We start from the raw sequence: 53593 nt of genomic DNA on the forward strand, positions 1-53593 counted from the left end.
AGGAACGCGCGCCGCGCCGCGTCCTGCGGAAACATCGCGCGCATCACCGCAGATGCAACGACGCCCTCGTAACGCTTCTCCTCGCTCTCAGCGGGCTCGCAGCGCAGCGCCGTGGCCTGCTCATGCTCTGCCGCGGATTGGTGCTGGCCACAGGCACAGCCGGCTCGAAGGTTGCGATCGGGATCAAACGGATTGTCGAAAATGGACATCGGACCTCCTGCGCGTCATTGCGAGGGTAATTACGCAAGGAGCATGCCACCGCCTCTCCGCCCGCCAGTGCGTTGATGACGCAGAGCTTTCGGTCACACTTGGCCACTACGAAAAGTCGTGATAAACGATATTTCGTAGTTCAATTACGAGATCTCGCAATGGCAACGACGCCAATGCCCAGCCACAACGATGCGGCCGAAGCCGTCGACCCGCGTGTCGGAGCGTTCGAATCCTCGGTCGAGGCAACGCTGCTGGTCGATCCCTATGGCGACCAGATCGTCGATGCCAATCCGGCCGCCTGCGCCCTGCTCGGCTACGACCGAGCATTGTTGCGCCAGACCAAGGCCAGCACCCTTCATACCGGCCAGCTCCCGGCCCTCACCGTGTTCACCCAGGCCGTGCTTCACAAGGGCGCTTACTGGACCACGGCGCTCACCCCCCGCCACGCCACCGGGCAAAATCTAAGACTCGAATACGCCGGCTGCCTGCTGCCGCATGACGGCGGCACGCTGGTGCTGCTCACGCTGACCGATCTCGAAGCGCGCCGCCGCCGCAATGTCGATGCCGCCGCCGAAGACCACATGCGCAGCGGCATTTCGACCTGGCAGCGGGTCGAGCGGGTGTTCCAGGACATCGAGCGCGAAAACCAGCTGATCCTGCGCGCCGCCGGCGAAGGCATCTATGGCGTCAACGCAGAAGGCAAGACCACCTTCGTGAACCCCGCGGCCGAGCGCATGCTCGGCTGGACTGCCGAGGAGCTGGTCGGCAAGGAAATCCACCCGATCATGCACCACACCCACCATGACGGCCGGCACTATCACAACCACGATTGCCCGATCTATGCGGCGTTCCGCGACGGCGCCGTGCACCAGGTCGACGGCGAGGTGTTTTGGCGCAAGGACGGCTCGCCGGCCTGGGTCGAATACACCTCTACCCCGATCCGCGACCGCGGCGTGGTGGTCGGCGCCGTCGTGGTGTTTCGCGACGTCAGCCAGCGGCGCGAGGCCGACGAGAAGCTGCACGCCGCACTCACCGAGGTCGACCGCCTGCGGGAGCGGCTCGAGCTGGAAAACGCCTATCTCCAGGAGGAAATCCGCATCGAGACCAACCCCCGCGGCATCATCGGTCAAAGCGAGGCGGTCCAGCAGACGCTGCGTCAGGTCAAGCTGGTGGCGCCGACCACGGCTGCGGTGATGATCACGGGCGAGTCCGGCACCGGCAAGGAGCTGATCGCCCGCGCGATTCACGAGGCTTCCACCCGCAGCGACCGGCCTCTGATCCGCGTCAACTGCGCCGCGATCCCGCGCGAATTGTTCGAGAGCGAGTTCTTCGGCCACGTCCGCGGCGCTTTTACCGGCGCAACGCGCGACCGTATCGGCCGGTTCGAGCTCGCCGACGGCGGCACGCTGTTCCTCGACGAGGTCGGCGAGATTCCGCTCGAACTTCAGGGCAAGCTGCTGCGCGTGTTGCAGGAGGGCAATTTCGAGCGGGTCGGTCAGGAGCGCACGCGCGCGGTCGACGTCCGCGTCATCGCCGCGACCAATCGCGATTTCAAGCAGGAGGTGCAGCGCGGCCGTTTTCGCGAGGACCTCTATTTCCGCCTCAACGTGTTTCCGATCGAGACGGTACCCTTGCGCGAGCGGCGCGAGGACATTCCCCTGCTCGCCCAGCATTTCCTGACGCGCGAGAGCAAGGCGCTGAAGTCGAATCTGCGCCTGTCCGAAGGCGACGCGCGGCGGCTGACCCGGTACGATTGGCCCGGCAATGTCCGCGAATTGCAGAACGTGATCGAGCGCGGTGCGATCCTGTCGCAAAACGGCCGCTTGCGGATCGACCTGCCGGATGCATCCGGCGCGCTGGCTCAGACCGGCGCCGCCCGCCAGAAGGCGGAGGCGCGCCCGGCGGTCATGACGTCAGCGGAGATGCGCGATCACGAAAGGGCCAACATCCTGGCCGCGCTCGAGGCCTGCGCGGGAAAAGTGTTCGGCCCCGGCGGGGCAGCAGAGATGCTGGACATCAAGCCGACCACGCTGGCATCGCGGATCAAGGCGCTGGGAATTGCGCCCCGTCCGCGTGCCACGTGATGGCGAGCGCTCACGCCGCCTTGGTCGTCATTTCCGATGCGATCGGCAATCCCTGCTCGATCGGCAGCGACGGATCGCGCGACCATTCGTTCCAGGAGCCGAAATACATCCGCACGTCCTTCACGCCGGCGTTCTTAAGCGCCAGGAACGTGTTCGAGGCGCGCGCGCCCTTGAAGCAGTAGAGATAGACCGGCGTGGTCGTCGAGATGCCGACGGTGGCGCATTCCGCCAAAATCTCGTCCTTGGACTTGAAGCGCGGACCTTCGGCGGTCGGCTTCATCATGCGGTACCATTCCAGCCACACGGCGCCGGGGATGCGGCCCTTGCGCGGGCAGAAATCCTTGCCGTAGGGCGAGGAGCTGTCGCCGATCCACTCGTCGACATCGCGCACGTCGAGGATGGCGATGCCGGGCTTGCCGACCGCGGCGAGCATGGTCTTCGCATCGATCAGGATCTCGCCTGCTTCGGGCACGATCGAGAACGAGGCCTTCGCCGGCGCCGGCACATCCTTGGTCACCGGAAGACCCGCGGCGGCCCAGGCATCGAAGCCGCCATGCAGCACCTTGATCTTGGGATAGCCGAGCATGGTGAGCAGATAATAGCCGCGGCAGGACTGACCGAAGCCGGAGTTCATCGATTGCTCGTAGACCACGGCGGTTTCCTTGCCGGAGAGGCCGGCCGCGCCGAAGGCATCGGCGAATTTGGTCTTCAGCTCGGCCATGCCCTCCGGCGTCGAGGTCGCAAGGAACGTGAAAATCTCATGGACGTTCACGGCATTGGGGAGGTGCCCGGCGCCGTAGGCGTCGGGGTTGCGGGTGTCGATGACGACACAGGGCTCGGTCTTCAAGAGATCGGCAAGTTCGCTGGCAGAGATCAGAACGTCCGTCATTGGCAGCCTCTCCGTTGAGGTTAAGTGGTCTTCTGGGGTGGACTCGTGAAGCTCAGGACTCGAAACTCAGGACTTGAAACTCGAGACTTGAAACTCAGGACTCGGCGAGCATCTTGCGCAGCTGCTTGGTGGCCGGCGTGACGATCGCGACGAAATAGGCCTCGCGCAGACGCCGCTGCGCGCGGTGGCTCTTGAGATAGCCGCGGGCGCCACAATGCAGCATCGCCGCATGCGCCGCCGCGACGCTGGCCTCGCCGGCACGAAGCCTGAGCGCGATCACCTTGCGCCAGTAGGTCTCCTCCTCGTTGTACGGATCGCGCGCCAGCTCCATGGTCTCCGCCTCGAGCTCGGCGGCGAGATCGCGGAAATGCACCGGCTGCTGCGGCAGATAGCGGTTGATGTGGCCGAGCGGATTGTCGACCTCGTCCATGATGTTGATGCAGTCCTTGATGAGGCCGAGCGCCATGCCGGCCTGGAGCAGGATGAAGCCGGCGCGGATCTTCTTGACGAAAGGCGCGGCGGGGTCGGCCAGGATCAGCTCGTCCGGCACGAATGTGTCGCGGAACTGCACGCCATAGGTGCCGGTGCCGTCCATGGCGAGGAACGGCTTGCACGGCGTCAGCGTGATGGCGGGATCAGCGCAGTCAGCCAGGAACATCACGGTGCCCGGCTCGTCCTCGCGCTCGAAGATCGTGCCGAAGTAATGGTCCGGACCGAGATTGGAGACCCAGGGCAGCGCGCCGCGGACGATGTAGCCGCCGTCGACCTTTCGCCCTTTCAGTTTGAGCTTTTCGATACCGAAGAAGCTCTTCATCGGATTGGAGAGCCCGGTGCCGCCGAGCACCCGCCCGGTCGAGAACGCATCGCCGAAGCGCTTGGCGAGCTTCATGTTGGTGGAGTTGGCGGCGTACCAGACCAGCGTGTTCTGGCACCAGGCCATGAAGGCGGTGCCGCCGCAGACCTCGCCGATCGCCGCCATCGCCTGGATGGCGCAGCGCAAATCGGCAGGACCTTCGTGGGGCACGTGACTGCTCCAGGCGCCGACCTCGCCGAATTGGCGCAACACCGCGGCAGGATAGACCGTGCCGTCGTCGATGCCGGCGGCGAGCGGCGCAAGCTGCGCCCGCGCGATCCGCGCCACCTCCCCTGCAATGGACGGTGCGGGCTGATCCAAAACTTCGGCCCGTGATAAAGCCAGTGAACCCATGATCGTCTCCCGCACCTTGCCCTGTTGCCGTCAGCCTAGACGCCGACCTCGAGATTGACCGGGCGGGTGAAGGTGTTGGCGACCGGCGACCATTTCTTCACATGGGCGACCAGCGCGTTGATCTCGTCCTGCGAGATGCCCTCGCATTCCATGTCGACCTTGACGCGCACATCGGTGAAGCCGACCGGCTTGTCGGAGACGTCGCCGGTGCCCCAGACGGCCGTGATGTTGAGGTCGCCTTCGAGTTCGAGCTCGAGCTTGTTGACGATCCAGCCGCGGTGCACGGCGTTGGCATGCAGGCCGACCGCAAGGCAGGAACCGAGCGCGGCGAGCGAGGCTTCCGACGGATTTGGCGCGGTGTCGTCACCCAGAAGACCCGGGGGCTCGTCGACGATGTAGGGCGGCAGATTGCGGATGTAGTTGGCGTGGCGGAACTTGCCTTCCGCGACCGTCTTGCACTTCAAGGTCTTGACGACCTTCGGATTGGCCTTGCCGCTCGCGATCAGTTGCTCGAGGCCATTCTTGTCGATGGGCGCGAGGCAACCCGTCAGCACTGTCTTCTGAACGACGGCAGTCATCATCTTCTCCCTGGCAGAAGTGGAAATCGGTAGGATACCGAACGGTCTGTTTCCTTGCATGGAGCGTGCCAGAGCCGGCCAAAAACAAAAGGCGAAGCATTGGAGCCGCTTAGCCTGCGCTGCCTGCGGATTGATCAGCCGCCGTTTGCTCAAAGGCGATGCAGATGCGCCTTCTCGTGCGAATCTTTTCGGCTCGGAACAGATGCGGCTTGCTGATGCGGCGCTGCTGCGGGTAAGTTTGGACTCATGGCCAAGCCCTCACCGAACAAGCCGTCATCGAAGAAGAATTCGCCCCACGCCGTCACGGGCGAAGACGAGTCCGCGCGCGGGCGCCTCCTGAGCGCCGCGACGCATCTGTTCTGCAAGAACGGAATCAACGCCACCGGCATCGATGCGATCATCGAGGAAGCCGGCACCGCGAAGACCACGCTCTATAAATTGTTCGGCTCCAAGACCAATCTCGTCAACGCGGTGCTGGAGAGCGAAGGCAAGCAGTGGCGCGAATGGTTCATCGGCGCCATGGAGGAAGGCGGCGGCGACGCGCAGGCCAAACTCACGCGCATCTTCCCGGCGCTGAAGAGCTGGTTTGCGGAAGAGCGCTTCTACGGCTGCCCTTTCATCAACGCGGTCGGCGAGCACGACAAGGACGCCAAGCAGTTCCGCAATATCGCGCTGAAACACAAGAAGATCGTGCTCGGCCACATCGAGAAGCTCGCCGGCGAGCTCGGATCCAGCGAACCCCTCGTGCTGGCGCATCAGCTCGGCCTGCTGATCGACGGTGCCATCGTCGCGGCGATGGTGTCGCGCGATCCGGGCGTGGCCGATACGGCGGCGCTGACGGCGGGCCCCCTGCTCAGCCAGTCCAGGGCAAGGAAGAAGCGCGCGGCGGATCAGCTCGAGGCGGTGTGATCTCTCTTACCGCCCCGCCTTCCCCTCCCGCGGCAACGCCTCCGTAAACCGCCTGATCGCCGCGAGCACCGGCTGCTGATCTCCGGCAAAGAACCAGTGATCATGGCCGTCGAGCTCGACGAACTCCGCGCCGCTGATCCGGCTCGCGATGTCGCGGCCGGCGGCGATCCGCACGGCCTGGTCGTTCCGCCGGTGCAGCACCAGCGTCGGCACGGCAATTCGCGCCAGAAGGTGCCGCACGTCGGCATCGCGAAACGCCGCGAGCACGGCCGAGATGCCGCCGGGACTGGAGGCGGCGCGCAGCAGCCCCGCCCACCAGGCGCGCGCCTGCGGATCATTGGCCAGGCTCGGCGCGAAGGCTTCGATCCCGACCGGCCCGCCCCATTGCGCGATGAGGTGGCGGCTCCAGGCGTCATACTGGCTGGCGCGCAGCGCGTGCGGATAGTCCTGTGACCAGCAGCCCTTGGCCAGCGCACCGAACAGAATGAGCCCGGCCACGCGGTGCGGGTCATCGACCGCGAACTTGATGCAGGCCGGCCCGCATTCGGATGCCCCGAACAGCACGACGCGGCGCGCATCCGCCGCCCGCAACACGGTGCCGATATCCTCGGCGGTGACGTCGATATCAGGAGCCGATCCAACCCGGTCGGACAACCCGATGCCGCGGCGATCGAACACGATCAGGCGTCCAAGCTTCATCAACGACGCCAGAAACGTCCGGCTCGCGGGATGCTCCCAGGCGCGCTCCACATGCGACACGAAGCCGGGCATGACCAGGATGTCGAGCGGGCCGCTTCCGTAGGTCTGATACGCAAGATGCACATCTGAGCCCTTCACATAGCGTGTCGCCGGAACGGAATGCGGCGCCGCCGCGGGGCTCATCAGCGCTTCGGTCTCGGCTTCCGGCGCGACGCCAAGCTCGTCGCGCAGACGCTGCGTCAGTGCCGCGTGATGCCGCTCCGCCGCGCTTCGGTCGCCGGCGAGCAGCAGGCTTCGGATCAGATGCCGGCCATAGACCTCGCTGAGCGGATCGAGCTCGACCAGACGGCCCGCATGCGCGGTCGCGGCAAAATGATCGCCGGCTGTATTCTTGTCCTGCACGAGACGTTCGAGCGCGTGCATGAGCCGTCCCCTCAGCGCCTCACGGCGAAAGAATGACCAGTCGTCGAATTCAGGAGAGTGGTCCGGAGAGAAGCCGGCGAGAAAGTCACCCCGATAAAGCTGGCAGGCCGCTTCAAACTCGCCGCGATCGCAGGCGCTCTCGAACAGCTGCGAGTCGATCTTCAGCTCGACCGCCGGTGACCAACGCACACTGGTGCGGTCGGTCTCGAAAACCGGTTGGTCAAGCGTAAGCTCGATGCGGTGAAGCAGGCGCCGCAATCGGGCGAGACCGGTCTCTCGGGGCGTTTCCGGCCAAAGCAGAGTGGCGATGACATCGCGCGCAACGGCGCCTTTGGCCTCCGCAAGATAGATCAGCAGCGCAAGGCCCTTGCGCAGGTTCAGCTTGATCGAGCGTCCGTCGGCATGAACCTCCGGGAACCCGAACGCCCCCAGCGAGAAAGCCGTCATGAAGATCCTCCCTCCCCAGCCGGCGCCCCGGGGGGACGCACAGGGGACGGTCCACCGCTAACAATCGGGGCAGATCGCACCCGCTCGCCAGCGAGCATTTCAGGCTCCTGCATGCGGCACCGTTGCCGTCGGCACAATAGGAAAAACCATGTTCGCACGCCTCGCAATCCTGCTCTACGCCCTCGTCAGCTATGCCGTATTCACGGCTTCGTTTCTCTACGCGCTCGGTTTCGTCGGCAATTATGTCGTGCCCAAGTCGATCGATATGTCGATCGATATGCCGATCGACGTTGGCGGCCCCACGAATTGGGGCGAGGCCATCGCCGTCAACCTGCTGTTGATGAGCCTGTTTGCAATCCAGCACACCGTCATGGCGCGCCCGGCCTTCAAGCGATGGTGGGCCAAATTCCTTCCGCTCGCCTGCCAGCGCAGCACCTATGTGCTGCTGTCCAGCCTGATCCTCCTTTTGCTGTTCTGGCAGTGGCGTCCGATTCCGGCACCGATCTGGCAAACCAGTGGCATGGTGGCCTGGCTGCTGATCGGCGTGCATTGGCTCGGCTGGCTGATCGCGTTTGCCTCCACCCACATGATCGACCATTTCGATCTGTTCGGTCTGCGTCAGGCGTTCGTTACGTTCCGCGGGACCAAGATCTCGGGTCAATCGTTCAGGACGCCGCTGCTCTACAAGATCGTGCGGCATCCGCTCATGCTGGGCTTTCTGCTCGCGTTCTGGGCGACGCCCGAGATGACCGCCGGCCATCTGCTGTTCGCGATCGCGAACACGGCCTACATCCTGGTCGGGCTACAGTTCGAGGAGCGAGATCTGATCGCCGAGTTCGGCGCGACCTATCAGGAGTATCGCCGGCGCGTTCCCATGCTGGTGCCGCGTCTGTTCGGCCGCCGCCGGACGGACGATCGCCGCCCTGCAGGAGCGCCGCGATGAACGCGCTGTTCTCTCTCCCCAAAATGTCCGTGGATGCCGCCACATTCGCCGATACGCTCGATGGGCTCGACGTCGGCCTGTATCTCGTTGCCGCGGACGCGCGTCTCGTTCACGCCAATACGGCCGGCCAGGCCATTCTCGATGCGCGCGACATCCTGCGTGAAATCCGCGGGCACCTCGCGGCCTGCGATCTCGCGGCCAACCAGACCTTGCAGCAGCTCTTCGCGGCGGCGGGACAGGTCGGCGAAACTTCAGTGCCGATGATCGGGACCCATGGACAGCGCTACGTCGCCCATGCCCTGCCGCTGCCATCCGGCACGCGCCGGTGTGCGGATGTGGCCTGCAGCGCCGCAGCAGCCTTGTTCGTTCGCAGGGCCGCGCTGACGATGCCGCCGCGTTCCGAAGTGATCGGCAAGGCATTCAGACTGACGCCGACCGAGTTGCGCGTGCTGCTCGCGATCGTCGAGCTCGGCGGCGTTCCGGAAGTGGCGGCCGCGCTCGGCGTCGCCGGCACGACGATCAAGACGCATGTCCGCCGCCTGTTTGAAAAGACCGGCGCCGCGCGACAGGCCGATTTCGTCAAGCTCGTCGCGGGATATGCGACGCCGTTGAGAAAACCTGCCGAATGCAGACAATCCACTGGAGCACCACGATGAAAGCAGTTCTGTGCAGCTCGTTCACCGGGCCGGGCGATTTGCGCCTCGGCGAGATCGACGAGCCGAAGCCGGCCCGTGACGAGATTCTCATTGATGTCCACGCGGCGTCCGTGAGCTTCATGGACCAGTTGCTGGTTTCTGGCCTCTACCAGATGCGGCCACCGACGCCTTTCGTGCCCGGCACTGAAGCATCCGGTGTCGTCGTCGCGGTCGGCGACGGGGTCACGACATTCGCCCCCGGCGACCGTGTGGCTTGCAGCGCCTGGACCGGCGGCTACGCCGAACGGATGATTGCCAAGGAATCGAAGAGCGTGCGGTTGCCGGATGGCATCGCGTTCGAGGCCGCGGCGACGGTCCTGCACAATTATGGCACGGCCTATTATGCGCTGGTCGAGCGAGCCCGGGCGCAGCGCGGCGAAACCCTGTTCGTCACGGGCGCCGCCGGCGGCGTTGGACTGGCCGCCGTCGACCTCGGCCGTCAACTGGGCCTGCGCGTCGTCGCCGGTATCGGTTCCGATGACAAGGCTGCCCTGGTGCGCCGTTATGGGGCCGGCGAAATCGTCAACTATCGCAGCGAGGATCTGCGCGACCGGATCAAGTCGATCACGTCAGGGGAAGGCATCGACATCGGTTTCGACAATGTCGGCGGCGCGATTTTCGAGCAGATCGCCCGGCTGATGAAATGGGCCGGACGGCTGATGCCGATCGGCTTCACCAGCGGCGAAATTCCGCAGCTCCCGATGAACCTGCCGCTGCTGAAAAACTATTCCATCCTCGGCGTCTTTGCCGGCGCCTGGGTGGAGAAATTCCCGACAGAGGCAGCGCGCGCAAATGACACGCTGATGCAATTGCTGGCCGACGGAAAAATCCGCCCGCACGTCGATCGCATCCTCCCTTTGGAGGATGCCGGGGACGCCATGCGCGCCGTGGCGAGCCGGACGGTTCAAGGACGAATTGTCCTAAAGGTCAGGTAAGGTGAGCGGGCCACGGCAGGAGAGAAACACACCGATGACACAGATCATCATCGACAACCGCTTTTGCGGTCCTCCGAACTCCGGCAACGGCGGCTATGTCTGCGGCCGGCTCGCCCGCCACATCCCCGGGGCTGCGGAGGTGACGCTGCGCGCACCGCCTCCCCTGGACAAGCCGCTCGATGCGGTTGCAACGGACGACAGCACATGGGAGCTTCGCGACGGCGCCAGGGTCGTCGCGACAGGACGGGCCGCAAATGTCGAGCTTGCGCGACTGGAAACAGCCAGCTTCGAGGAGGCCTGCGCCGCCGAGTTGCTGACGCCGCTGAAGCCGCACGAGCATCCGCTGCCGACATGCTTCGTGTGCGGTCCGGCAAGGGCGAAAGGCGACGGCCTGCGCATTTTCGCCGGCTCGCTCGGGCGTCACAATGCCGTTCTCGCAGCGAGTTGGACGCCGGATAAGAATCTCGCCGCCGAGGACGGCCCGGTCGCGCCAGAATTCCTCTGGTCGGCACTCGACTGCCCCACCGGCTTCGCCTGCAATTGCGATCAGCAGAACGGCAGCTTCGACAAGACGCCACTGCTGCTCGGACGAATGTCGGCCCGGATCGAGGCCCGCCCCCGCCCCGGCGACCGCTGCATCATCACGGCCTGGCCCACCGGTCGCGACGGCCGCAAGCGCACGGCCGAAGCCGCGGCGCATGATGAAGCCGGGAGGTTGCTGGCCGTGGCGCGGGCGACATGGATCGAGGTCCAGCGCGAGGTGCAGCTTGGGCGTCCTTCGTAGGTGGGCAAAGGCGCGCAGCGCCGTGCCTACCGTCTCTCCCCTTGCCCGATGCGCACCGGTGGGCACGTTCCGCTTTGCCCCCCTGCAAGACCTTTGCCCGACGAGACCTACGCGCTCTGCTCGATCATCTCCTGCAGCCGCACCAGCTCCGCCTCGATATCGCGTTCGACATCTGCCGCCCGAATCTCTAGCACGCGATAATCGCGCGCCTCGAGCCAGGCCCGCCGCGACGCGCGGTCTGCCGCGATCGTCTCCCCCTCGCCCGGGTTCACCAGTTCGATCGCGATCCGGTGCGGGAACGAGACGAAGTCAGGGATGTGGCGGCCGACCGGGGTCTGACGCTTGAACCCTCCTGCAAAGCGGCGGTCGCGGGTCAGGGCCTGCCAGAGCAGGCGCTCGGCGTCGGTCGGGTTGCGGCGGAGCAGGCGGGCGAGCCCGCGCACCGTCGAGCCGCTGTCGGGGACACCACCCTGCCCGTGCTCGGCCAACAGCGCGCGCAGGCGCGTGGCCTGCTCCCCGTCGAGCACGCCGCCCTTGGCGGGACCCTTCCGCCCTTCCGCGATCGCCATCACCACGCCGTGCAGGGTGTGCATGTCCTGCTTGGTCGGCTCCATCCGGCTGAAGATGTTGCGCAGGTTCACCAGCATGGTGTCGCGCTTCTCGGCCGGGCGCAGGAATTCGACCCGGTCGAGCTCGCGGATCAGATTGTCGAAGAAGGCCTGCATCTGGTGCTGCGAGGCGCGCTCCGAACGTTCCGGCATGCTGTGCGGCAGCTCGCCCGAGGTCGCCCGTTTGAACCATTCGTAGCCGACCAGCAGCACGGCCTGGGCGAGGTTGAGCGAGGCGAAGCCCGGATTGACCGGAAAGGTGATGATGCGGTTGGAGAGCCCGACCTCCTCGTTGGTGAGCCCCCAGCGCTCCCGGCCGAACAGGATACCGGCCTTGCCGCCGGTCGCGACGTGGCCGGAGATCTCGCTTGCTGCTGCCTCAGGCCCGACCACCGGCTTGGCCTGGTCGTGGGGGCGCGCGGTGGTGGCGAACAGCAGGTCGAGATCGGCGACGGCCTCGCCGACCGTGTCGAACAATTCGACCTTGTCCAGAATGTAGTCGGCACCGGCGGCCGCCCGCTGGGCGGCGATGTTGGGCCAGCCGTCGCGCGGGTTGACGATGCGCAATCGGCTCAGCGCGAAGTTGCCCATGGCGCGCGCGGCCATGCCGATGTTTTCCCCGAGCTGCGGCTCGACCAGGATCACGATGGGACCGTCGAGGGAAAGGCCCGCCTTGGTCTTGTCAGTCCCCGACATCTCGCTTCGCTTTCACACTGGTTCTCAAGGCCTTGCCAAGACGCTTTCAGGACAAGGCGCTGTTAGGAATTGATTCAAAGCCGGCCGCGGGGCCGGCTCTGCCCGTTCGCCTGTCGTTTGCCTGTCCTGACGAAATTCTCAAGGGAAATAACGGGTTGGATTCGACTTTTGAATCTCGCCCGAAACCTCAACCCCGCCCCGCGACGGTGCCGCACCCCGCCCCCCATCTGGGGAAGCTGGATCGGCTAAAAGTGCATAATCACTTGGCTTTCGCCCGCCGCGCGGCGGTGCTAAGAGGCGGCGGATATTCACGTTGGCGCCAGCGGCGCCGTTCCCAAGAGGGCTTCCCCGATCATGGCAAAAATCAAGGTATCCAATCCCGTCGTCGAACTCGATGGCGACGAGATGACCCGGATCATCTGGCAGTACATCAAGGACAAGCTGATCACTCCGTTCCTGGATGTCGACCTGATGTATTTCGACCTGGGGATGGAGTACCGCGACCACACCAACGATCAGGTCACCATCGACGCCGCCGAAGCCATCAAGAAGGTCGGCGTCGGCGTCAAGTGCGCCACCATCACCCCGGACGAGGCCCGGGTGAAGGAGTTCAATCTCAAGCAGATGTGGAAGTCGCCGAACGGCACCATCCGCAACATCCTCGGCGGCGTGATCTTCCGCGAGCCGATCATCTGCAAGAACGTGCCGCGCCTGGTTCCCGGCTGGACCAAGCCGATCATCATCGGCCGCCACGCTTATGGCGACCAGTACCGCGCCACCGATTTCAAGTTCCCGGGCAAGGGCACCCTGTCGATGAAGTTCGTCGGCGAGGACGGCACCGTGATCGAGAAGGAAGTGTTCAAGGCGCCCGGCGCCGGCGTCGCCATGGAGATGTACAATCTCGACGATTCCATCATCGACTTCGCCCGCGCCTCGCTCAACTACGGCCTGCTGCGCAACTACCCGGTCTATCTCTCGACCAAGAACACCATCCTCAAGGTCTATGACGGCCGCTTCAAGGACATCTTCCAGGATATCTACGACCGCGAGTTCAAGAAGGACTTCGAGGCCAAGGGTCTGACCTACGAGCACCGCCTGATCGACGACATGGTGGCCTCGGCGCTGAAATGGTCCGGCGGCTACGTCTGGGCCTGCAAGAATTACGACGGCGACGTGCAGTCCGACACGGTCGCGCAGGGCTACGGCTCGCTCGGCCTGATGACCTCGGTCCTGCTCACCCCCGACGGCAAGACGGTCGAAGCCGAAGCGGCCCACGGCACCGTGACCCGCCACTACCGCGAGCACCAGAAGGGCAAGGAGACCTCGACCAACTCGATCGCGTCGATCTTCGCCTGGACGCGCGGCCTCGCCCACCGCGCCAAGCTCGACAACAATGCCGAGCTCGCCAAGTTTGCGAACACGCTGGAGAAGGTCTGCGTCGACACCGTCGAGGCCGGCTACATGACCAAGGACCTCGCGCTGCTGGTCGGCGCCGACCAGCGCTGGCTCTCGACCACCGGCTTCCTCGACAAGGTCGCCGAGAACCTGACCAAGGAGCTGGCGGCGTAAGCCGTCCGCAATTTCGCCCGACTGGGCCAGACATCATCACGGGCCGCGCCTCCAGCGCGGCCCGTTCGTTTTTTGAGACCCCTTTGCGGAGATGCGACCATGTCGATCAAGCTTGCTGCCCCCAGCCTGTTGCTCGCGGCCCTGATCGGACCGGCCTTCGCCGCCGACCCGCTCCCGGACGCCATCGCCGCGCCCGGCGAGAGCGTCGTGCTCAGCGTCCATGCCGAGGGCGCGCAGGTCTATGAGTGCAAGGCAGCCGCCGACGGCAAGCTCGCCTGGGCCTTTCGCGAGCCGATCGCCACCCTGCTCGCCGAGGGCAAGACCATCGGCCGGCACTATGCCGGGCCGAGCTGGGAGCATGCCGACGGCAGCGCCGTGGTCGGCAAGGCCATCGGCAACGCGCCGGGTGCGACGGCCGCCGATATCCCCTGGCTGAAGCTGGAGGTCGCCTCTCGCCGCGGCAGCGGCGTGCTGACGCCGGTCACCACCGTCCAGCGCATCAACACCCATGGCGGCAAGCTCGAGGGCTCTTGCGAGAAGGCCGGCGAGTTCAAAAGCGCGCCCTATTCGGCCGAGTATGTTTTCCTGAAGAAGGGCTGAGACCGATGCTTTTCATGGTGATCGAGCGCTTCAAGGACCGCGATCCGATTCCGGTCTACCGGCGCGTCCGCGATGAAGGCGTCAAATTCCCGGAAGGCCTCAAATATCTCGGCAGCTGGATCGAGCCGAATTTCGACCGCTGCTTCCAGCTGATGGAATGCGACGACGCACGCCTGTTGCAGGAATGGGTTTTGAACTGCCAGGGCTTTGGCATGACGTTCGAGATCGTGCCGGTGGTGCCCAGCAAGGAGACGCGCGAGGTCGTGGCGCCCTTCCTCGACGGCAAGTAACCGCCGGGACTATTCGTCTCAGCGGTCGGTGCCCTCGCGCTCGGCCTGCGCCAGCTCCGCCGCGGCGAGATCGCCGGTCTCCTCCAGCCGCGCCTTCGCCGTCTGGTGGACGTGCGCGGCGAGCGTCGGCATGCGCGCGATCAGGGCGTGAAAATCCTGGGCGTCGAGCACGAGCAGCCGGGTCTTGCGCGTCGCCGTCACCGTGCCGCTGCGCTTGGTTTTGTGCAGCAGCGCGATCTCGCCGAAAAACGTGCCGTCGGTGAGCCGCACATGCTGGCTCGGCAGCGCGATCTCGACCTCGCCGGCGGTGATGAAATACATCGACGAGGCGTCATCGCCCCGCCGCACCAGGATCTCGCCCTGCTCGATGGTGCGGGCGCGGAGCAGCCGCATGATGTCGGCGATCTCGGAGGCCGACAGATGCGAGAACAGCGGCACCCGCGCCAGCATGCCCCAGGTGACGACGAAATCGCGCCGCTTCACCTCTTCGGCGAAGGCCGTCGAGATGATCGCAACCGGCAGCGCGATCATGGCGAAGCCGCTGATGATCGTGAAAACGGAGATGAACTTCCCGAGCGCCGTCACCGGCACGACGTCGCCATAACCGACGGTGCCGAGCGTCACGATCGCCCACCACATCGCCTGCGGGATGGTGCCGAGCTTGTCCGGCTGCACGTCGCGCTCGATGGCGTAGAGCAGCGAGGCGAAGGTCAGGACCGCGCCGATCAGGATGACGATGCAGCCGATCAGCGCCCGCCGCTCGGCATGCACGGCGGCGAGCAGCGAACGCATCGCCGGCGAATAGCGGACCAGCTTGAAGAAAGGCAGCACGCCGAGCGCGGCCAGCGTCGCATGCCGGCCGGCGATAAGCACGATTCCCGCGGGCAGGAACGCCATGAGGTCGATGATGCCGAGCGACGAGAAGGCATAAGAGAGCCGGTCGGACAGCGCGGACGCCTTGCGCTGGGTGTGACCGGCAACCGTCCACAGCCGCGCTAGATATTCCAGCGCGAACACGATCACGGACAGGATAGTGATGCCTGAGAACAGCACGCCGAACTGCGCATCCAGCTCCGGCACCGAGGCGAGGATCATCGCGGCCACGTTGAGCACGATGACGCTGATGATCAGCTGGATGAAGCGCGACCCGGCCGAATAGGCCAGCGGATCGTGCTCCAGCAGTTCGTAGAGGCGATCCCTCAAATCGGGATCGCGCAAGCCACGTCCCCGCGGAACGAGGCCCATGGCTGTCTAAGCGCCCGTCATCGCTTTTTCGATCGCGCTCAGCGCCTCGGTCGCCTTGGCCCCGTCGGGGCCGCCGGCCTGGGCCATGTCGGGCCGCCCGCCGCCGCCCTTGCCGCCGAGCGCCTCGGAGGCGACGCGCACCAGGTTCACGGCGTTGAAGCGCGCGGTGAGATCCGCGGTGACGCCGACCACGACACCGGCCTTGCCGTCCTCGGTGACGCCGACGATGGCGACCACGCCGGAGCCGATCTGCTTCTTGCCGTCGTCGGCGAGGCTCTTGAGATCCTTCATCTCGATGCCCTCGACCGCGCGCGCCATCAGCTTGACGTCGCCGACCTCGCGCACGCCGGAGGCTGCGCCATTGCCGCTCGCCGCGCCGCCGCCCATCGCGAGCTTCTTGCGGGCGTCGGACAATTCGCGCTCGAGCTTCTTGCGCTCGTCCATCAGCGCGGCGATGCGCGCCGGGACGTCGTCGATCGAGGTGCGCAGCTCATTGGCCGCGGTCTTGGCCAGCGCCATGGTGTCGTTGGCATGCTTGCGTGCATAATTGCCGGTCAGCGCCTCGATGCGGCGCACGCCGGAGGCGACCGCGCTCTCGCCGGTCAGCGTGATCAGGCCGATGTCGCCGGTGCGCTTCACGTGGGTGCCGCCGCAGAGCTCGACCGACCAGCCGAGCGCATTGGCACCGCGCTCGCGCGCGGTGCGGCCCATCGAGACGACGCGAACCTCGTCGCCATATTTCTCGCCGAACAGGGCGCGCGCGCCGGCCTCGCGGGCCTCGTCGACGCCCATGACGCGGGTCGTGACCTCGTCGTTCTCAAGCACCACGTTGTTGGCGATGTCCTCGACGCGGGCGAGCTCCTCCGCCGTGATCGGCTTCTGATGCACGAAGTCGAAACGCAGGCGATCCGGCGCAACCATCGAGCCGCGCTGGGCGATGTGGTCGCCGAGCACCTGGCGCAGCGCCTCATGAATGAGATGCGTCGCCGAGTGGTGCGCGCGGATCGACGAGCGCCTGCCGTGATCGACCTCGAGCTGCAGCGCGGTGCCGAGCTTCAGCTCGCCGCTCTCCAATGTGCCGATATGGACGAAGAGATCGCCGAGCTTCTTCTGCGTGTCGGTGACGCGGAACTTGATGCCGCCATCGCCCGTCAGCACGCCGGTGTCGCCGACCTGGCCGCCGGACTCCGCATAGAACGGCGTCTGGTTCAGCAGCAGCGCGCCGGTCTCGCCGGCCTTGAGGCTGCCCGTTTCCTTGCCGTCCTTGACCAGCGCGGAGACGACGCCTTCGGCGCTCTCGGTCTCGTAGCCGAGAAATTCGGTCGCACCCAGCCTCTCGCGCAGCGGGAACCAGATCGCCTCGGAGGCCGCCTCGCCGCTTCCGGCCCAGGACGCGCGCGCCTTGGCCTTCTGACGCTCCATCGCGTCGGTGAAGGAAGCCTGGTCGACGCTGATGCCGCGCGACTTCAGCGCGTCCTGCGTCAGATCGAGCGGGAAGCCGTAGGTGTCGTACAGCGTGAAGGCGACGTCGCCGTCGAACATGTCGCCCTTCTTCAACGACGCGCTCTTCTCGTCGAGGATGGCAAGGCCGCGGGTCAGCGTCTTGCGGAAGCGGGTCTCTTCCAGCCGCAGCGTTTCCTCGATCAGGTTTTCCGCGCGCATCAGATCGGGATAGGCCTGGCCCATCTCGCGCACCAGCGCCCAGACCAGGCGATGCATCAGCGGCTCCTTGGCGCCGAGCAGCTGCGCATGGCGCATCGCCCGGCGCATGATCCGGCGCAGCACGTAGCCGCGGCCCTCGTTCGAGGGCAGCACGCCGTCGGCGACCAGGAAGGCGGAGGAGCGCAGGTGGTCGGCGATGACGCGGAACGAGGCCACGGTCTGCTCGTTCGGCCCGCTGCCGAGCGCGGACGATGTCGCGTCGATCAAATGACGGAACAGGTCGGTCTCGAACACGCTGTCGACGCCCTGCATGATGCAGGCCATGCGCTCCAGCCCCATGCCGGTGTCGATCGAGGGACGCGGCAGCGCCACGCGCTCCTCCTTCGTCACCTGCTCGTACTGCATGAACACCAGATTCCAGAATTCGAGGAAGCGGTCGCCGTCCTCCTCGGGACTGCCCGGCGGTCCGCCCCAGATGTGCTCGCCGCGATCGATGAAGATCTCCGAGCACGGGCCGCACGGCCCGGTGTCGCCCATCGCCCAGAAATTGTCCGAGGTCGGGATGCGGATGATGCGGTCGTCGGAGAAGCCGGCGATCTTCTTCCACAGGCCCGCCGCCTCGTCGTCGGTGTGGTAGACGGTGACGAGCAGCTTGTCCTTCTTGAGCCCGAACTCGGACGTGATCAGCTTCCATGCCAGCTCGATCGCGCGCTCCTTGAAATAGTCGCCGAACGAAAAATTGCCGAGCATCTCGAAGAAGGTGAGATGGCGCGCGGTGTAGCCGACATTGTCGAGGTCGTTGTGCTTGCCGCCGGCGCGCACGCATTTCTGCGACGTGGTGGCGCGCTGATAGGGCCGCTTCTCGACGCCGGTGAAGACGTTCTTGAACTGCACCATGCCGGCATTGGTGAACATCAACGTCGGATCGTTGCGCGGCACCAATGGCGAGGACGACACGATTTCGTGGCCGTTCTCGGCAAAGAAGTTCAGAAAGGTCGACCTGATCTCGTTGACGCCGCTCATGTTCATCCAATCGGGTGTGCTTGGACCCGCCATACGCCATCCAAACCGCAAGTTTGGGCTGATATCTGCGGGCCAAAGCGCTTTTAGACAAGGCCAGCTTCGCTGTCCAGAAACTGTGCAACCGGATCAGTGGGTTGCCGCAGGCGCGCAATCCCCGTTGCAATCCCGTTGCAATCCCGTTGCAATCCCGTTGCAATCCCGTTGAAAGCCGCCGATGCCGCGTTGACAGGCTTGGCCGCCCTGTGGTCTGTACCCATCTGTATCGTACGGCCACGTCGGGAGAGACCGGCTTTAGGCAGCCGGCGCCGAAGGAGCAACCGCCCCGGAAACTCTCAGGCAAAAGGACCGCGTGGCTTTGACGACATCTGGAAAGAGGCGCCGACGGGCGATGACCTTCTAAAGGTCGACCCGGACAGCGTCCGCCGACGGGATAATACTCTCAGGCACAGCGACAGATGGGGCTTCGACTGGTGTCCACGGGAAATCGTTCCCGGGGAACCGCCGAGGGCCCCGTAATGCTTGCGCGTGACGACAAAGAATCCCTGAAACGCACCCCCCTTTACGATCTTCACGTGTCGCTCGGCGGCAAGATGGTGCCGTTCGCGGGCTATGACATGCCCGTGCAGTACCCCGCGGGCGTGCTGAAGGAACACCTCCATACCCGCAGCCAAGCCGGCCTGTTCGACGTCTCCCATATGGGACAGCTCGCGCTACGGCCGAAATCCGGCAGGGTCGAGGACGCCGCCCGCGCGCTGGAACGGCTGGTGCCGCAGGACGTCGTGGCGATCGCGCCGGGGCGTCAGCGCTATGCCCAGTTCACCAATGCGGACGGCGGCCTGCTGGACGATTTGATGGTCGCCAATTTCGGCGATCATCTGTTCCTGGTCGTCAACGCCGCCTGCAAGGAGCAGGACGAGGCGCATCTGCGCGCGAATCTCTCCGGCGACTGCGTCATCGAGCAGCTGGCGGACCGCGCGCTGATCGCGTTGCAGGGTCCGAAGGCGGAATCGGCACTGGCGAAATTGTGTGCAGAGGCGCCGTCCATGAAATTCATGGATGCCGGCCCGCACAAGGTCGCCGGCCTCGACTGTTTCGTCTCGCGCTCCGGCTACACCGGCGAGGACGGGTTCGAGATTTCGGTCCCCGCAGGCGACGCCGAGCGCCTCGCCAGGACGCTGCTGGACAACGCGGATGTGCTGCCGATCGGCTTGGGGGCCCGCGACAGCCTGCGTCTCGAGGCAGGCCTCTGTCTCTACGGCCACGACATCGACACCACGACCACGCCGGTCGAAGCCGCGCTGGAATGGTCGGTGCAGAAGAGCCGCCGCAGCGGCGGCGCGCGCGCCGGCGGCTTTCCCGGTGCCGACAAGATCCTCGCTCATTTCGACAACGGCGCAAGCCGCCGCCGCGTCGGGCTGCGCACCGAGGGCCGCGCGCCGGTGCGCGAGGGCGCGCTGCTGTTTGCGGATGCGGCCTCCAGCGAGCCGATCGGAAAGGTCACCTCCGGCGGCTTCGGCCCGAGCCTGAATGCACCGGTCGCGATGGGCTATGTGCCGACGAGCCTGAGCGCGCTCGATACGAAACTGTTCGCCGAGGTGCGCGGCCAGCGGCTGCCGCTCACCGTCGCCGCCATGCCTTTCGTGAAAAACACCTACAAACGCTGAGGACAAGACAATGACCACGACGCTGTACACCTCCGACCACGAATGGCTCGCGATCGACGGCGACGTCGCCACCGTCGGGATCACCGACTACGCGCAGTCGCAGCTCGGCGACGTCGTGTTCGTCGAGCTGCCCAAGATCGGCCGCACCCTGAAGAAGACCGAAGCCGCCGCCGTCGTGGAATCGGTGAAGGCCGCCTCCGACGTCTACGCGCCAATCTCGGGCGAGGTGCTCGAGACCAACGCCGAGCTCGCGGGCGAGCCGGCGCTGATCAATTCGGATGCTCAGGGCAAGGCCTGGTTCTTCAAGATCAGGATCGCCGACAAGAGCGAGCTCGGCGGCCTCATGGATGAAGCCGCCTACAAGGCACACACGGCTTAAAGAGCGATGGAGCAAGCGATGACCGCGCACCGCAAATCCAACGGCGACGCCGCCGCCACCTTCGTTCGGCGCCACATCGGCCCCTCCGCGCGCGATGTCGCCGCGATGCTGGAGACCGTCGGCGCCAGGACCCTCGACGCGCTGATGGCGGAGACGCTGCCGGCCTCGATCCGGCAGGCCGCGCCGCTCGATCTCGGCAAGCCGCTCAGCGAGACCGAGGCGATCGCGCATATGGGCGAGCTCGCAAGCCAGAACCAGGTCTTCACCTCGCTGATCGGCCAAGGCTATTCCGGCACGATCCTGCCCGCGGTGATCCAGCGCAACATCCTCGAGAACCCGGCCTGGTACACCGCCTACACGCCCTATCAGCCCGAGATCAGCCAGGGCCGGCTGGAGGCGCTGCTCAACTTCCAGACCATGATCTGCGACCTCACCGGGCTCGACGTCGCCAACGCCTCGCTGCTGGATGAGGCGACCGCAGCGGCCGAAGCCATGGCGCTGGCGGAGCGGCACTCGAAGGTCGAGGCAAAGGCCTTCTTCGTCGACAAGGACGTGCATCCGCAGACGCTGGCTGTGATGCGCACCCGCGCGGAGCCCTTGGGCTGGACCCTGGTCGTCGGCGATCCCCTCGCCGATCTCGACAAGGCCGACGTGCTCGGCGCGCTGCTGCAATATCCGGGCTCATCGGGCGCCGTGCGCGACTTGAGGCCCGCGATCGCGGCACTGAAGGCCAAGGGCGCGCTCGCGATCGTTGCCGCCGATCTGCTGGCGCTGACGCTGCTCGCCTCGCCCGGCGAGCTCGGCGCCGACATCGCGATCGGTTCGGCCCAGCGCTTCGGCGTGCCGATGGGTTATGGCGGGCCGCACGCGGCCTACATGGCGGTGCGCGATGCGCTGAAGCGCTCGCTGCCCGGCCGCATCGTCGGCCTCTCCGTCGATTCGCGCGGGATGCCCGCCTATCGCCTCGCGCTGCAGACCCGCGAGCAGCACATCCGCCGCGAGAAGGCGACCTCCAACATCTGCACCGCGCAGGTGCTGCTCGCCGTGATCGCCTCGATGTACGCGGTCTATCACGGCCCCGAGGGCCTGACCCACATTGCGCGAAACGTGCATCGCCGCGCCGCCGTGCTCGCTGCCGGCCTGCGCAAGCTCGGCTTCGCGCCGAGTTGCGACAGCTTCTTCGACACGCTCAGCGTGGATGCCGGCACGAGGCGTGCCGAGATCGTCGCGCGCGCTGCCTCAGAGAAGGTCAATCTCGGCGTCGGCGAAACCGCATTGCGGATCGCGCTCGACGAGACCACCACGCCTGCGACGGTGGAAGCGGTCTGGCGCGCGTTCGGCGGCACGCTTGCTTACGCCGAGTTAGATGCGACCACGCGCGAGGCGCTGCCGGAGGCGCTGAAGCGCACGACCTCCTTCCTCACCCATCCGGTGTTCCACGCGCATCGCTCGGAGACCGAGATGCTGCGCTACATGCGCAAGCTCAGCGACCGTGACCTCGCACTCGACCGCGCGATGATTCCGCTCGGCTCCTGCACGATGAAGCTGAACGCGACCACCGAGATGATGCCGCTGACCTGGCCGGAATTTTCCAGCCTGCACCCGTTTGCCCCGCGCGAGCAGGCCAAGGGTTACCACGCGCTGTTCGCGCGGCTGGAAAAATGGCTGTGCGACATCACCGGCTATGACGCGATCTCGCTGCAGCCGAATTCGGGCGCGCAGGGCGAATATGCCGGCCTGCTTGCCATCCGCGGCTATCACGCGGCGCGTGGGCAGAGCCATCGCAAGATCTGCCTGATCCCCTCCTCCGCCCACGGCACCAACCCGGCCTCGGCCGCGATGGTCGGCATGGACGTGGTGGTGGTCGCCTGCGAGAAGAACGGCGACGTCGACGTCAATGATCTCCGCGCCAAGGCGGAGAAGCATTCGAACGACCTCGCCGCTGTGATGATCACCTATCCCTCGACCCATGGCGTGTTCGAGGAGCACATAAGCGAGATCTGCGACATCGTGCATGGCCACGGCGGCCAGGTGTATCTGGACGGCGCCAACCTCAACGCGCAGGTCGGCCTGAGCAGGCCCGGCGATTACGGCGCCGATGTCAGCCATCTCAATCTGCACAAGACCTTCTGCATCCCGCATGGCGGCGGCGGCCCCGGCATGGGCCCGATCGGCGTCAAGGCACACCTCGCGCCTTTCCTGCCCGGCCATCCGGCGACGCAAGCGGACGCTCCGGTCGGTCCGGTCTCGGCTGCACCGTTCGGCTCGGCTTCGATCCTGACCATCTCCTACATCTACATCCTGATGATGGGCGGCGAAGGCTTGAAGCGCGCCACCGAGATCGCGATCCTCAACGCCAACTACATCGCGGCGCGCCTCGATGCGCACTTCCCGGTGCTCTACAAGAACGCCAAGGGCCGCGTCGCACATGAGTGCATCGTCGACCCGCGCGCGCTGAAGAACACGAGTGGCGTCACCGTGGACGACATCGCAAAACGCCTGATCGACTACGGCTTCCACGCGCCCACCATGAGCTTTCCGGTGCCGGGCACGCTGATGATCGAGCCGACCGAATCGGAATCGAAGGCGGAGCTGGATCGCTTCTGCGACGCGATGATCGCGATCCGGAAGGAGATCGCCGAGGTCGAGGCGGGCCGCTTCAAGATCGAGGCCTCGCCGCTGCGCCACGCGCCGCACACCGTGCACGACATCGCCGACGATGCGTGGAATCGCGCCTACACCCGCGCCGAGGGCTGCTTCCCCGCGGGCAGCTCGCGCACCGACAAATATTGGTCGCCGGTCGGCCGCGTCGACAACGTCTATGGCGACCGCAACCTGGTGTGTTCGTGCCCGCCGGTGAGCGATTACGCGGAAGCTGCGGAGTAAGGGATCGTAGGGTGGGTTAGCGCAGCGTGACCCACCACTTCAGCTTCAACGGAGACGAACAGTGGTGGATTACGCCTTCGGCTAATCCACCCTACAATCTAGCCGTCCGGCCAACGCATCAGACTTCCCGATCGTGCCACAAGGCTCTGGCAATGGGTGCTCGCGACGGTGAGCGCCCAGGCTTGGGATTTATCGATGTTGCCCTGCAGATCAGCGAGCGCGCGCGCCTGCCAGTGTGCCCTTTCGCGTCCGAGCGGCAAGGCTTCAGTCTCCGAAACAATTCCCACAAAGGGCAAGATATCGGGATCATCTTCGAGGCGAGCCTTGAAGCTGTGCCTTGCAATTGCCCTGGCACCTTCCACCGGGGACACGCTTCCGGAAAGTATGCCTTTCGCCATCTCAATAATGATCTGGCGAGCAGCAATGACCTCGGATTGATTCCAACTCACGGCGATCCAGGGCTCACTAACTGATCCGGGTATCTCTTGTATCATAAAACGAAACGGGCCCCGAAGACGTCGGCAACTCAACGTCCTCAGCGCCCGCTCCTCGCGAAAAACTCTTCGCGTTAAAGCTTACTCGTCCGCCGGCTCGTCGCCGTCGGCGTCACGCTCGGGGGTGCCGGCCAGAATCTGCTCGGCGATCAGGCCGGAGTTCTGGCGGATCGAGGTCTCGATCTTGGCGGTGATGTCGGGGTTGGCCTTCAGGAACGCCTTGGAGTTCTCGCGGCCCTGGCCGAGACGCTGGCTGTCATAGGAGAACCAGGCGCCGGATTTCTCGACGATGCCGGCCTTGACGCCGAGATCGAGGATCTCGCCCATCTTGGAGACGCCCTCGCCGTACATGATGTCGAATTCGACCTGCTTGAACGGCGGCGCCAGCTTGTTCTTCACCACCTTGACGCGCGTGGTGTTGCCGACCACCTCGTCGCGCTCCTTGATCGCGCCGATGCGGCGGATGTCGAGGCGGACGGAGGCATAGAACTTCAGCGCGTTGCCGCCGGTCGTGGTCTCGGGCGAGCCGTACATCACACCGATCTTCATGCGGATCTGGTTGATGAAGATCACCATGGTGTTGGACTTGTTGATCGAGGCCGTCAGCTTGCGCAGCGCCTGGCTCATCAACCGCGCTTGAAGACCCGGCAGCGCATCGCCCATCTCGCCCTCGAGCTCGGCCTTCGGCACCAGCGCCGCGACCGAATCGACCACCAGAACGTCCACCGCACCCGAGCGCACCAGCGTGTCGCAGATTTCCAGCGCCTGTTCGCCCGTGTCGGGCTGCGAGATCAGAAGCTCGTCGATGTTGACCCCGAGCTTGCGGGCATAGACCGGGTCGAGCGCGTGCTCGGCGTCGATGAAGGCGCAGATGCCGCCCTTCTTCTGCGCTTCCGCCACCGTGTGCAGCGCCAGCGTGGTCTTGCCCGAGGATTCCGGCCCGTAGATTTCCACGACGCGCCCCTTCGGCAGGCCGCCGATCCCGAGCGCGATATCAAGTCCGAGCGAGCCCGAGGAGACCGCCTCGACGTCCATCGAGCGGTCGTTCTTGCCGAGCTTCATCACCGAGCCCTTGCCGAACTGCCGCTCGATCTGGGAGAGCGCGGCGGCCAGAGCTTTACTCTTGTCCATGGAGGATCCTTCGACGATACGCAGGGCAGTGGTGGACATTGGGTCGTGCTCCTTATGGCGAGGATTCGCGTGAGGGACAAAACAATTGGCGCGGCGGCTCGTCGATAAAGGCAATGTACCCCATTTGTTCTAAGTTCGCAATATGTTCTTTTGTGAATCTGGGCGCTGGCCTGTTTCCGACCTCAGTGGCCTAGTTTGATTTTGGGAGTGGCCTGATTTGAAAATCGGTATTCGGGTGTTCTATGTAAGTCACACAGAGGCGGTTACCTCGCCGGGGTAACTTTGCAGGTACCTGCAATTCGCTGTGTTGAATGGTGCAGTCTATTGCAATAGACTAACAGGCCACCAGAACGACCAAAGGGGTCCCCTTGCGAGGACCCCTTGGCTAAGTAGCTCCCAATGGGAAACGGACACCCTCTCGGGGCCGCGAGTGACTATCTAACTACTATTTCTATGGATTAGTTGCAAGGAAAATCAAAACGTTCATCGAAAACGTGATCGCTATGGAATACCAAACTTAACAAGTTCCTATTCAGGTAATTTAGGCAACCATTTCAATAGTAGGGCCAATATAGGATTGAATTCGCTCTCAGGAAGACGACGAATGCCAGATTTATCAGGGGTGAGCCTGCTCACAGCAACAGTAGTTGGTTTGTCGCAGATGACCCAAGACGACTGGCCATCGACCGTCGTTCCAAGCTCCACAGCCCAAGGGTTCCCCCGCTGAGGCTGGGAGGAACATGGCAGCACCGTAACCGCTCCGGTCAGTATATTCTTATAAGATACTATCAAAACAGGCCGAGTCTTCCAAAACTCTGGCAAATGCGCATCTTCCGGAAAGTCACACCAGAAAAGCTGCCGAATCGACGGGGCGCTCTTTACTCGCGGCGGGACGCGCCTCGGCTTTTCCTCGACCTCGACTTCAGCAACAACCGTTACCGTCTCTTTTAGCTCGTAAACCTTCTTCATAGGGCTAGCAGTCTCTTGGGCCTGACAAGTTGCCAAGCTTACTAAGCGACCCTTAACGAGAAACTAAACAAGTAAGGTCGCGTTAGGAAGCTCAACTAACTGGGCGGTGAATCCTTATATATCAACTTAAAGCTGCCTTCCAAAAGTTGAAGCCACAGCTTTCGATCGGTCTCCGGCCAAATTTCGCCAGACTTGGGCAGGCGCGCCAGAAGTCCAGCAATGATGGGATCTATGGGAGGCTGCCCCCCACCGCCTCCCCCATTGCCTCCGCCTCCCAAGTCCTCATCTCGCTTTGCAGAACGCTCCTCTTGAGGAGACAGCCCCGGCTTGACAAAGCGCCCCGTGGAAATGTCGATGAACCCGGCATAGGTCGCGGACTTTACGAACGTTTGGCGCGCTCGTTCCTTCTGCTTAGGCGAGATTCCCATTTGCTCCATCTGACGTTCAATCGCGGCAGCGGGGGGCAGCGTATGCCCCTTGTTCTGCTCGTACATCCGATTGAACAACTCTGGATTCAAAAAGGCTTGTACCCGGGCGCTGCGCTCATTGCCGGTACCGGTCAACGCGTCTCGACCAAGCTGAGTGATGCTCGCTCGCCCTTGGCCAGTATCAATGAGGCCAAACATTTTTGCCGCAGAAATTCGCGTCCGGAACGTGCCTCCGGTCGCGCTCTGATTCATCCAAGCGGCAAGCTCTCCTTGGTCGCACGCTGCGGGGCCGACCCTTGTAAACAAGGTCTGCGCAAGCTCCACGCAGCCCTCTAGGTCAGCATAGGGAAAGCTCAATTCCGAACGAAAGCGCTTCGTCTCTTCCGCCGTCTCAGGTCCGGCCGCAGCCGCATTGTCACTGTCTGCCATTGGGCACCTCCTGCCCGAACTTGGGCTCTTAGCTGACCTTATATGGCGCAACTCGCAGACAATGTCAATTTTTTTCGCGACCTTGTTGCGTTGACAACTTTTCTCGTATATCGTCTTGTCAATCGGAGGCGAGACATGACAACAGCTTGAGCCCCTTGAAACGCTGGCCGAGTCTCAAGGGGCTTGGAAAAAGGAAGGGCCGCTGCGCTACCCCTCGAAAAGGAACGCAACGGCCCTGCAATCGGCTTCAAGTTCTCAGGGTTCGTCTAGAGGTAGGACGCCCGCCCTTACAAGTAGGAAACGTCGGTCCGAATCCGGCACCCTGAACTTCAATCGAGTGGGACCGACCGCGTTGGCGCGCTGCCGATCCCTAGCTACCAACCCCGGGATTGAGCCCCGAAGCGATAACCAAACTGGAATATACGCCTTGGCGGGCGTGATTTCTAGAGTCGCGGACGGGCCAATTCCTCAACAGAGGATTGAGCCCTCATGAACGTACTTTCCCGCGAAAAGCAGATTGAAGTCATTGCCGCCCTCTGTGAAGGCGTCGGCATCCGCACCGCTTCCCGTCTCACTGGCGTCAACCGTGGCACTGTCGCGAACCTGGCCCTCCGCGTTGGCCTTGGCTGCATGGAGCTGCACGATCGCATCATGGTTGGCGTGCGCACCGAGCGCCTTGAGCTGGACGAGCTTTGGAGCTTCGTCGGCAAGAAGCAAAAGAACGTCCAGCGTCACGAAATCAACGCCAAGGGCGATCAGTACGTTTTCATCGGCATGGCCGGGACGCAGAAGGCAATCATTAGTTGGGGCGTTGGCAAGCGGAATGCCGAAAGCACTATGGACTTTCTGCACGATCTCCGCAGCCGCGTCATTGGTCAGCCGGAAATATCAACGGACGGCTTCCATCCCTACCGCGTAGCGATCCGCGACGCCTTCGGCCCGAACGCTTCGCATGGCGTGATCGTAAAGACCTACAGCGTGACCAACCTCGCCAAGGATGCTGTCACCCGCTACAGCCCCGCTCAGGTAGTAGCGGTAAGTCGTGAGGTAGTATCAGGCGCCCCCGAGCAGTACGTTTCAACCAGCTACGTCGAGCGCCAGAACCTTTCGCTGCGCATGGCGTCGCGCCGGTTCACCCGGTTGACGAACGGCTTTAGCAAGAAGCTGGACAACCACGTTGCCGCCGTTGCGCTGTACGTCGCTCACTACAACCTGTGCCGTACCCATGAAGCCCTGCGCACGACGCCAGCGAAGGCGCTGGGGCTTGCTGATAAGGCTTGGACCGTTGCGCAGCTTGTGGATGCCGCGCTTGCTGTGGCTCCTGCGCTGCCCACTGAGACCCCTCCCGATCGGCGCCGGAAGTTCACGGTAATCGAGGGCGGGAAAAACTGAGCAGAGCGCGAATCATCCCGATTCGATTCGAAGACGCCAAAGAAATAGCGGGCAAAGGCCACAAAACCTCTTGCCCCCTATCTAGGGGAAATATGCACAGCCAACTACTATCCGTAGAAATCGCTGTGCAACGACTTGTATTACAACCCTTTTGCAGGCCAAAAGCTGGTGCTCTGGAGCCACAATCCGTGGCCCGATTTCCGCTTGTCAACAGCATTTTCATTGACACTACGGGAAAAAAGCGACCAAATACGCCCGTTAAGGTCCTGTTAACCTTCCAGACTCATAACTAGCTAATTGTCAAGCGTTGACAATCGACTTTCGTTATGGGTAGCGCGAGGCTAGGAACGGGTCCGTAGTGTTCGCGTTAAGCCGCATCATATTACCAGAACTCTGGAGTTATTGAGGGAATAATGGCCCCGCTGTCCGCACCAGCTGAGGTGAATTTGATCTACAGAAATGTAGGAAAAACTCACGTTTTCACAGCGCTGGAATTGCCGGGCTTCCATATCGGAAGCTCGCAGCTTGCGCATGTCTTTCAACAGGCCACCGCTGCTCTGAATGAGCACGTCTCTAAACTGTGCAAGTGCGAGGCAAAATACAAACTCGACTATTCCTACGAGGGATTCTTGGCTCAAATCGAGAGCCATACTGGGCCCGTCGTTACCGCTCGCCGCGCGTCCACTGGAGAAATGGCGTCTCACCATTGACTTTTAATAAAATGGTCACTTAGCTGACCTTTAGCGCGAAGTTGGTGATTCTGATTAAGCCGTCTCGTGTGTGCGAGGCGGCTTTTTACTTGGTGTGTTTTTTCTTGAATTAGGAAGTGGACCATGTCCTTGAATGGGGACCAACCTACCCCTTATCAGGATGTTGTATGGGGCTCCGGATTGCCGGAGGCTCCGCTCACTGACACGCCTGTGACCTTCAAGCGGTTCCAGTTGGTCATGAATAGCGCGGGCTTCTTCCTTTGCAAGCTCGACCATGGCAGCTGTATTTGCCACTGGGAGAATACAAAGACCCACACAATGATCACGACCCTGATGCCGGACTTTCGATCGGTCGGGTACGATGAGCTTGTGTACGAGATGGCTTATGTTTTGGATCTCCTCCCCAAACTGGCCGGGCGCGGAACGCCAGATGAGGGCCATAACCTCGTCGCCACCCTGCGATCTCACAATAACAAGCCTTACTAGGCTCACTGGCCTACTTTGAAATCCCGAGTGGCCTATTTCGGCCAGTACCTGAATCTGGGTGCTGGCCTGTTTTAACACCTAGTGGCCTAAGTTGAATTTCGCAGTGGCCTGTTTTCGTTCGCGAACTGCCACAACCTGTTCATGCGTGTTTAGGATTAACTCGTTATGGGTGTAGCGAATAAGGGCCGTGGCGTTCCGTCAGAAGAACACCCTTAGTTGTGGCATGTTTCTGATACCGAAGGCCAAGGCGTGAATAAGAAATCAAGTTACAGCTTGGATCGAGATTCATTGGTTCCAAAACAGTAAGGCCACCTCAGTTGGCGGCATCTTCGTCTGGTCCCGTCATGCCGCGCGCAGCAACTCCCTTTAAGGAGACAGCCCGCCGCTTCGCTTTGCGGAGGAAGAGTTCAAAATAGGAAGCCAAGTCCTCATAACTTTCTTCTGAAAGGGTGCTGGGGAATGTCAGCGTCACGGGCCCCTCTTCGAGATTGAACACCTCTTGAAGCATTCCGGGCTTGGCTTCTAAGGCTGCGGCTTTAGCGGCCTCGATGGCGCGGCGGCAATGACTTCAATCTGCTTTTCGCGGGGAAGTACGTTCATGAGGGCCGAATCCTCGGTTGAGGGACCTTTGTGAGGGCGTCGGCATCCGTACCGCCTCCCGCCTTACCGGCGTCAACCGCGGCACCGTCGCGAACCTGGCCCTGCCTGTCGGCATGGGCTGCATGGAATTGCACGACCGCATCATGGTTGGCGTGCGCACCGAGCGCCTTGAGCTTGACGAGATGTGGAGCTTCGTCGGCAAGAAGCAAAAGAACGTCCAGCGCCATGAGATCAACGCCAAGGGCGATCAGTACGTTTTCATCGGCATGGCCGGAACGCAGAAGGCGATCATTAGCTGGGGCGTCGGCAAGCGAAATACCGATAGCACCATGGACTTCCTGCACGATCTCCGCCAGCGCGTGATCGGCCAGCCGGAAATCTCAACGGATGGCTTTCACCCGTACCGCATGGCGATCCGCGACGCCTTTGGCCCGAACGCCTCGCATGGCGTGATTGTAAAGACCTACGGCGTCACGCATCTGGCAAAGGAAGCGCAGGGCCGCTACTCCCCGGCCGCCGTAGTAGCCGTAAGCCGTGACGTAGTATCGGGCGATCCGGATCAATACGTCTCAACGTCCTACGTTGAGCGCCAGAACCTTTCGCTTCGCATGGCTTCGCGCCGGTTCACCCGGCTCACCAACGGCTTTAGCAAGAAGCTGGACAACCACGTTGCAGCCGTCGCGCTGTACGTCACTCACTACAATCTGTGCCGCATACACGAGGCGCTGCGCACGACGCCAGCGAAGGCGCTGGGGCTTGCTGACAAGGCTTGGAGCATTCCAGCTTGTGGACGCCGCGCTCGCTGTGGCTCCTGCGCTGCCCACTGAGACCCCGCCAGATCGGCGCCGGAAGTTCATGGTAATTCAGGGCGGGAAAACGTAAACCAATCCACGCACCCGCAAAGAATCGGCGATGTGAATTATTGACCCCAGCCCTCAAGAGCCTATCTTGAGGGCTGGAGAAATTGGCGGAGGCGGCAGGATTCGAACCCGCGGGGGCCAGACTTTCAGGGAAGGCCCCGCCGGATTTTGAGTCCGGAGCATTAAACCACTCTGCCACGCCTCCGTGAGGGCCAGATCATCTAACGATGACTGGCCTTCATTATTTACCGGTCTGCACCGGAATCCATGTCTCTCCTGCTTTCATGATCGCGCCTCGCCGCTTAAGGCGATGAAGCGAGGTTCTGACGGTGCGCTCGTGAACGTTGCCGCCAAGCGCCTTGACGATATCGGTGCCGCGAAGCCCTGGCTGCAGGCGGATGACGCCAAGCACCTTTGCTTGATCCGAGCCTTCGCGGGGCTCTGAGCTGCCGTCAAAAAAATCAGGATCGTGAGCGCTTTCCTCGGCGCCTTCAGGCTCATCCGTTATCGCGTCTTCATCGTGCTGTAGAAGAAACTGCGCCATCTCGCGCTGCAGCTTCTCTGCTCGCTCGCGCACTTTGGCCCATGTGTCATCGACGCCGCGCTGATAGGCTGCGGCCTCGATCTCGGAAATGAATGCATCCAGCTTGGAGCGGTCGTTCATCAGGTTGAACCTCGTGATGAAGCGAACCTATGGTTCCGAATGTATCATTACAAGGGCCGGGCCGAAGATAAGGCGGGAAAAGAATTGTGGGGGAAAAATCGTCTGGAATGTTGATTCCACCTTGACTCGGGAATGAGCTAGTAATTCGTAATGATCCCCAGTTGATTCGAGTTGATACAATATAGTAAGTATCACTTACGTTTCCTCGGTGGCCTATTTTGGAATCCCAAGTGGCCTATTTCGGCCAGTGCCTGAATTTGGGCGCTGGCCTGTTTCGACCCTCAGTGGCCTGATCTGAATTTGGGAGTGGCCTGATTTGACTGTGTGACCATTGTCACTGTGAGGGGACCCGTCGACCAGCATAGTCCGCTCACATCATACGGCGCAAAGTCGCCATGGCTCGGAGCAGGACAAATGACCAGCAATCATCGCGAGCTTACCACGGAAGAAATGGACGTCGTCACTGGCGCTGGTCTTCTCGACATGCTGCATAGAATTAGAGAAAAGTTGGGATCAGCCTCACAGCTACCGACCAGCGCTTCTTCCAGCCCCCCAAGCGGCAGCACCGCCCATAGCGCTCAGTAAGGGCCGCCTCAGTTGGCGGCCTCTTTCATTCGTGTTCGGGATCGAGGCCCTTGCCAAGCCTGGCCTGAAAGCCGCGGCGGCCTGTTTCGATCAGAGCAACTTTTAGGTGTATCGAAAAGCGGAACGGTGCTGGTTGGCGCTGTGGGTGAGCAATTTTGCTCAGACCCCAGAACAGAGATGTGCAATTCTACCCGCCCATGGGAACGTCCGAGGTCAAACGACCAGCCCGGTCCTGCGAGGTTTGCACCCGCGCCATGACCCATATCAGTACGCTGGGGGCCTCGGGATTGCGCCGCAAGGTCTCCGTCTTCCGATGCGAACATTGCCTGCGGATAGAGGTCGAGAAGGAGTAAGGCTGCCTCGGTTGGCGGTCGGCCGGTACCTGAGTTCAGGTACGAACCTGGCTCTGCCCCAGGGGCCCTGGTTTGAAATTGGCAGTGGCTCATTTTGCAATTGAATTGAATCGCTTGCTGCGCGCATAGCGCGTACTGTCGCCCATCACCGCCTCACCATCGGCATCTATCGGTGACTGAGAGTATTGCGCTCCCGCCTCCTTCACGGAGAGCACCTTGACGCGCACCAAACCCCACCGACCCAAGCTTTCACTTGTGAGCCGCCTCATGCTCGAGGCAAATCGCCTCAAGGACGAGGCGCATAAGCTTCCTCACGGCCCCCTGGCGGATGCCATGATCCGGAAAGCGCGCCAGACCGAAACGGCGATGCAAGTGGATCAGTGGCTTTCATCACCGGGTCTGCAGGCTCCGAGGTAGCAACACCGACGCCCCTCCAACTCGAAGGAGCCAGTGCCCCTGCCTGGTGACCCGCCCCTGCGGATGTTCCGAATCAGGAACATTGAACCTCGGCCTGGTCCGTGTAGACTAATCTTTACCGGGGTTTTGCATCATCCCCCTCGGGGCTGGTAAGCCGCCGCCTGCGCTTCATTTAAGCAGGCGGCGTTTTAGTTTCCGATAAACGAAAAGGCCCCCGTGCGGGGCTGGCTGGGCGCTCACCTGTTTTCCGACCTCAGCGGCCTGGTTTGATTTTGGGGCGGCCTAACCTGGATTAATGACGCGCTTCCCCGGATTTGGAATCATTGCCGAACACAACGCCGAACATAACGGCTCCGTGGTCCGGCATGGGAAAAAGAGAAGCACCCAATATTGATCTCTCCCGGAAACCTCCAAGTGAGGGCGATACCCCCCGCACCGAGGAAGCCCGGCAGGTGGTCCAGGAGCAAATCGATCAGCAGCGCGCCATCCTGGAGAAGCTGCGCCGCAAGCTGAATTGAGGCCGCCTCGCTTGGCGGCCTCTTTCGTTTCACGGAGCACCCTGGAGATCTCCGCCCCTCCTGGAAGCTGACGCGCATCAAAGACGGATGGTGCGGACGCCGGCAGAATTCCGTAATCTTGTGGCACCGAACCTTTTCGCGGTCTTCCGCCTTCTCCGGAATGGGACCGCAACTCTGGGAATCTCAGTCATGACGGAAAACGCGCACCACGTCGCGAGCAGGCGCAATCCCCTCCTGGAGGCGGCGCAGGAGGAGATGATCAAGTTCGAGCGCAAGGAAAACGAGTTCCGCAAGAAGGACCGCCTGGAGCGCGCCGCCGAGCTCCGTTTGCCGCTGGACTCCATCAACGTTCATTAAGGCCGCGAACGGGCGCAGCCGACCGAGGCGCGTCGGCAGGCAGCCCCAGCATCTGCTCCACGTGGAGTGCCGTCGCAGCCGGGCTGCGCGCCATTATGGTATCCACTACCACAATTAAGCCATTGATCCCTCAATGGCATTTCGTCGGCGCCTACTGTGCATGGGGTTGTTTTCGATCTTTTGAAGAAGATGGCGTCGTCGAACGGCCTCTCACCACCGGCGTGCCGATCAGGCCGGCTCCGACGGCGCCGCCTCAGGCCATCCGTACTGAGGAAGAAGATGCGTGCATCGCTAGAGTAGCGCCAGCAGCACGATGCCGATCACCAGCACGACAAAGCCAGCCGCCGTCGCGGCGGCAAACGACCGCTCTACGTTGTCCATGATGCCACCCCGTTGCCGGCGCGCCACGTTCCCCCATGGCTGCACCGGACGGTGCGAAATCTCGCCTGCCCTTGTGTCCTGAGTTGTGCGAACGGATGTCGAAATTGGGACCGGTGCGGGGCCAGTCTGCGGCCTGGCGGCCCCGTTCTCGCGGCCATCGTCAGGCGCGCGTAAGCCTCGCCTCCTAGTCTGGGCGTGCCCGGTGGACCAACACCGGGTCTCCATGCCCCAGTCGAAAACCCCGCTCCCCCCGGGCGGGGTTTTCTATTTGCGAGACGGGCGAACACGCCGGCCCGGATTCCGTTCGTGGCCTTGTCAGGCTGTCGTAAGCTGAGCCGGCTAGGGTCGTGCGGCTATGGTGTTGCAGCCCAGCACCTCAGCCTCCAACAACCTTCTCCCCCGCTTGGCTCTCCCAAGCGGGGTTTTTTCACGCCGGCCGGCCGGCTTGCGAGTCCGCCTCCTCCCGCGTCAGCCACAGCGAGAAGGCACGAATTGCCGGCGCCGCGAGCAGCACGATCGGCAGCATCGCAGCCCATGCGATCAGCCACGACACCATCCAGTGCGCGAGGAAGACCAGCGCGTTCCCGGCCGGCAAGCTGGCGATGCCCGCCGCGATCAGCGAGGTCAGGCCGGACTGGATGATTCCGAAGACGAAATGAGAGTAGCGACGGGGGATGCCCAGCATGACGCGCCCATGTTGCTTGCCGTCACCGGGGGCAAGCAAGCCACATGCCGTCGCTTCCCCCCGCCCCCGTAGTGACCGCCCAGGAACTCTGTTCTTGGTCGGAGAACCACGGGCACCAGATCCTGCACCAGGTCTTGCTCCATGTCGCGCCGATGGCTGTTCTTTCGAGATTCGATTTCGCTTGTTTCAAAGCGCGGGCGTTTTCGAGATAGCCGTGAATTCTCCGAGGCTTACCGACCGATTTTACTTGTCTCCGGAATATTATGCCGGCCAGCATGTTTGCAGTGATGGAAGTGAATCGTGGGAGAAGGCCATGAATCACAGGGGCGTTGAATTCACCGTCGCCAAGACGGCCATTCCCGGAATCTGGCAATGGCAGTTCCGCATCGGCGAGCAGGTCAAGACCGGCAGGACCGAGACCAGGATCGACCTCCTGGCGATCCGGCGGGTGCAGCTGCGCATCGATCGGGAGCTGAAGGCGATCGGACGCAAAGACGGCTTGGTCAACACGGTCTGAATCGGCCGCACCGGGATCGACGGCGGCACGACGCGTCATAAGGGCATTCCGTAGCCGCCCGGAATTGATCTGCCGATGGTTTGGGATTGGACTGCGTCTGGTCATGGCCGTGGGGACGGAGGGCCATCACGCGCGATCGGTGTCAGCCATGCCGCTCTACTTCTTTCGAATCCGGAACGGCCGTTATTCCGGCTGCGCCGACCAGGCGTCGGAATTTGCCGATCGCGACCTGGCCTGGAAGGAGATGACCAGCGTCTGCGCCGACATGGCCGCCGGCATCGCCCGCAAGCTCCAGGAAAATTCCGAATGGCACATGGAGCTGCTGGACGAGGCCAAGGAGCCCGTGTTCCGGATCCGCATCACCGCGGAAACCTTCGATTAGGGCCACCCTAATCCGCGCTGGGCAGCCGCCGCATCGTGAATTCGATGTCGCCGCCGGGCAGCTCGCGCCAGGTCTCGACTGCGCTCATATAGCCGGCCTTGGGGTAGCGGGCGAAGAAAGCCTCGGCCCTTTCCCGCGCCGCCGGGCGCGGCAGCGTGAAGGTCTCGCGCAGATAGCCGTCGCCGGCCGCTTCGCCCGGCTTGCGCCTGCGCGCCATCCGCTCGGCGAGATCCCGCGGACGTTCGGCCATGTCCTGCCCTCCTCTACGCACATAACGCTCCCGGAGGATGTAGGAAGCGAGCCGCCCAAGAGGAGTCCCCGATCGAAGGCGTCAGCCGCCTCCGATCGGACAGAGAGGTCAATTGGCAGCGGTGCCGGATTTCTTCTTCGGCGCGCTAGTTGCGGCCGACGCCTTCGCCGCCGGCTGCTTCGGCGGATCGGAGCGCATGCCACCCCAGGGATCGTTGGACGCCTTGGAGTCCGGGATCTTCTTCAGCGTTTCCTTGTAGGCCTTGTCGCGCTCGGCTTCCGCGGCCTTCTCCTCGGGGGACTTGCTCGGACCGTCCTGCATCAAATTGATATTGGGCATTTGCGCATAGGCCGGTCCCGCCAGCACCACCAGCACCGCGGCCATACGGAAAAGCTTCATCATTGACTCCTTGATCATCCATAGAGGGCGGATCGCCCGCGCCTTGTCATCGTTGTCACGGCCGGATCGCGACCGCTCGGCCCGCTAGAGCCGGTCCGATCTGCACGATTTCGGCGCGTGCAGCCAGTCGTCCCAGATCGGGCCGCACCTGGTGCACCCGTTCAGCGCCAGGCCGAGCGCGGCCAGACAAAATACCAGGACATACCGACGCAACATCATCCACCCATACCCGGTCCGTGGCATCATATCGGGCGAAGTCGGGCATTTTCAAGCCGAAGGGACCGGCGGAGGGACCGGCGGCAGACCGGGTGACTCTGCCGTGCCAATCCGCGCAAGATGGCCGAAACATCCGGCAACACGGGAGGGAACGACAGCAATGCCATCGCAGCCAGAAGCCGAGTTCGGCATCACTGAGGCCCGACGCATACTCGGCGAGGTCTTTGCACCCTGGGTCCAGGATCTCAACCTCTCGGTCGAGCGCATCGAGCACGTGCCGCCGCCGGACGTGCCGGACTGGCAGCCGGCCGCGCTTCTGCGCATGCCGTTCTCGGAGCGGCTGTGCCGCAACGGCGGCGTGGTCTGCGGCCAGGCGCTGATGGCGCTCGCCGACACTGCGATGGTGATCGCGAACCTCGCCGCCAACCGCGGCTATCGTCCGATGACGACGGTCGACCAGACCACGCATTTCATGCGCGCCGTCTCCTCCGCGGACGTGCTGGCCGACGCCCGCGTGGTACGGCTCGGACGCACCATGAGCTTCGGCCGCGTCACCCTGCTCTCGGCCACCGACAACAAGCCGGTGGCGATGGTGTCGAGCGCGTTCGCGATGCTGCCGGGCTGAGCATCATCCGAAACGAAAAAGCCGCGGAGCGCAAGGCTGACCGCGGCTTTCGACGGTGTCATGACGCGACGGGAAACGCGATTGCGGTCGCGCTTCGCACCGCCGCGCGCGAGAAATTACTTGCCGAGCACTTCGTCGGCTGCCGTCACGATGCTGACGTTCGGGTTCTTGCCGCAATAGGTCCCGAACTGCTTGGCGTTCTCGACGAACACGTCGGTGTCGATGATCGCGTTTTCCTCGTCGCCCTTGTACCAGCCGTCCATCCAGGTCAGCACCATCTTGATGGTGTCGTCCCCGCTCTCGAGGAACTGCTTGCAGCTCATGGTCGCGAGATCGAGCTTGGTGGCCTGAGCGGGCACGGACGACAGCGAGAGCGCCGCGGCGAACAGAAGCGAAAGCGTGGTCTTCATCAATATCTCCATCGGCGCGCAGCGCCATAAAGGAAAGTTCCTGGCGAAAGTCGGAGGAGCAGATCTCCGCTTCAACGTCGTAAACGAAATCTGAAGCGCAGTGCAAGTAGCCCCAGTATTGAGTTTAGTTCAACGTAATTTCCATGCACTATTTTCACAAAGGTCATTATGGATCAACGCGGATGATCGAGAAGCGTACAGCGCAGCGCTACCGTGTTTTCAAGGGTGGAACGATCGCCTTTGAAAACAGCGGCATCGCGTGCACGGTGCGAAACATGTCGGCAGGCGGTGCGGCGATCGACCTCGATGGCCCGGTCACATTGCCGCAATCGTTCACGCTCGCGATCACGCGCGACAATTTCGAGCGGAATTGCCGGACCGTTTGGCGCAGCGACAGGCGCGTCGGCCTCGCCTTCGTGGAATAACGCGCACGATGTGAATGATCGTTCGCATCGCATCCATATCACGTTGATGATTGCTTGATGGCGACGACGCCGGCGCAGCTCACACCGGCTTGCCGGTGCCGCAGTCGGCACAGCCGACTCGCCAATGCCCGTCTCGGTTACTTCGGCTTCCTGGCAGGTTCAGCCGGACGCGCCCCGCTCCACGGGTCGTATTTTTACTTGGACTCGGGGATGCGCTCGAGTGCGGCCTTGTAGGCTTTCTCGTCGACCTTGGGCGTGTTGTCCACCTTCTGGCGGCCCTCGTTGGGCTGGCGTCTGCCGCCGCCCATCTGCGCCTGCGCCGAGGCAACCGCCAGCGCCGGCACGGCGGCCGCCAAGACCAAAATCCTCATTGACGCAATCCCCTTCGTCCGGGGTACAAGCTAGCCGGCAATCGTGGAATAGCCAATGCCGCGGGCTCCAGGTCTTCAGGAGATCTTGGCTTCAGCAAATGTTGATCGGCCGGGACTTCGCCGGATCGCATTCGTGCCTATCTGTTGGCCCGCAGGGGACCTTCACGGATGTTGCGGATCATTGCTCTTGCGGCGCTGCTCGCCGGCTCGCTCACGCTTGGTGCCTGCGGCTTCGCCGACAGCCGCGCGCCGGTGCCCGAGTTCATGCGCATGAAGGAAGCCGAGCAGCAGCCGCCCGAACCGCCCCCCGACGTCAAGCGCGTGGTGCGCGAACAGATCGAATTCGTCTTCCTCAACACGTCCTATCCGCGCGAGGTGCATGTCGCCTCGCCCCATCGTGAGGTGCGGGGACCGGGCTGGACCGCCTGCGTTCGCGCGCAGCTCACCTCCGCGACCGGCTCGTCGCTCGGCGCCCAGACCTACGTCGTGACAATCACCGGCGGAAAGGTGGTTGATCGCCGGCGCGCGGAAGCTGACGACATCTGCGGGTCGGAAAGCTACGAGCCGATCTAGCAACAATCCAGGCTGACAGCGACCGGGTTCCGGGAAAAACCTGTAATTCGGCCGGAACGATCGCCGCCTCGCCTTCTTGTCCCGCCGAGGGCAGTTTCGAGGAGGACATGATGAGGACATTCACGATTGCATTGCTGGCTGGCGTCGGGGCTTTGGCCACGGCGAGCGGCGCGAAGGCCGCCGACATCTACACGAGCAGCGAATACACCAGCCCCGATCTCGTCCAGCAAGTGCGGCTGGTCTGCGACGATGCCGGCAACTGCTATCGCACCCGGGGCGGTGCGCGCGTGATCGTGCGCGACTCCTATGCCACCATGCCGCGCGATCACTACTATGAGCGCCGCACCTATCGCGACTGGGATGATGGTCCGCGTGCCGGCATCGGCATCCGGGCGCCCGGCGTCAGCGTTGGCGTCGGTGTCGGCGATCGCTGGTAGTCGATGAAGCCATGACAGGCGGGACCGGACGAGACCACTCGTCCGGTCCCGTTATCATGTTGGATGGGATCACCGCCGTCAGGCGGCGACCGATTGCTGCTGAAACTGCTCGTAGGCCGCGATCGCATCGGCGGCGTACATCAGCGACGGTCCGCCGCCCATATAGACGGCCATGCCGAGCGCCTCCTCGACCTCCTGGCGCGTCGCGCCGAGCTTGACGAGTGCTTCGGTGTGAAAGCCGATACATCCGTCGCAATGCGCGGCGACACCGAGCGCCAGCGCGATCAACTCCTTGGTCTTCTTGTCCAGCGCGCCGTCGTGCGTGGCGGCATGGGCGAGCGCGGAAAATCCCTTCATGGTGTTGGGAATGTCGCTCCGCAGCTTGCGCAGATTGGCGGAAATATTCCTGGTGATATCGACGTAGTTCTTGTCCATCGAACCCTCGCTAACTGGATTTGGTCGTCGTGGAAGTCGCCTCGTGCGGCGCGCGCAGGGCGACGTAGATCGCAGGGATGACGAGCACGGTGAGCAGCGTCGAGGACGCAAGCCCGAAGAGAAGCGAAATCGCCAGTCCCTGGAAGATCGGATCGAGCAGGATGGTCGCCGCGCCGATCATAGCGGCGAGTGCGGTCAGCAAGATGGGCTTGAAACGAACGGCGCCGGCTTCAAGCACGACCTCACGGAGCGACTTGCCGTCCCCGCCGCTGTGACGGATGAAATCGACAAGCAGGATCGAGTTACGCACGATGATGCCGGCAAGCGCGATGAAGCCGATCATCGAGGTGGCCGTGAACGGCGCGCCCAGCAGCCAATGTCCCAGCAGGATGCCGATCAGCGTCAACGGAATGGGCGTAAGGATCACGAGCGGCAGGCGGAAGCTCTTGAACTGAGCGACAACCAGCACGTAGATGCCGAGAATGGCTGCGCCGAAGGCGGCACCCATGTCGCGGAACGTCACCCATGTGATCTCCCATTCGCCGTCCCACAGCAGCGTGGGACGGGATTCATCGGTCGGCTGACCGTGCAGGCTGATCGCAGGCTTCGGCAGCTTGCCCCAATCATGGGCATCCACGCGATCCGCAACAGCCAGCATGCCGTATAGTGGCGCTTCGAATCGCCCGGCAAGTTCGGCCATCACCATGTCCGCGAAGCGGCCGTCACGACGGAAGATCGTCGGCGAACCCTCTTCCACGGTCGCCTTAACGACCTGCCCGAGTTCGACCACCGTCTTGCTGCCAGGCACCGTGTTGGCGGGCACGGGCGTGGAGGCCAGCGCCTCGTCCCAGACGAGGTCGCGCTTGCCGAGATGCACCGCGATCTCGATCGGGTTGCGATCCTCGCCGCGATGCGAATAACCGATCGAGATGCCGCCGAACAACGCCTGTATCGTGTCATAGACGTCGCGCTGCTCGACGCCGAAGAATTCGAGCCGGTCCTGATCGATCGACAGCCGCAGCCGTGGCCGCTTCTCGCCGATGGAATCGTCGACATCGACGATGAAAGGGACCTCGGCAAAGACCTTCTTCAGCTCGGCCGTCACAGCGCGGCGCGTCGCAGCATCCGGACCGTAGACTTCGGCAAGCAGCGTCGCCAGCACCGGCGGCCCGGGCGGCACTTCGACCACCTTGATGCTGGTGCCCTTTGGGATATCGAGCGCTTTCAGCCTTTGCCGCAGCTCCAGCGCGATATCATGGCTCGCCCGATTGCGTTCGCCGCGCGCGGCCAGGTTGACCTGCAGCTCGCCCATTTCGGGCTTTTCGCGCAGATAATAGTGCCGCACCAGGCCGTTGAAATTGAACGGCGCCGGCGTGCCGGCATAGGATTGTAGCGAGATGGCCTCCGGCAATTGCCGCGCGATCTCCGCCGCGCCGAACAGCGTGCGCTCGGTCGCCTCCAGGCTCGCCCCTTCCGGGAGGTCGACAACGACGGCGATTTCCGACTTGTTGTCGAACGGCAGCAGCTTGACCGTCACCGACTTGGTCGCGAATAGCGTCATTGACAACAGTGTCGCGACACCGACGCCGAGCAGGAACATCCAGGCTGCGCGCTTACTCCGGACGATGGGAGTGGCAAGGCGCCGGTAAAGCCGCCCGAGCCGTCCTTCCTGGTGCGCGGCATGGGTCCCTGCGACCTCAGCTTTCGGCGCCAGCTTGAGCATGAGCCAGGGCGCAACGACCATCGCGACAAAGAAGGAGAACAGCATCGCCGCCGAGGCATTCGCCGGGATCGGCGCCATGTAGGGGCCCATCAATCCGGACACGAACAGCATCGGCAACAGCGCGGCAACCACCGTAAGCGTGGCGACGATGGTCGGGTTGCCGACCTCCGCCACCGCTTCGATCGTCGCCTGCAATCTCGACCGGCCGTCACGCATGCCCCAATGCCGCGCGATATTCTCGACCACGACGATGGCGTCGTCGACCAGGATGCCGATCGAGAAGATCAGCGCGAACAGGCTGACCCGGTTGATGGTGTAGCCCATCAGATTGGCCGCGAACATCGTGAGCAGGATCGTCGTCGGAATGACGACGAAAGTCACGACGGCCTCGCGCCATCCGATCGCGATCGCAATCAGCACCACGATCGAGATCGTGGCGAGCCCAAGGTGGAACAGGAGCTCGTTGGCCTTCTCGTTGGCGGTCTCGCCATAGTCGCGCGTCACCGTCACCTGAACGTCGTCGGGAATGAGGCGCCCCTTCAGTCCCTCGAGACGTCGGGCAATGTCGGCGGAGACCACGACCGCATTGGCGCCGGCGCGCTTGGCGAGCGCCAGACTGACCGCGGGCACACGCGACCACTGCCCCTTCTCGTCGCGCGCGTCGTTCCAGACCCGATGCTCGGTCGTGTTTGGTCCGATGATGACTGAGGCCACGTCCTTGACATAGACCGGCCGTCCGTCGCGCGTCGAGATCAAGAGCAACCCAATGTCGGGAATACCCGCGAGCGTCTGGCCGGCCGCGACGTTACGCACGACGCCGGCATCGCGGACCTGGCCGGCCAGGAACGAACGATTGGCGTCCTTCACCTTGGCCACGAGGTGTTGCAGCGTGACGCCGAACAGCGACAATTTCTCCGGATCCGGCTCGACCCTGATCTGCTGCGCCGCGCCGCCAGAGATGTAGGTCAGTCCGATGCTGTCGATCTTTATGAGCTCCGAGCGCAGCTTGTCGGCGAGCTCGAATAGGTCCTTGTCCGTCCAGCGTCCGGCCGCCTCCGGCTTCGGCGCCAGTGTCAATACTGTCACCGCGACATCATTGATGCCACGACCGACGATCAGCGGTTCGGGGATGCCGACCGGGATGCGATCGAGATTGGCGCGGATCTTCTCATGGACGCGGAGGATCGCATCCTCCGACTTCGTTCCGACCAGGAACCGCGCGGTGACCATCACGCGGTCGTCCTCGGTCTGGCTATAGACATGCTCGATGCCGTCGATGCCCTTGACGATCGCTTCCAGCGGCTTGGTGACGAGTTCGACTGCGTCGGGCCCGCGCAAGCCGTCGGCATTGACGCGGATATCGACCATTGGCACGCTGATCTGCGGCTCTTCCTCCCGCGGGATCACGACGACGGCGATGAGGCCGACCACGAGCGACGCGAGCAGGAACAATGGCGTCAACGGCGAGGCGATCGTCGCCTTGGTGAGCCGACCTGAGAGTCCGAGATTCACGGCCGCACCAATTGGTCGCCGGCACGGATGCCGGACAGGATCTCAAGCCCATCGGGGAGCGCGGGCGTCGGCAGTTCGCGTCCGCGCTGCACCGGCACGTCGATAACCCCGCTGGCCTCCTGAAGCCGCACGTAGTCGATGCCGAACCGGGTCGTCACGTAGCCTGCCGGAATGACGAATGCCGGCCGCGTGCCGCCGGAGATCCACACCCGCAGCCGATCCCCGACGAAGTATTCGCCGAGACCTTCGACGCTGGCGTCTGCAATGACGCGGCCCTCCTCGATCTGCGGATAGACGAGATCGATCACGCCCCATTTGGACGCCTCCTCGCCAAACTCGGCGCCGTCGACTCGAATCCTGTCGCCGGCTTTGAGCAGCCGTGCGTGCCGCTCCGGCACCCTCAACCGCAACTTGAAATGCTGCTGCGCGACGGTGACGATCGCGTCTCCGGACATCACCACAGAGCCGACAGTGACGAGCTTTTTCAACACCCGGCCACCGGAAGGCGCCAGCACCTGACCCTCGCTGAGCTGCTGCGCGATCACGCTGCGGTCGGCGGTCTTCGCGCGCAGCCCGTTATCGGCCACGTTCAGCGCGGTCCGGGCCTCGTCAAGCTTGACGCGCGGGAGCGTGCCGCGCTCGACCAGACCCTCAATGCGCGTGAAATCGATCTGCGCCTGATTGGCCTGAGCCTGGAGCGCCTCGATCTGCGCATCCAGGGCCTTCATCTGAAGGGCCAGCTTCTCGTCACCAATGGTCGCGATCGCCTGGCCGGCGGTCACAGGATCCCCCTCCCTGACATTAAGCTGGACCACAATTCCGCCGATGCGTCCACGAGCGGGCACAACGCTGACACTCTCCACCGTTGCAAACACGGCCTTTTCGTCGGCGACGGAGTGCTGCGCCACGGTGAGCGTTTCCGCCGCGGCGAGACCGCTCTGCAGGGCGGTGGCTGCGAGAACCGCCAACAATCCTAGGAGTCGCATGGGGCGTGTCCGTGTCATCATGGAACCGTTACACCGCGGCGCGGTGTCCTCTGTCATATCGTCAGCTTTATCGGGTGGGGCGTTGATCTTGCTCAACGCGCCGCAACTTGGGTGCTCGTAGACTTCATTTCGACCTTGCGGACTTGCTTGCGGACTTGGGTGCACAAAACACCTGATAGAGCGTCTTCAGGATCTCGCGGGCCGGCTCGCTCGCGATCGAATAGAAGATCGTCTGCGCGTCGCGACGCGAGGACACCAGGCCATCCTTGCGGAGGAGCGCAAGATGCTGAGAGACCGTGGAGTCCCGCAGGTTCAGGAACTCGGCAAGTTCGCCGACCGAACGCTCGCCATCGATGAGCTGGCAGATGATGAGGAGCCGGTGCCGGTTGGACAGCGCCTTCAAGAGGTCGCTCGCATGGTCCGCCGCCCGCGCCATGGTTTCGCTATCTATTTTCATACTTGCGTATATACGAATATATGAATATATAGTCAAGCATCGCGGCGGAACGGCCAGGGCGCAACTGGCGGAGCCGCTCACCAGTGGAGGTAACCTATGGCGGAAGTTGTCGTAATTGGAGCCGGTCTTAGCGGGACGCTGATGGCCTATGAGTTGCTGCCCCAGCTCGGAAAGGACGACCGCGTGAGCGTGATCTCGCAGGGCGCGGTCTATCACTTCGTCCCATCGAACCCTTGGGTGGCAGTCGGCTGGCGAAAGCGCAGCGAGATCGAGATCGATCTCGTTGACATCATGAAGCGCAAGGGCGTGCGCCTGCTGACGCAGGGCGCCAAGCGCGTGCACCCGACCGAGAATCGCGTCGAGCTCGGCGATGGCATGTCGATCAACTACGACTATCTTGTCGTCGCGACGGGGCCTGAGCTTGCCTTCGACGAGATTCCCGGCCTGGGCCCGCAAGGCCACACGCAATCAATCTGCCACGTAGACCACGCCTCGCACGCGAAGGACGCATTCGAAAAGCTTGCAGCCAACCCCGGCCCGGTCGTGATAGGCGCGGTCCAGGGCGCGTCCTGCTTCGGCCCGGCGTACGAATTCCTGTTCATACTGGAAACCGAGTTGCGCCGGCGCAAGCTACGCGACCAGGTCCCCATGACGTTCGTCACCTCGGAGCCCTATGTCGGCCACCTCGGCCTTGACGGCGTCGGCGATACCAAGGGCCTTCTCGAAAGCGAGATGCGTGAGAAGCACGTCAAGTGGATTACCAACGCGCGCGTCAAGGGCGTCGAAGCGGGCAAGATGGTCGTCGAGGAGCTCGGTGACGACGGCGCGGTGCGCAAGACACACGAGCTGCCCTTTGCCTATTCGATGATGCTGCCGGCGTTCCGCGGCGTCGAGGCGGTTCGCGGCATCGACAAGCTGACCAACCCGCGCGGCTTCGTCGTCGTCGACAAGCACCAGCGCAACCCCGCCTTCCCCAACGTCTTCGCGGTCGGGGTGTGCGTTGCGATCGCTCCGGTCGGGGCGACCCCGGTGCCGGTCGGCGTGCCGAAAACGGGCTTCATGATCGAATCCATGGTGACCGCGACCGCGCTGAATATCGGCGCCCTGCTCCGGGGCAAGGAGCCGAGCGCGCAGCCGACCTGGAATGCGATCTGCCTTGCCGATTTCGGCGATTCCGGCGTCGCCTTCCTGGCGCAGCCGCAGATCCCGCCGCGCAATGTCAACTGGTCGTCCAAGGGCGAGTGGGTGCACTACGCCAAGGTCGCCTTCGAGAAGTATTTCCTCCGCAAGATGCGACGCGGCGAGAGCGAGCCGTTCTATGAGCGCTTCCTGCTCGACAAGCTGAACATCGCCAAGATCAAGGAGGTCCGGACGGGCACATGAGCGAGACACGCCAGATCGTCTGCGGGCATTGCGGGCGGACCAACCGCCTTCCAGTCGAGCGTACGCCGGAAGGCGCGCGCTGCGGCGCCTGCCACCAGCCGATGTTCACCGGCCACCCCATCGAGGTGGACGAGGAAGCCTTTGGTCGCCATGTCGACAACAGCGACATTCCCGTTCTGGTCGACGTCTGGGCGCCCTGGTGCGGGCCATGCCGCGCCATGGCGCCGATGTTCGAGCGCGCCGCGCAGCAACTGGAGCCGCAGATCCGGCTGTTGAAGCTCAATTCGGACAACGCTCCTGCATTGTCGTCGCGCCTCAACATCAGCGGCATCCCGACGCTGTTGCTGATGCGCGGCGGCCGCGAGATCGCCCGCCACGCCGGCGCGATGGATGCACGCAGCATCGTGGCTTGGACCCAGGCCAGCCTGACCCATTCGTAATGCCAACAGACTCAAACAGGAGCATGCCATGAATCTCGATAAAGCCGTTCTCGCCTTCGCAGGTTTCGTCGTCCTGCTCGGACTCGCGCTGGGCACCTACGTGAATGCGTACTGGTACCTGCTGACAGCGTTCGCCGGGCTGAACTTGTTGCAGGCCTCGTTCACGGGCTTCTGCCCCGCTGCGATCGTGTTCAAGAAGCTTGGCCTGAGCAGCGGCTGCGCGTTCTCGTGAGCGCAGCGGAGAAATCAGTGCAATTCGACGGAGACAGTCCATGACCTATCACTTCTCGAAAACGGTCGACCTGCCGTTCGACGCAGCGGTTGCGGCCACGACCGCAGCGCTGAAGAACCATGGCTTCGGCGTGCTCACCCAGATCGACGTGAAGGATACCCTGAACAAGAAACTCGGGGCCGAGTTTCGGCCATATCTCATCCTCGGAGCATGCAATCCCAAGCTTGCCTATGAGGCGCTGACCCTCGAGGACAAGATCGGCACGATGCTCCCCTGCAACGTCGTAGTTCAGCAGCGCGAGGGCGGCAAGGTCGAGATTTCGGCTGTAGATCCCGTCGCCTCGATGGCGGCGATCGAGAACCCGAAGCTCGGCGCCGTCGCCGGACAGGTTCGCGAATTGCTGAAGCAAGTCGTCGCCGAGATTGCGTGAGACCATTCGGACAGATTGCAGAGGCCGACCATGACCGACGACACCTTCATCGAGGGACCTCTCTACGAGAAGCGGAGAAAGGTCTATCCGCAATCCGTCCACGGCCCTTTCCGTCGCATCAAATGGGCGATCCTCTGCGTCACGCTCGGGACCTATTATCTCCTGCCCTTCCTACGCTGGAATCGCGGGCCCGGCCTGCCGGACCAGGCCGTGCTGGTCGATCTTCCGCACCGCCGCTTCTACTTCTTCTTCATCGAGCTTTGGCCGCAGGAGGTCTACTATTTCACCGGTCTGCTTATCATCGCGGCGATGACGCTGTTCCTGATGAATGCGGTCGCGGGACGGGTTTGGTGCGGCTACATGTGCCCGCAGACGGTGTGGACCGACCTGTTCTACGCCGTCGAGCGCTGGGTCGAGGGCGACCGGCGCGAGCGCATGCAGGGCGACAAGCGCTACTGGACGTTCGATCACGTCCGGAAGGTCGCACTGAAGCACTTTCTCTGGATCATGATCGCCTGGTGGACCGGCGGCGCATGGGTGCTCTATTTCGCCGATGCACCGACGCTTGTGAAGGAGCTCGCCACCTTCCAGGCCCCGTTCATCGCCTATCTCTGGATCGGCATCCTCACCGCCACGACCTATGTCTTCGCGGGTCACGCCCGCGAGCAGATGTGCATCTACATGTGCCCGTGGCCGCGCATCCAGGCGGCGCTGACGGACGAATGGGCGCTCAACGTCACCTATCGGCGCGACCGCGGCGAGCCGCGCATGTCGGTGAAGAAGGCGGACGCAGCCCGCGCGCATGGCGATTTCGCCGGCGACTGCGTCGATTGCCATCAGTGCATCAATGTCTGCCCGACCGGGGTCGACATCCGCCACGGCATCCAGCTCGGCTGCATCCAGTGCGGCCTGTGCATCGACGCCTGCGACAACGTGATGCGCGAGATCGGCCGGCCCGCCGGCCTGATCGGCTACGATACCGACATCAATATGCAGCGCCGGCGCGAGGGCAAGGCACCGCTCTACCGAATCATCCGTCCGCGCACGCTGGTCTATGTCGCGGCCATCGCCATCGTCGGCAGCATCATGATCTATGCGCTCGCCACCCGCGCGACGATGGACGTCAACGTGCTGCATGAGCGCAATCCCCTCTTCGTCCAGCTCTCGGACGGCGGGGTGCGCAACGACTACACCGTCCGCATCCTGAACAAGGGCGCGCAGCGATCGTTTGCGATCGAGGTCTCCGGTCTGCCCGGCGCAACCATTCGCGTCGCCGGCATCGAAGCCAGCTCCGACGGAAAGCCCGTCATCGAGGTCGGGCAGGATCAGACCCGCGAGGTCAGGCTGTCGGTGCAGATCGGCCCCGGCGACCTGCCGAAGACCTCCCGCGACGTCGACATCGCCATCATCGAGACCGCCGGCGGCGGACGCGCAAGCGCCCGCGATCATTTCGTGCCGGGCGAGCAGTAGCTCCGAGATTCCATGGCGCATCCGGCGGCTGCCGCCGGATGCTTGATGAGACGTTAATGTTACCGCTCGAATTGAAGCGGCGTCCCAACGGTATTTTCCAATCTTTGCGCTAAGCATGGCCTCCTGAACGGGGACGACGGGACGTGGTCGATATCGCGCACCAGGCTGCGATCAATCCGGCATCGGCAAAGCATGCCGAGGCTGTGCGCGCGCTCGTCCCGCTCACGGCGATCGAAGCCGGCCAGTGGCGCGCGCTGGCGCAGCACACGATCGAGCCGAACGGATATTACCTGCCGGGCTGGGAGCTCGCCGTCAGCGCATCCGCGCGCGGTCGCACGGACGCCGAAGCGCTTCCCGCGTTCGACGGATCGCGGCTGATCGGGCTGATGCCCGTGATGTCGCTCTGGCGCGCCTGGAGGATTCCCCTGCCCGCTCTGGTGAGCGCGCATCCCTACGGCACGCTGTGCAGCCCTCTGATCGACCGCGAGGCTCCGATCGAGGCGGCGACGCGGCTGCTGCAGCATGCTCGCGATGCCGGCGCGCATGCGCTGGTGCTGAACGATATTGCGCTCGACGGCGCGGCGATGAATTCGCTCAGGCAAGTTCTCGATCGCGACGGCCTGAAGCCGCGTATCCTCTCTTCCTACGTCCGCGCCAGTCTCGACGCGACGCAGGACGGCGAATCACTGCTTCGTGACGCGCTCGGCGCCAGGAAGCTCAAGGAACTGCGCCGCCAGCGTCATCGTCTCGAAGAACACGGCGCCGTCGTGTTCGACGTCGCGCGCAGACCCGACGAGATCGGAGCTGCGCTCGAAACATTCCTGCAGCTCGAAGCCAGTGGCTGGAAAGGCAAGCGCGGCACCGCGCTGGTCCAGCATGCAGGCGATGCCGCCTTCATCCGCCGCGCGGTTCTCGCGCTGGCAGAGACCGCGCAGTGCGAGGTCATCACGCTTCGCGCCGGCGCGATTCCGGTCGCCGCCGGCATCGTGCTGCGGCATCGGGACCGCGCCTTCTTCTTCAAGCTCGGCATCGACGAGCGCTTTGCAAGATATTCGCCGGGGGTGCAGCTCACGCTCGAGCTCACCCGCCACCTCTGTGCCGACCCCGCCATCGCCAGCGCGGATTCCACGGCGAGCGCCGACCACCCCATGATCAACCCGATCTGGCGGGGACGCTTCGCAATCGGGGACGTGCTGATCCCGCTGCGGCGGAACGATCCGGTCGTGGCGCTCATTCACGGGGCGCTCGCGGCGCACGGCATCGCATACGCAGCGGCGCGCCGCGCAGTCCGCCTGGTTCGCAAATAGGATAGCTCCTACTCCGCCGCCTGCGCGTTGATCTCCGCCGAGACCTCGCGGATGGCGCGCGCGAGCATGTTCGGATCCTGCGCGCCGGAGACCGCGTATTTCTGCGCGAACACGAAGGTCGGCACGCCGGAGATGCCCTTCTCGGCGGCCTCCTGTGCGTCGCCCGATACGCGCGCGACGTCCTCGTCGGTCGCAAGGCGCTTGCGCACGTCGCCGGCATCGAGGCCGACATCGGCAGCCGCCTGCACCAGCACGTTCACGTCGGTGAGGTCGCCGCCGTCGCGGAAGTAGAGCTCCATCAGGCGCTGCTTCATCTCGGGCGCCTTGCCGATCGCCTCGGCCCAGAGGATCAGGCGGTGGCAGTCGGTCGTGTTGGGCTGGCGCGCGACGAGCTCGGGCCGGTAGAGGAGGCCCTCTTCGCTTGCGGCTGCAACGACACGCCCCGCAATGCCCTTATAGGCCTCGACCGAGCCGAACTTCTTGGTGAGATAGTCCTCGCGGCTGATGCCCTCGCGCGGCACCCAGGGATTGAGGAAGAAGGGACGGAAATTGAGCTTGACCGGAACGTCCGGAACGAGCGCCAGCGCGCTCTCGATCCGGTGCTTGCCGATGTAGCACCAGGGGCACACCACGTCGGAGACGACGTCGATCTGAAGCGGTTTCAGCGTGCTCATGTCGGGCGCCTCCTTCGGACGGTAAAGGTTCGCCCAAAGATAAGCAGAACCCGTTCCGAGGCAAGGGCGCTAGCTCATGGCTGCTGCCATTTGTCGGAGCCGCTCGGCCGTGCGCTCGTCCGCCGGGAAGAAGGTTTCCAGAGCCAACTCCGACAGCGTGATGTCGACGGGCGTGCCGAATACCATGGTGGTGGAGAAGAAACTTAGTATCTCCCCATCGTGGCGCAGCTTGAAGGGGATCGCGACATTTTCGCTCGACAGCGGTGCCGCGCGCGCCGGGATCGGATAGCTCTTCAGGTCATTGTAGAGCTTGATCAGCTCGGGATCGGCCGTCGCCTCGCATTGCCGGTGCAGCCGCTCCAGAAGATGCCCGCACCATTCCGCAAGATTGACCGTGCGCGGCGCAAGCGCTTCGGGATGAAAGGCGAGCCGCAACACGTTGAAGGGCTGGCCCAGCAGCCGCTGCGGGATGCCGGCGAGCAGCGGCGCCAGCATGCGGTTGGCGGAGACCAGATTCCAGTGCCGGTCATAGGCCAGCGCCGGATTTGGCTCGTGCGCCCTGAGGACGAGGTCGATCGCCTGGCGGGCTGATTTCAAGGCGGGATCCTCCAGCGGGCGCTGCGGAAAGGCCGGGGCATAGCCGGCCGCGACCAGCAGCACGTTGCGTTCGCGCAAGGGCACGTCGAGGCGCTCGGCGAGCCTGAGCACCATGTCGCGCGAGGGCGCGGCACGGCCGGTCTCGACGAAGCTCAAATGCCGCGCCGAGATCTCGGCCTCGCCTGCGAGATCGAGCTGGCTCATGCGGCGGCGCTGCCGCCATTCACGCAAATGGTCGCCGATATGGATCGGCTGGCTGCGCTCGGTGTGTGCCGTCGATGCATGTGCGTTCATGGTCGGAAACCTAGCATGCGAATTTCCGCCCTTCCATTACGTCGGAGGTAATCGAATTGGTCCTCGGACCGGCGCATCTTCGGTCGCAACAGGAGATGACCATGATCGCATTGCTGCTCTACCGGACCGTCGCAGACCACCTCGCCCCCTGGGCCATGGCGTTAGCAACCCGGATGCTGGCACGCAGCCTCAACGTGCCCGAGCCGCTGGTGCATTCGACCGGAGACTATGTCGTCGCGCAGGTCACGGCTTTCGAGCACGGCATCGGCAGGAGCCTCTGCCCGTTCCGCCTGGCCCGCCTGCTACGCGCCTGGTGGCGCGGATTGCGCTGAGTTTTTTCCCGAGCCCAACCCAACCATGGAGACCACGATGATCGACGCATCCACCTTCCTGCGCCGCGCACTGCTCGCCGACGCGATCTTCAGCGGTGTCGCCGCCCTCGGCTTCACCCTCGGCGCCAGCTCGTTCGCGGCGATGTTCAACCTGCCCGAAGCGCTGCTGCGCGAGACCGGCCTGTTCCTGATCGCCTATACCGTACTGGTCGGCTGGCTTGCCTCGCGCACAGTGGTGCCGAAGCCGCTCGTGCTGCTGGTCGTGGTCGGCAATGCGGCCTGGACGGTCGGCAGCATCGCGCTGCTGCTCTCGGGCACGGTGTCGCCGAACCTCGCCGGCGAGCTCATGGTCGTGGCGCAGGCGATCGCGACCGGCGTGTTTGCCGAGCTGCAATATGTGGGTTTGCGCCGGAGCGGGAGTGTGGCGGCGGCGTGAGGCTCGGACTGAGCGGCTCACCACTCGCGATCGTCGCCCGGCTTGACCGGGCGACCAGTATTCCAGAGGCGATCGACAGATGCGCCGGTCAGCCGGGGCATGCCGCAGCGCTACGCCCGCGCACGGCCGTTCGCCCCGACAACGGCATGGCCGTTCAGCTTCTTCTTTTTCGCAGCCTTGTTCTTGAGGCCCTTGCTCTTGGTGTCCTTGTTCGCAAGGTCCTTGGCCCCCGCTTTCTCGGCCTTGCGCTCCGCGCGCGCCTTCACCTTGGCGCGTTCGGCCCGTGCCTCGGCGCGCAGCTTCTTGCGCTTCTTCTCGCACGACTCGCACTTGCAGCCGATCGGCTTCAGATAGGCTTTGAAATAGTCGGTGCCGTAATCGTAGTTGATCTCGTCGCCCGGCTCGATGTTCTTGATGGCGCGGATGAAGACCTTGCGCTCGCGCGGCCGGACGTCGGATTCGGCGTTGGGCCGGCACGAATGGTTGATGTAGCGCGCGAGATTTTTGCGCACCGAGCCGTCGATGGTCCAGCGGCCGTTGAGCTCGAACAGGTACTTGTTCTCGATGTCGTCGTGTTCCGGGATCCGCGAGTCCAGGATCGGTCCGTAATAACGGATGATCCGGGTGCCCTTCTTGATCGGCTTGGTGGCGAAGAGGCCGAGTCCGGTTTTGGAGCGGCCGACGCGATATGGTTTTTGCGAGGAGATGGCTGGCATGATCAAGGGAACGAGGACGCGAACGAGGCCGGATCGGCCCAAGCGAAGCCGCTCTTCTAGAACGATTCCGCGCCGCTGTCAGGTGCCTGTCGGCCTTGTTTGAACCTTGCCCACAATCAAGACGTCTGATGGTACGGAGTTCCCGCTCGATCAAAGGCGTCATCATGATCCGCATCACCACCGCAGGCCTGGCCGTGTTGCTGATGTGCACCGGTCTCGACCGCGCCGACGCCCAATTCGTGGGCAGCACTTATACCTCGACGGCGCCGAAGGATTGCCGCCAGATCGGCAAGCCCAGCGAGCTCGACGGCAGCACCACGCGGGTCTGCAAGGGCAAGGATGGTCTCGTGGTCCTGATTGCCGAGGACGATCTTCGCGAAATCGTCTCCGTCGGCCGCAATCGCAAGGCCGCGGCCGAGGAACCGGCGGCAAAAGTCTGGTTCGCGCCGTTCAATTCGTCGGAGACCACCGTCGAATGGCGCACAGCGGGCACCAAGCCGTTTGCGATGATCCAGCGCTGGCACATCGCCGACGGATCCGATCCCGACAAGCAGGGTCGGCCGAACACCAAGGCCATGCTCGTGGTGACCCGGCTGCCGCCGGGGCCGGTCTGTCACGTCGCCTATGTCGATGCCATCGCCAATCCGAACGGCAACGAGCTCGCACGCAAGGCGGCCGAC

Annotated in this window: 57 protein-coding genes, 2 tRNA genes, 1 pseudogene and 1 riboswitch (2 of these 61 only partly in view); of the genes and pseudogenes, 33 read left to right on the top strand and 27 right to left on the bottom strand. The window is 63.6% G+C overall.

All coding sequences use genetic code 11. The annotated features are described in order from the left end of the window. Positions 1-209: the start of a CmpA/NrtA family ABC transporter substrate-binding protein gene (locus JQ572_RS23845; RefSeq protein ID WP_211385250.1), read on the bottom strand. The gene continues 1171 nt to the left of window position 1, outside the view; the window shows 209 of its 1380 coding nt (coding positions 1-209); the start codon lies at positions 207-209; the stop codon falls past the left edge of the window. A 159-nt stretch (positions 210-368) separates the two neighbouring features. On the opposite strand from JQ572_RS23845, the gene JQ572_RS23850 reads away from it, so the two are divergent. Continuing rightward, positions 369-2294 (top strand): sigma 54-interacting transcriptional regulator, encoded by a 1926-nt coding sequence (locus JQ572_RS23850; RefSeq protein WP_211385251.1) that lies wholly within the window; start codon positions 369-371, stop codon positions 2292-2294. Between the two features lie 10 nt (positions 2295-2304). Here the strand turns inward: JQ572_RS23850 and JQ572_RS23855 are convergent, their stop codons facing one another. The 3 genes from JQ572_RS23855 to JQ572_RS23865 all read right to left on the bottom strand — a co-directional run bounded on the left by JQ572_RS23855 (position 2305) and on the right by JQ572_RS23865 (position 4968). Continuing rightward, positions 2305-3183, bottom strand: coding sequence for a sulfurtransferase (locus tag JQ572_RS23855; protein ID WP_211385252.1), 879 nt, complete (start codon positions 3181-3183; stop codon positions 2305-2307). 94 nt (positions 3184-3277) lie between these two features. Further along, on the bottom strand, positions 3278-4390 hold the full coding sequence (locus JQ572_RS23860) for an acyl-CoA dehydrogenase family protein (RefSeq protein ID WP_211385253.1): 1113 nt from the start codon (positions 4388-4390) through the stop codon (positions 3278-3280). A 35-nt stretch (positions 4391-4425) separates the two neighbouring features. Beyond that, the gene (locus JQ572_RS23865; RefSeq protein WP_211385254.1) at positions 4426-4968 is read right to left on the bottom strand and encodes an OsmC family protein; all 543 of its coding nucleotides are present in this window, start codon (positions 4966-4968) and stop codon (positions 4426-4428) included. A 246-nt stretch (positions 4969-5214) separates the two neighbouring features. On the opposite strand from JQ572_RS23865, the gene JQ572_RS23870 reads away from it, so the two are divergent. Next, a complete protein-coding gene (locus JQ572_RS23870) occupies positions 5215-5877 on the top strand; it encodes a TetR/AcrR family transcriptional regulator (RefSeq protein WP_211385255.1) in 663 nt (220 codons plus the stop codon). A gap of 6 nt (positions 5878-5883) precedes the next feature. Here JQ572_RS23870 and JQ572_RS23875 read toward each other — a convergent pair whose 3' ends face one another. Next, positions 5884-7446 (bottom strand): bifunctional AfsR/SARP family transcriptional regulator/alpha/beta hydrolase, encoded by a 1563-nt coding sequence (locus tag JQ572_RS23875; protein ID WP_211385256.1) that lies wholly within the window; start codon positions 7444-7446, stop codon positions 5884-5886. Positions 7447-7594: 148 nt separating this feature from the next. On the opposite strand from JQ572_RS23875, the gene mddA reads away from it, so the two are divergent. From mddA to JQ572_RS23895, 4 genes are read left to right on the top strand one after another with little or no spacing between them, the layout of a single operon-like run. Further along, positions 7595-8389, top strand: a complete 795-nt coding sequence (gene mddA / locus JQ572_RS23880) for a methanethiol S-methyltransferase (protein WP_211385257.1) — start codon at positions 7595-7597, stop codon at positions 8387-8389. Next, complete coding sequence (locus tag JQ572_RS23885; protein ID WP_249129221.1) at positions 8386-9045, top strand: helix-turn-helix transcriptional regulator; 660 nt, start codon at positions 8386-8388, stop codon at positions 9043-9045. Before mddA ends, JQ572_RS23885 begins: the two co-directional genes overlap by 4 nt. Beyond that, positions 9042-10019: an NADPH:quinone oxidoreductase family protein gene (locus JQ572_RS23890; RefSeq protein WP_211385258.1), complete on the top strand. Its 978-nt coding sequence runs from the start codon at positions 9042-9044 to the stop codon at positions 10017-10019. The genes JQ572_RS23885 and JQ572_RS23890 overlap by 4 nt, the downstream gene beginning before the upstream one ends. A gap of 34 nt (positions 10020-10053) precedes the next feature. After that, positions 10054-10803: a PaaI family thioesterase gene (locus JQ572_RS23895; protein ID WP_211385259.1), complete on the top strand. Its 750-nt coding sequence runs from the start codon at positions 10054-10056 to the stop codon at positions 10801-10803. Between the two features lie 107 nt (positions 10804-10910). On the opposite strand, the gene JQ572_RS23900 is transcribed toward JQ572_RS23895, so the two are convergent. Beyond that, a complete protein-coding gene (locus JQ572_RS23900) occupies positions 10911-12107 on the bottom strand; it encodes a TrmJ/YjtD family RNA methyltransferase (protein WP_211385260.1) in 1197 nt (398 codons plus the stop codon). A 354-nt stretch (positions 12108-12461) separates the two neighbouring features. Here JQ572_RS23900 and JQ572_RS23905 point away from each other — a divergent pair, with 354 nt between their 5' ends. The 3 genes from JQ572_RS23905 to JQ572_RS23915 all read left to right on the top strand — a co-directional run bounded on the left by JQ572_RS23905 (position 12462) and on the right by JQ572_RS23915 (position 14566). Next, entirely contained in the window at positions 12462-13676 is a 1215-nt protein-coding gene (locus JQ572_RS23905; RefSeq protein WP_211385261.1) for an NADP-dependent isocitrate dehydrogenase, read from the top strand. Between the two features lie 99 nt (positions 13677-13775). After that, on the top strand, positions 13776-14276 hold the full coding sequence (locus JQ572_RS23910; RefSeq protein ID WP_211385262.1) for a DUF3455 domain-containing protein: 501 nt from the start codon (positions 13776-13778) through the stop codon (positions 14274-14276). A 5-nt stretch (positions 14277-14281) separates the two neighbouring features. Further along, positions 14282-14566 (top strand): DUF3303 domain-containing protein, encoded by a 285-nt coding sequence (locus JQ572_RS23915; protein ID WP_211385263.1) that lies wholly within the window; start codon positions 14282-14284, stop codon positions 14564-14566. An 18-nt stretch (positions 14567-14584) separates the two neighbouring features. Here JQ572_RS23915 and JQ572_RS23920 read toward each other — a convergent pair whose 3' ends face one another. After that, positions 14585-15811, bottom strand: coding sequence for a cyclic nucleotide-gated ion channel (locus JQ572_RS23920; RefSeq protein WP_211385264.1), 1227 nt, complete (start codon positions 15809-15811; stop codon positions 14585-14587). Positions 15812-15817: 6 nt separating this feature from the next. Continuing rightward, complete coding sequence (alaS, locus tag JQ572_RS23925) at positions 15818-18496, bottom strand: alanine--tRNA ligase (protein WP_211385265.1); 2679 nt, start codon at positions 18494-18496, stop codon at positions 15818-15820. A 266-nt stretch (positions 18497-18762) separates the two neighbouring features. Further along, positions 18763-18853, top strand: a riboswitch (glycine riboswitch). A 158-nt stretch (positions 18854-19011) separates the two neighbouring features. On the opposite strand from alaS, the gene gcvT reads away from it, so the two are divergent. Genes gcvT through gcvP form a run of 3 tightly spaced genes read left to right on the top strand, consistent with a single transcriptional unit; the run spans position 19012 to position 23425 of the window. After that, a complete protein-coding gene (gene gcvT / locus JQ572_RS23930) occupies positions 19012-20160 on the top strand; it encodes a glycine cleavage system aminomethyltransferase GcvT (protein ID WP_211385266.1) in 1149 nt (382 codons plus the stop codon). Positions 20161-20170: 10 nt separating this feature from the next. Continuing rightward, a complete protein-coding gene (gcvH, locus tag JQ572_RS23935) occupies positions 20171-20539 on the top strand; it encodes a glycine cleavage system protein GcvH (RefSeq protein ID WP_211385267.1) in 369 nt (122 codons plus the stop codon). A gap of 18 nt (positions 20540-20557) precedes the next feature. Further along, entirely contained in the window at positions 20558-23425 is a 2868-nt protein-coding gene (gcvP, locus tag JQ572_RS23940; RefSeq protein WP_211385268.1) for an aminomethyl-transferring glycine dehydrogenase, read from the top strand. 98 nt (positions 23426-23523) lie between these two features. On the opposite strand, the gene JQ572_RS23945 is transcribed toward gcvP, so the two are convergent. The 4 genes from JQ572_RS23945 to JQ572_RS23960 all read right to left on the bottom strand — a co-directional run bounded on the left by JQ572_RS23945 (position 23524) and on the right by JQ572_RS23960 (position 26876). After that, positions 23524-23874, bottom strand: a complete 351-nt coding sequence (locus JQ572_RS23945; protein ID WP_211385269.1) for a hypothetical protein — start codon at positions 23872-23874, stop codon at positions 23524-23526. Positions 23875-24000: 126 nt separating this feature from the next. Continuing rightward, positions 24001-25089, bottom strand: a complete 1089-nt coding sequence (recA, locus tag JQ572_RS23950; protein ID WP_211385270.1) for a recombinase RecA — start codon at positions 25087-25089, stop codon at positions 24001-24003. A 489-nt stretch (positions 25090-25578) separates the two neighbouring features. Beyond that, on the bottom strand, positions 25579-26019 hold the full coding sequence (locus tag JQ572_RS23955) for a type II toxin-antitoxin system PemK/MazF family toxin (protein WP_211385271.1): 441 nt from the start codon (positions 26017-26019) through the stop codon (positions 25579-25581). 95 nt (positions 26020-26114) lie between these two features. Further along, positions 26115-26876, bottom strand: coding sequence for a hypothetical protein (locus JQ572_RS23960; RefSeq protein ID WP_211385272.1), 762 nt, complete (start codon positions 26874-26876; stop codon positions 26115-26117). 255 nt (positions 26877-27131) lie between these two features. Here JQ572_RS23960 and JQ572_RS23965 point away from each other — a divergent pair. From JQ572_RS23965 to JQ572_RS23975, 3 genes are all read left to right on the top strand, one after another. Continuing rightward, a tRNA-Val gene (locus tag JQ572_RS23965) sits at positions 27132-27203 on the top strand. 162 nt (positions 27204-27365) lie between these two features. Further along, positions 27366-28268 (top strand): transposase, encoded by a 903-nt coding sequence (locus tag JQ572_RS23970; RefSeq protein ID WP_211385273.1) that lies wholly within the window; start codon positions 27366-27368, stop codon positions 28266-28268. A gap of 833 nt (positions 28269-29101) precedes the next feature. Beyond that, positions 29102-29464: a hypothetical protein gene (locus JQ572_RS23975; protein ID WP_211385274.1), complete on the top strand. Its 363-nt coding sequence runs from the start codon at positions 29102-29104 to the stop codon at positions 29462-29464. Positions 29465-29777: 313 nt separating this feature from the next. Here the strand turns inward: JQ572_RS23975 and JQ572_RS23980 are convergent, their stop codons facing one another. Further along, the gene (locus tag JQ572_RS23980) at positions 29778-29972 is read right to left on the bottom strand and encodes a hypothetical protein (protein ID WP_211385275.1); all 195 of its coding nucleotides are present in this window, start codon (positions 29970-29972) and stop codon (positions 29778-29780) included. A 109-nt stretch (positions 29973-30081) separates the two neighbouring features. On the opposite strand from JQ572_RS23980, the pseudogene JQ572_RS23985 reads away from it, so the two are divergent. Next, a pseudogene (locus JQ572_RS23985) lies at positions 30082-30946 on the top strand (IS1 family transposase). A gap of 83 nt (positions 30947-31029) precedes the next feature. On the opposite strand, the gene JQ572_RS23990 reads toward JQ572_RS23985, so the two are convergent. Then, positions 31030-31129: transfer RNA gene (locus JQ572_RS23990), tRNA-Leu, on the bottom strand. A gap of 36 nt (positions 31130-31165) precedes the next feature. Next, positions 31166-31588, bottom strand: a complete 423-nt coding sequence (locus tag JQ572_RS23995) for a hypothetical protein (protein ID WP_211385276.1) — start codon at positions 31586-31588, stop codon at positions 31166-31168. Between the two features lie 1678 nt (positions 31589-33266). Between JQ572_RS23995 and JQ572_RS24000 the strand changes: the two genes are divergently transcribed. Further along, a complete protein-coding gene (locus JQ572_RS24000; RefSeq protein WP_211385277.1) occupies positions 33267-33461 on the top strand; it encodes a hypothetical protein in 195 nt (64 codons plus the stop codon). 189 nt (positions 33462-33650) lie between these two features. Continuing rightward, positions 33651-33818 carry a hypothetical protein gene (locus JQ572_RS24005; protein WP_211385278.1) on the top strand — a complete coding sequence of 56 codons (168 nt, stop codon included), beginning with the start codon at positions 33651-33653 and terminating at the stop codon, positions 33816-33818. Between the two features lie 808 nt (positions 33819-34626). Here the strand turns inward: JQ572_RS24005 and JQ572_RS24010 are convergent. Beyond that, the gene (locus JQ572_RS24010; RefSeq protein ID WP_211385279.1) at positions 34627-34884 is read right to left on the bottom strand and encodes a DUF2798 domain-containing protein; all 258 of its coding nucleotides are present in this window, start codon (positions 34882-34884) and stop codon (positions 34627-34629) included. A 313-nt stretch (positions 34885-35197) separates the two neighbouring features. Between JQ572_RS24010 and JQ572_RS24015 the strand changes: the two genes are divergently transcribed. Both JQ572_RS24015 and JQ572_RS24020 read left to right on the top strand, forming a co-directional pair. After that, positions 35198-35401: a hypothetical protein gene (locus JQ572_RS24015; RefSeq protein ID WP_211385280.1), complete on the top strand. Its 204-nt coding sequence runs from the start codon at positions 35198-35200 to the stop codon at positions 35399-35401. A gap of 148 nt (positions 35402-35549) precedes the next feature. Then, positions 35550-35783 (top strand): DUF6894 family protein, encoded by a 234-nt coding sequence (locus JQ572_RS24020; protein ID WP_211385281.1) that lies wholly within the window; start codon positions 35550-35552, stop codon positions 35781-35783. 7 nt (positions 35784-35790) lie between these two features. Here JQ572_RS24020 and JQ572_RS24025 read toward each other — a convergent pair whose 3' ends face one another. Together JQ572_RS24025 and JQ572_RS24030 are read right to left on the bottom strand one after the other, a co-directional pair. Further along, positions 35791-36033, bottom strand: coding sequence for a hypothetical protein (locus JQ572_RS24025; RefSeq protein ID WP_211385282.1), 243 nt, complete (start codon positions 36031-36033; stop codon positions 35791-35793). A gap of 108 nt (positions 36034-36141) precedes the next feature. Further along, entirely contained in the window at positions 36142-36432 is a 291-nt protein-coding gene (locus tag JQ572_RS24030; protein WP_211385283.1) for a hypothetical protein, read from the bottom strand. A gap of 376 nt (positions 36433-36808) precedes the next feature. Between JQ572_RS24030 and JQ572_RS24035 the strand changes: the two genes are divergently transcribed. Beyond that, positions 36809-37273 (top strand): PaaI family thioesterase, encoded by a 465-nt coding sequence (locus JQ572_RS24035; protein ID WP_211385284.1) that lies wholly within the window; start codon positions 36809-36811, stop codon positions 37271-37273. Between the two features lie 116 nt (positions 37274-37389). Here the strand turns inward: JQ572_RS24035 and JQ572_RS24040 are convergent, their stop codons facing one another. Then, the gene (locus JQ572_RS24040) at positions 37390-37683 is read right to left on the bottom strand and encodes an HdeA/HdeB family chaperone (protein WP_211385285.1); all 294 of its coding nucleotides are present in this window, start codon (positions 37681-37683) and stop codon (positions 37390-37392) included. A 182-nt stretch (positions 37684-37865) separates the two neighbouring features. On the opposite strand from JQ572_RS24040, the gene JQ572_RS24045 reads away from it, so the two are divergent. Next, complete coding sequence (locus JQ572_RS24045) at positions 37866-38108, top strand: PilZ domain-containing protein (RefSeq protein ID WP_211385286.1); 243 nt, start codon at positions 37866-37868, stop codon at positions 38106-38108. Positions 38109-38302: 194 nt separating this feature from the next. Here JQ572_RS24045 and JQ572_RS24050 read toward each other — a convergent pair whose 3' ends face one another. Next, positions 38303-38479, bottom strand: a complete 177-nt coding sequence (locus JQ572_RS24050; RefSeq protein ID WP_211385287.1) for a hypothetical protein — start codon at positions 38477-38479, stop codon at positions 38303-38305. A 168-nt stretch (positions 38480-38647) separates the two neighbouring features. Between JQ572_RS24050 and JQ572_RS24055 the strand changes: the two genes are divergently transcribed. Then, positions 38648-39052: a hypothetical protein gene (locus tag JQ572_RS24055; RefSeq protein WP_211385288.1), complete on the top strand. Its 405-nt coding sequence runs from the start codon at positions 38648-38650 to the stop codon at positions 39050-39052. A gap of 107 nt (positions 39053-39159) precedes the next feature. Next, positions 39160-39489: a hypothetical protein gene (locus tag JQ572_RS24060; protein ID WP_211385289.1), complete on the top strand. Its 330-nt coding sequence runs from the start codon at positions 39160-39162 to the stop codon at positions 39487-39489. Between the two features lie 78 nt (positions 39490-39567). Here the strand turns inward: JQ572_RS24060 and JQ572_RS24065 are convergent, their stop codons facing one another. From JQ572_RS24065 to JQ572_RS24080, 4 genes are all read right to left on the bottom strand, one after another. After that, positions 39568-39924, bottom strand: coding sequence for a carboxymuconolactone decarboxylase family protein (locus JQ572_RS24065; RefSeq protein ID WP_211385290.1), 357 nt, complete (start codon positions 39922-39924; stop codon positions 39568-39570). Positions 39925-39934: 10 nt separating this feature from the next. After that, positions 39935-43159, bottom strand: coding sequence for an efflux RND transporter permease subunit (locus JQ572_RS24070; RefSeq protein WP_211385291.1), 3225 nt, complete (start codon positions 43157-43159; stop codon positions 39935-39937). Next, positions 43156-44145 carry an efflux RND transporter periplasmic adaptor subunit gene (locus tag JQ572_RS24075; protein WP_211385292.1) on the bottom strand — a complete coding sequence of 330 codons (990 nt, stop codon included), beginning with the start codon at positions 44143-44145 and terminating at the stop codon, positions 43156-43158. The genes JQ572_RS24070 and JQ572_RS24075 overlap by 4 nt, the downstream gene beginning before the upstream one ends. Positions 44146-44269: 124 nt before the next feature. Then, positions 44270-44581 (bottom strand): ArsR/SmtB family transcription factor, encoded by a 312-nt coding sequence (locus JQ572_RS24080; RefSeq protein WP_249129227.1) that lies wholly within the window; start codon positions 44579-44581, stop codon positions 44270-44272. Positions 44582-44698: 117 nt separating this feature from the next. Between JQ572_RS24080 and JQ572_RS24085 the strand changes: the two genes are divergently transcribed. The 6 genes from JQ572_RS24085 to JQ572_RS24110 all read left to right on the top strand — a co-directional run bounded on the left by JQ572_RS24085 (position 44699) and on the right by JQ572_RS24110 (position 49864). Then, positions 44699-45985, top strand: coding sequence for an NAD(P)/FAD-dependent oxidoreductase (locus tag JQ572_RS24085; RefSeq protein ID WP_211385294.1), 1287 nt, complete (start codon positions 44699-44701; stop codon positions 45983-45985). After that, positions 45982-46425: a thioredoxin TrxC gene (gene trxC / locus JQ572_RS24090; RefSeq protein ID WP_211385295.1), complete on the top strand. Its 444-nt coding sequence runs from the start codon at positions 45982-45984 to the stop codon at positions 46423-46425. The genes JQ572_RS24085 and trxC overlap by 4 nt, the downstream gene beginning before the upstream one ends. 28 nt (positions 46426-46453) lie before the next feature. Further along, positions 46454-46657 carry a YgaP family membrane protein gene (locus tag JQ572_RS24095; protein ID WP_211385296.1) on the top strand — a complete coding sequence of 68 codons (204 nt, stop codon included), beginning with the start codon at positions 46454-46456 and terminating at the stop codon, positions 46655-46657. A gap of 40 nt (positions 46658-46697) precedes the next feature. Further along, positions 46698-47087, top strand: a complete 390-nt coding sequence (locus tag JQ572_RS24100) for a DUF302 domain-containing protein (RefSeq protein ID WP_211385297.1) — start codon at positions 46698-46700, stop codon at positions 47085-47087. A 30-nt stretch (positions 47088-47117) separates the two neighbouring features. Next, positions 47118-48557, top strand: coding sequence for a cytochrome c oxidase accessory protein CcoG (gene ccoG / locus JQ572_RS24105; protein ID WP_211385298.1), 1440 nt, complete (start codon positions 47118-47120; stop codon positions 48555-48557). A gap of 143 nt (positions 48558-48700) precedes the next feature. Beyond that, entirely contained in the window at positions 48701-49864 is a 1164-nt protein-coding gene (locus JQ572_RS24110) for a GNAT family N-acetyltransferase (RefSeq protein WP_211385299.1), read from the top strand. An 8-nt stretch (positions 49865-49872) separates the two neighbouring features. Here the strand turns inward: JQ572_RS24110 and JQ572_RS24115 are convergent, their stop codons facing one another. Beyond that, complete coding sequence (locus tag JQ572_RS24115) at positions 49873-50538, bottom strand: DsbA family oxidoreductase (protein ID WP_211385300.1); 666 nt, start codon at positions 50536-50538, stop codon at positions 49873-49875. 69 nt (positions 50539-50607) lie between these two features. After that, on the bottom strand, positions 50608-51429 hold the full coding sequence (locus JQ572_RS24120; protein ID WP_211385301.1) for a helix-turn-helix domain-containing protein: 822 nt from the start codon (positions 51427-51429) through the stop codon (positions 50608-50610). 101 nt (positions 51430-51530) lie between these two features. Between JQ572_RS24120 and JQ572_RS24125 the strand changes: the two genes are divergently transcribed. Continuing rightward, complete coding sequence (locus JQ572_RS24125) at positions 51531-51761, top strand: hypothetical protein (RefSeq protein ID WP_211385302.1); 231 nt, start codon at positions 51531-51533, stop codon at positions 51759-51761. 37 nt (positions 51762-51798) lie between these two features. Continuing rightward, positions 51799-52197: a hypothetical protein gene (locus tag JQ572_RS24130; RefSeq protein ID WP_211385303.1), complete on the top strand. Its 399-nt coding sequence runs from the start codon at positions 51799-51801 to the stop codon at positions 52195-52197. Between the two features lie 110 nt (positions 52198-52307). Here JQ572_RS24130 and JQ572_RS24135 read toward each other — a convergent pair whose 3' ends face one another. Continuing rightward, positions 52308-52913, bottom strand: coding sequence for an SET domain-containing protein (locus JQ572_RS24135; protein WP_211385304.1), 606 nt, complete (start codon positions 52911-52913; stop codon positions 52308-52310). A gap of 164 nt (positions 52914-53077) precedes the next feature. Between JQ572_RS24135 and JQ572_RS24140 the strand changes: the two genes are divergently transcribed. Beyond that, positions 53078-53593, top strand: partial view of a hypothetical protein gene (locus JQ572_RS24140; protein ID WP_211385391.1) — the 5' portion only. 90 nt of this gene lie beyond the right edge of the window; only the first 516 of its 606 coding nucleotides appear in the window; it begins with the start codon at positions 53078-53080; its stop codon lies beyond the right edge, outside the window.

The organism is Bradyrhizobium sp. SZCCT0153, from assembly GCF_018129995.1.
Taxonomy (GTDB): Bacteria; Pseudomonadota; Alphaproteobacteria; order Rhizobiales; family Xanthobacteraceae; genus Bradyrhizobium; species Bradyrhizobium japonicum_G.

What these genes read in the sequence shown, in the direction of transcription:
- JQ572_RS23850 (WP_211385251.1), top strand. Translation starts at nt 369, where the DNA reads ATGGCAACGACGCCAATGCCCAGCCACAACGATGCGGCCGAAGCCGTC.
- JQ572_RS23855 (WP_211385252.1), bottom strand. Translation starts at nt 3,183, where the DNA reads ATGACGGACGTTCTGATCTCTGCCAGCGAACTTGCCGATCTCTTGAAG.
- JQ572_RS23860 (WP_211385253.1), bottom strand. Translation starts at nt 4,390, where the DNA reads ATGGGTTCACTGGCTTTATCACGGGCCGAAGTTTTGGATCAGCCCGCA.
- JQ572_RS23865 (WP_211385254.1), bottom strand. Translation starts at nt 4,968, where the DNA reads ATGACTGCCGTCGTTCAGAAGACAGTGCTGACGGGTTGCCTCGCGCCC.
- JQ572_RS23870 (WP_211385255.1), top strand. Translation starts at nt 5,215, where the DNA reads ATGGCCAAGCCCTCACCGAACAAGCCGTCATCGAAGAAGAATTCGCCC.
- JQ572_RS23875 (WP_211385256.1), bottom strand. Translation starts at nt 7,446, where the DNA reads ATGACGGCTTTCTCGCTGGGGGCGTTCGGGTTCCCGGAGGTTCATGCC.
- mddA (WP_211385257.1), top strand. Translation starts at nt 7,595, where the DNA reads ATGTTCGCACGCCTCGCAATCCTGCTCTACGCCCTCGTCAGCTATGCC.
- JQ572_RS23885 (WP_249129221.1), top strand. Translation starts at nt 8,386, where the DNA reads ATGAACGCGCTGTTCTCTCTCCCCAAAATGTCCGTGGATGCCGCCACA.
- JQ572_RS23890 (WP_211385258.1), top strand. Translation starts at nt 9,042, where the DNA reads ATGAAAGCAGTTCTGTGCAGCTCGTTCACCGGGCCGGGCGATTTGCGC.
- JQ572_RS23895 (WP_211385259.1), top strand. Translation starts at nt 10,054, where the DNA reads ATGACACAGATCATCATCGACAACCGCTTTTGCGGTCCTCCGAACTCC.
- JQ572_RS23900 (WP_211385260.1), bottom strand. Translation starts at nt 12,107, where the DNA reads ATGTCGGGGACTGACAAGACCAAGGCGGGCCTTTCCCTCGACGGTCCC.
- JQ572_RS23905 (WP_211385261.1), top strand. Translation starts at nt 12,462, where the DNA reads ATGGCAAAAATCAAGGTATCCAATCCCGTCGTCGAACTCGATGGCGAC.
- JQ572_RS23910 (WP_211385262.1), top strand. Translation starts at nt 13,776, where the DNA reads ATGTCGATCAAGCTTGCTGCCCCCAGCCTGTTGCTCGCGGCCCTGATC.
- JQ572_RS23915 (WP_211385263.1), top strand. Translation starts at nt 14,282, where the DNA reads ATGCTTTTCATGGTGATCGAGCGCTTCAAGGACCGCGATCCGATTCCG.
- JQ572_RS23920 (WP_211385264.1), bottom strand. Translation starts at nt 15,811, where the DNA reads ATGGGCCTCGTTCCGCGGGGACGTGGCTTGCGCGATCCCGATTTGAGG.
- alaS (WP_211385265.1), bottom strand. Translation starts at nt 18,496, where the DNA reads ATGAGCGGCGTCAACGAGATCAGGTCGACCTTTCTGAACTTCTTTGCC.
- gcvT (WP_211385266.1), top strand. Translation starts at nt 19,012, where the DNA reads ATGCTTGCGCGTGACGACAAAGAATCCCTGAAACGCACCCCCCTTTAC.
- gcvH (WP_211385267.1), top strand. Translation starts at nt 20,171, where the DNA reads ATGACCACGACGCTGTACACCTCCGACCACGAATGGCTCGCGATCGAC.
- gcvP (WP_211385268.1), top strand. Translation starts at nt 20,558, where the DNA reads ATGACCGCGCACCGCAAATCCAACGGCGACGCCGCCGCCACCTTCGTT.
- recA (WP_211385270.1), bottom strand. Translation starts at nt 25,089, where the DNA reads ATGTCCACCACTGCCCTGCGTATCGTCGAAGGATCCTCCATGGACAAG.
- JQ572_RS23955 (WP_211385271.1), bottom strand. Translation starts at nt 26,019, where the DNA reads ATGAAGAAGGTTTACGAGCTAAAAGAGACGGTAACGGTTGTTGCTGAA.
- JQ572_RS23960 (WP_211385272.1), bottom strand. Translation starts at nt 26,876, where the DNA reads ATGGCAGACAGTGACAATGCGGCTGCGGCCGGACCTGAGACGGCGGAA.
- JQ572_RS23970 (WP_211385273.1), top strand. Translation starts at nt 27,366, where the DNA reads ATGAACGTACTTTCCCGCGAAAAGCAGATTGAAGTCATTGCCGCCCTC.
- JQ572_RS23975 (WP_211385274.1), top strand. Translation starts at nt 29,102, where the DNA reads ATGTCCTTGAATGGGGACCAACCTACCCCTTATCAGGATGTTGTATGG.
- JQ572_RS23980 (WP_211385275.1), bottom strand. Translation starts at nt 29,972, where the DNA reads ATGCTTCAAGAGGTGTTCAATCTCGAAGAGGGGCCCGTGACGCTGACA.
- JQ572_RS23995 (WP_211385276.1), bottom strand. Translation starts at nt 31,588, where the DNA reads ATGAACGACCGCTCCAAGCTGGATGCATTCATTTCCGAGATCGAGGCC.
- JQ572_RS24005 (WP_211385278.1), top strand. Translation starts at nt 33,651, where the DNA reads ATGACGGAAAACGCGCACCACGTCGCGAGCAGGCGCAATCCCCTCCTG.
- JQ572_RS24010 (WP_211385279.1), bottom strand. Translation starts at nt 34,884, where the DNA reads ATGCTGGGCATCCCCCGTCGCTACTCTCATTTCGTCTTCGGAATCATC.
- JQ572_RS24015 (WP_211385280.1), top strand. Translation starts at nt 35,198, where the DNA reads ATGAATCACAGGGGCGTTGAATTCACCGTCGCCAAGACGGCCATTCCC.
- JQ572_RS24020 (WP_211385281.1), top strand. Translation starts at nt 35,550, where the DNA reads ATGCCGCTCTACTTCTTTCGAATCCGGAACGGCCGTTATTCCGGCTGC.
- JQ572_RS24025 (WP_211385282.1), bottom strand. Translation starts at nt 36,033, where the DNA reads ATGGCCGAACGTCCGCGGGATCTCGCCGAGCGGATGGCGCGCAGGCGC.
- JQ572_RS24030 (WP_211385283.1), bottom strand. Translation starts at nt 36,432, where the DNA reads ATGAAGCTTTTCCGTATGGCCGCGGTGCTGGTGGTGCTGGCGGGACCG.
- JQ572_RS24035 (WP_211385284.1), top strand. Translation starts at nt 36,809, where the DNA reads ATGCCATCGCAGCCAGAAGCCGAGTTCGGCATCACTGAGGCCCGACGC.
- JQ572_RS24040 (WP_211385285.1), bottom strand. Translation starts at nt 37,683, where the DNA reads ATGAAGACCACGCTTTCGCTTCTGTTCGCCGCGGCGCTCTCGCTGTCG.
- JQ572_RS24045 (WP_211385286.1), top strand. Translation starts at nt 37,866, where the DNA reads ATGATCGAGAAGCGTACAGCGCAGCGCTACCGTGTTTTCAAGGGTGGA.
- JQ572_RS24050 (WP_211385287.1), bottom strand. Translation starts at nt 38,479, where the DNA reads ATGAGGATTTTGGTCTTGGCGGCCGCCGTGCCGGCGCTGGCGGTTGCC.
- JQ572_RS24055 (WP_211385288.1), top strand. Translation starts at nt 38,648, where the DNA reads ATGTTGCGGATCATTGCTCTTGCGGCGCTGCTCGCCGGCTCGCTCACG.
- JQ572_RS24060 (WP_211385289.1), top strand. Translation starts at nt 39,160, where the DNA reads ATGATGAGGACATTCACGATTGCATTGCTGGCTGGCGTCGGGGCTTTG.
- JQ572_RS24065 (WP_211385290.1), bottom strand. Translation starts at nt 39,924, where the DNA reads ATGGACAAGAACTACGTCGATATCACCAGGAATATTTCCGCCAATCTG.
- JQ572_RS24075 (WP_211385292.1), bottom strand. Translation starts at nt 44,145, where the DNA reads ATGCGACTCCTAGGATTGTTGGCGGTTCTCGCAGCCACCGCCCTGCAG.
- JQ572_RS24080 (WP_249129227.1), bottom strand. Translation starts at nt 44,581, where the DNA reads ATGGCGCGGGCGGCGGACCATGCGAGCGACCTCTTGAAGGCGCTGTCC.
- JQ572_RS24085 (WP_211385294.1), top strand. Translation starts at nt 44,699, where the DNA reads ATGGCGGAAGTTGTCGTAATTGGAGCCGGTCTTAGCGGGACGCTGATG.
- trxC (WP_211385295.1), top strand. Translation starts at nt 45,982, where the DNA reads ATGAGCGAGACACGCCAGATCGTCTGCGGGCATTGCGGGCGGACCAAC.
- JQ572_RS24095 (WP_211385296.1), top strand. Translation starts at nt 46,454, where the DNA reads ATGAATCTCGATAAAGCCGTTCTCGCCTTCGCAGGTTTCGTCGTCCTG.
- JQ572_RS24100 (WP_211385297.1), top strand. Translation starts at nt 46,698, where the DNA reads ATGACCTATCACTTCTCGAAAACGGTCGACCTGCCGTTCGACGCAGCG.
- ccoG (WP_211385298.1), top strand. Translation starts at nt 47,118, where the DNA reads ATGACCGACGACACCTTCATCGAGGGACCTCTCTACGAGAAGCGGAGA.
- JQ572_RS24115 (WP_211385300.1), bottom strand. Translation starts at nt 50,538, where the DNA reads ATGAGCACGCTGAAACCGCTTCAGATCGACGTCGTCTCCGACGTGGTG.
- JQ572_RS24120 (WP_211385301.1), bottom strand. Translation starts at nt 51,429, where the DNA reads ATGAACGCACATGCATCGACGGCACACACCGAGCGCAGCCAGCCGATC.
- JQ572_RS24125 (WP_211385302.1), top strand. Translation starts at nt 51,531, where the DNA reads ATGATCGCATTGCTGCTCTACCGGACCGTCGCAGACCACCTCGCCCCC.
- JQ572_RS24130 (WP_211385303.1), top strand. Translation starts at nt 51,799, where the DNA reads ATGATCGACGCATCCACCTTCCTGCGCCGCGCACTGCTCGCCGACGCG.
- JQ572_RS24135 (WP_211385304.1), bottom strand. Translation starts at nt 52,913, where the DNA reads ATGCCAGCCATCTCCTCGCAAAAACCATATCGCGTCGGCCGCTCCAAA.